The organism is Sporosarcina limicola (assembly GCF_014873855.1).
Lineage (GTDB): Bacteria > Bacillota > Bacilli > Bacillales_A > Planococcaceae > Sporosarcina > Sporosarcina limicola.
This window is the reverse complement of record NZ_JADBEL010000029.1, coordinates 1-43,070: the sequence shown is the minus strand read 5'-3', so window position 1 is coordinate 43,070 and position 43,070 is coordinate 1. Positions and strand designations below refer to the sequence as shown.

Genomic DNA, 43,070 nt, shown 5'->3' with positions numbered 1-43,070 from the left:
CCTCGCGGAGGACACCCTTGCCTTCTGCTAACAGTTCCTACTGCCAAGCCTGTAGTGGACTTTCACCACCTAGCGATTACCCATGCCGGGCACACGATTAGTGAAGAAGAGGAAACTTCCTCTTCTTTTTTTAATGCTCACTTTAACCGCTGCAAATCCTCCATTATTTCATTAATCTTCACTTTTTATACTACATGTTTACAACTGATAACAGAGGTTTTCATTTACGTTCTCTTGATTGTTACTTCGCCCTCTACGTTATTCTCATCATCCCAAGTAACTTGGATTTCAAAAGTTCCATCTTCGAAAAATAACGGAAACCTTCTTCGAATCGATTGTTGCATCGGTAAATGAAGACACTCATCAATAGTGAACCAAACTAGTTTTCCTTCAGGTGGATTATCTAACAATTCACCTTTGAAATTTTTAGTAAGATAGTTGAATATCATATACCTATCCTTGGTAACAGGGTTAACATACTCATAAAGGCCTTTATAAACAAGGTTTTCCACTTCGAGTCCCGTCTCTTCTTTTACCTCTCGGATCGCTCCTCCAACAATACTTTCCGGAAAATCCACTTTTCCTCCTGGGGGAATATAGCCTTTGAAATTGTCGTATTGTCTATCAAGTAGTAACACTTTATCGCCATCTTGAATCATACAAACCGTCCATATTTTATAATTAATTACATCGCACATAATTTATTTCCCCTCGCAATCAATCCATATACTTATAGATAAAAGCGAGGGCACATCATAGTGCGCCCCCGCTTTTATCTCCTCAAACCACTTTCAATTCAGGTTCTGGCACAAATTTAAGAACAATTATTCCGATGATGAACAGTACAACAAGGCTGAAAACACCATATGATGAACTCCCCGTTAACTGTGCCGTTACACCGACCAATAATGGACCCATAACCGATGCAAACTTTCCAAAAATATTATAAAAACCAAAGAACTCATTCGACTTTTCTTTCGGAACAAGTTTCGCAAAATATGAACGACTAAGTGCTTGAATCCCACCTTGAGACGTAGCTACAAGCATTGCCAAAATCCAGAAATCTGTCTCTGTTTTCATGAAAAATGCATAAATACAAACAATGATATAGACACCAATTCCAACGTATAACATCTTTTTCCCCGTGTACTTTTGTGATAATCGCCCGTAAAGAATCGCAAACGGGGCTGCCACTACTTGGGTGACGAATAATATGATTAGTAAAGAAGTAGCGCTAATACCTAAATCAGTTCCGTACGCAGTCGACATTGAAATAATTGTTCCAACCCCATCAATATAAAAGAAATAAGCAATTAAAAACAAAAATACATGACGATACTTGCGAATCTCTTTAAATGTAGTTGCAACTCGTCTAAAACTACCAGCAATTATATTCGAATCTCGTGGAATCGAATGGATCTGAATAACATTTTTAAGCATCGGAATTGTAAATATGACCCACCAAACCGCTGTAATGATAAATGCCAGTCTAGTTGCAAAAGCTGTTGAAAACGGGATTACCCCTTTATCCGCCAACAAAATTAGCGCTATACTTATGACAAACGGGATTGCACTTCCAACATACCCAAGTCCGAACCCTCGAGATGAAATCTTATCCATCCGTTCCCCTGGGGTCACATCTACAAGAAAAGCATCATAAAATATATTTGCCCCATGAAATCCAACCGCAGTAATCGAATAAATAATTAATAATAAAACCCAATTTCCGTCTGGTACAAATGCAAGCACAGCAGTCGATACAGAACCTAGCGCAAAAAAGAACAAGAAGAATTTCTTTTTTAACCCTTGATAATCCGCAATCGACCCTAATATAGGCCCAATCATCGCCAATATAAACGTCGCCGCTGCCACCGCATACCCTAAATATGCCGTTGAGTCCGCGTTATCAACACCTGCACTTGTCGCAACCGATTTATAAAAAATCGGAAATACCGCGGTCGTAATTATGATTGAGTATGCAGAATTTGCCCAGTCATAAAACATCCAACCATTTTCAGCTTTACTAAACTTCTTCAACCCATCGCCCCCTCTCACACTATCTCTATCTAGTGTATAACAAATTGAATTTGAGTAGAGCAATAATTAGAACTTTAGTTTTTGATTAAGAGATGAAAATTAGTAAATAGCCTTTACCCTTTTAGGAAAAACAACGCGCCAACCGATGACTACAACTGCTAGGAGCAGAACGATATAAATATAAATTCCATAATCCACAGCTCTTGCTGCCAAATGCGCCAGTACAGAGACACCCGTTAGCAAAAAGGGTAGTATCATTTTGGCCCCAACGCCATCCTGCGCAAATTCAAACGGCTTCGAAAAAGGAAAATTTTCATTATTGATGAACTTATACGTAACAACTGTTTGAATAATTCCAGCCAACAGAACCGCCACTAAATCAGGAAGTATTCTCCCCGTAAAAATCCATATGAACGCAATGCTAAGTAGTGCCAAAGAAGGGACATACAACTTCACCAAAAACGCCTTTAACGCAGCGCTATAAACGGCAGACACTTGTTGAATCGGAGCCGCCTTGAACAGCCAACTCCCCTTGTAATCCCCTGAGAATTGCAGCATGTGAACACTCGTCGGGATTATTAAATTACAAAAATAAATAAATAAAAACAACCTCCCCGTTGATATATCAGCTAACGTTCGATCACGTAGCTCATTGACAATGAAAATGAATGGGAAAACAAGACCAATTCCTAACGCTGGATACACTTTCAATTTGAACTCTCTTTCTTGCCTCATCATGAGCATAGCGAAACGGCAGAATAGTCTCTCTTCCTTATTTCGACACGTGACTTTTCCCCATAATTCATCTAACCCAGTCCACTTCTTTTTCCTCTTCCTTGTATCGCTCAATAACTTCTCTAAATTGCGTTCAAAAGAAGGCATCAATCGCGAATAACAATAGATTGAAATGAGTGGAACAATAACAGCAAGCAATACAAAAACAATCATGTAGCTGGAATAATCATGATGAAGAAAAACCTCAAATGATGCTCCATACCACAAGGGTGGTAGAACGACATGCCACCATTCAAATACGTACACCATATCCAAATTAATAAACTCAAAAGACCTAATAAATACTTGATACCCCACAACAACGCCCACAGATAAAAGTATTTGTACATAATTAATAATATCCTTCAATCGTTCCCCATCGAAAACCCGTAAAACAACCAGGTAGAGTAACGCCGTCAACACGACGATAAAAAGCATTGTGAACAACAGGCCGATTAGAAAAACCAATCCAAAAGCCAAGCCATGCCTAAAAACACTAGCAATAAACGGAATCGCAGCAAACGACGCTGTTACGAACGTCATATAAATCATCACATGAATCACTTTCGCCGCGCTAATTGTCCGTCCACTTACCGGTTTCGTATGTAAAATATTTTTATCCCTTACATCAAGCAACACGGAAGAAAAATCCGAAATCATTGACGTCATCAAGATGAACATGAGCATTCCAAAAACAATACTCATTTGAAATATATAATTTTCCCCAAGCAATATGAACGGAATCAAGACCAATCCATATAACGCATAGATCCATAACGATTTCAGAAATTGATTACCGTCTTTCTTCTTCGAGGCATTTTGAAAAATTGTCGGAACCCGTCTTTCATCCATCGTCAATTTAATTCGTAAAATCGTCTGCATTGCATCAAAATCGATTCCGAATCGCGTAAAAAGGCCTCTGAATCGAGCAAGGAACTTCAATGTACGAAAGTTACGCATCACCATCTTCCTCCCGAACAATCGAAACGAATTTCTCTGCGATGCTTCTATGTTCCGTAAATCCTGTCAACTGGTTGAAAATTTCTGCCAGTGTCCCCTCTTCACTTAGTGCCTGCAACTCCTCAAAACTTCCATCAGCAACCACTTTTCCTTTTACAATCAGTACGATTCGTGTGCTGATTTTCTCAACAAGATCCATGATATGTGATGAATAAAAAATCGTTTTACCCTGTGCCGCAAGTTGCGATAAAACTTCTCGGATAATCATCATACTATTCGCGTCCAACCCACTTAATGGTTCATCCAAAAACAACAAGTCTGGATCATGCAACAAGCTGGAAATGATCAATACTTTTTGCTTCATTCCCTTCGAAAAAGAGGATAATCTCGTATGAATGACATCACCCAAATCGAATTCCTTCATCAAACGGACTGCTTTTTCCTCCGCATGATTCCGGTCCATGCCGTAAAGTTCTCCAGTGAACGTCAAATACTCACTCGCCGTCAAATTATCATAGGCTTCCGCATTTTCAGGAACATATCCGATTCGCCGCTTATAGGTTGGATCGCCCGAAGCAATATTCTGACCAAAAACCTCAACTTCACCTTTATAACCATCAATCAACCCAAGCATAATCTTAACCGTCGTACTTTTCCCCGCCCCATTCGGCCCGATGTAACCGATGATTTGACCTTGGTATACCTCCAAATCGATACCCCTTAACACCTGTTTCGATCCATAATTCATCGTTAAATTCCGAAGAGATAACACCTTTTCACCCGTTGATTTCATTTCGACACCCCGTTACTGTAATATTATTACTATTCTAACACAATTGATGCATGAGCTTGTTAAATATGAAAAAACACTATCCATTATAAGATAGTGTTCTACTCTTTAGCTATCACCCGGTACTTAGTCGCCGGTCCATGTCCAATTTGTTCAATGCGATTTAAAGCGATTTGCGAATTGATAAAGACACGAATAAATGATTTACTTTTACCGATAAACTCTTCTAACTCCTTTCTTGTAAAGGATTCATGTTGCGCCATCCATAGATCCAAATCCATATCATTCGATTTTGTTGTTTCTTGATGCTTCAGCTCTATCTTAGGTAATGTAATGACAAATGCATTTGGACCAATCTCCCAAGAAGGAATGACCTTCGCGTTCACATAACTTTCCATTATCCGTTGCAATCCAGTCCCGTAGCTTTCAATCCATTTTAGCCGATAAAAATAGTTGGCTAATTTAGTATTTCGGCTTTGGGAAATGCCAAGCTCTATATCTTCAACCGACAACCCCTGTACCAATACCTACAGAAACAATCTCAATCCAGTTTTCAAAAATATGAATCAAAATACTTCCACTAAAACCATAATCCCGATGCACCGCAGCATTAATGAGTGCTTCGCGTAGTACATAGTTTGGATATTCCGTCCTTTCAACCCTTTGTAGCCCATTGAACGTCACTGAACTCGCATTATGAAGCTGCAAATAGTCATATACGTCGTTTACTTGCTTTAAAAGCGATCCTTGGAATTCCTTTCGATCCTGAAACTCCAATTTCGTGTTACCTTTATAACGTGCGCATTTAATTGTATGCTCACATTGTTCAGATAATAGTAGTCCCAAATTCGTATAAGGCATTACCAAAAAAATAACGAACCAATTTCAACTATATATGTTCAACTAAAGAATCTTACTAACAACGCTCGGCGCTTGGGGATGCCTCCCGCGATAAGCCTGATAGAAAACCATTATCAGTCTTATCGCTTCGGCTACCCCAGTAGACGCCTTCGCTGAAGATTACAGATAAATTATAAGTTCAACATATATAAATAAAAAATATCCCTTGAAATATGTTTTAATTGTTAATAACAACAAAAACAAAAAAACATAACAAAGGATACAGATACTATGATACCTACATATTTCGGTAAATGCAAAGCTATTTTTATAGAAACTATTCATAAATTGAAGGGTTCCGACAAACGAAAAGCACTTGCTAAAATAGCTAAATCCCTGGGAAAGGGGGGTCAATCAACAGTTGCCAAAGAATTTAATGTTAGTCGGAATACGATACGAAAAGGTAGATTTGAGTTAAAAGGTATCTCCATCGCGGATGCCTTTAATGCCCGTGGACGGAAAGGTGTGGAAGTGAAACTTCCGAATTTACTAGAAGATATAACAGATATTATTGACACTCAAAGTCAGACAGACCCTGATTTTGGAACGACTCGACTTTTTACCAGGGTGACCGTTAAAGAAGTGCGTAAGCAACTCATTGGTCAAAAAGGCTATACGGACGAAGAGTTACCCGTCACCCAAACACTGAACAATAAAATCAACAAACTGGGCTATCGTCTTCAAAAGGTACAAAAAGCGAAGCCGCTCAAAAAAATAGCAGAAACAGATGCAATCTTTGACCATCTAAAAAAAGTACATGATGAGAATAAAGACAAAGATAACGTAGTCAGAATCTCGATTGATACGAAAGATCGGGTGAAAATCGGCAATTTCTCAAGAGGTGGTAAAAGTAGAAATCTAGTAAAAGCGAATGATCATGACTTTGGAAACGACTACGTAACTCCCTTTGGAATACTAGATTTAACGAGTGACCACCTTGAACTTGTATTTACAGAAACGAAGGCAACAGCGGATTTTATGGTGGATTGCATTGAGGCCTACTGGTGTAAACATTACTTACACACGAAGGATACGCTCATTATCAATGCAGATAACGGACCCGAAAATAGCAGTCGCAGAACACAATTCATGAAACGAATCATCGAGTTTTCGGCCACGTATCACATTAAAGTCATTTTAGCGTATTTTCCTCCCTACCACAGTAAATATAATCCGGTGGAAAGAGCTTGGGGACGCTTAGAGCAACATTGGAATGGGGACATTCTGGATACGCTGGAGGCTGTCTTAGGTTTTGCGAAAAGTATGGTGTGGAAAGGAAAAAATCCGACTGTTAGTTTATCAGAAAACGTGTATGAAACGGGAGTAAAGGTAAAAAAAAGCATCATGAATTACTATGAACAGCTAATCGAGCGGGCAGCTGGAATAGAAAAATGGTTTGTGACAATAGATCCGAAAACTATAAGAAATGGTGGTTTATATGGAAATAATAGTATTGTAAGCTGATTTTTGGGTAAGGGGAAGCTATGTTTACTTTAGCGATAATGGGCAACATAACCTCCATTTGAGTATAATAATGGTCGATTAACTACAACTTAAAAACACTTTATGTTTCTATTCTGGAAGGCGTTCGAATTTGATCCGTTATTTATTTTGATATGCCTTATACCTTGAATATCATCACCGGATACATTTTTTACATTTCTGTCACGATTTTTATACATGATTGCATCTTTTGTACTTGAATGAGCTAAACCTAGTGCGTGTCCAAATTCATGCATGGCAGTAGCTTGAATATCGATGGGTTCATCGTCATATAAATAACTGTGGTTCAGTTTAAGCTCAGTATAATTGTAGTTTTGAGTAGGACCACTATCTTCAGTAGAAATTTGCCCTTCTCCCACTTTAAAAAACAGTGCTATACCATTCCAACCTGTATTTCCATAACTAGCAATTAAAAATCAGCAGCTGTACTAGCTCGTGAAGTTGTACGTGTGAAATTAACATCCACTTTATTTGTGTATGCCTTTCTGTTCCAATCAAGAACAGCACCACTAACGGGAGCTAAATATTCAGTAGTTCCAACTTTTGAATGACTTACATAATATTGCCCACCATCTATGGGTTTCGTTAATTTTGCTTTGTTTGTCCAAAAATTGTAAGCATCCACTGAATTTGAACTAACGAGAAAAATTAAACTGAAAATTAGTAAGATGGAAATAATCTTCTTCATAATAACCTCCTAAGTTTGATATATTTTGAACTATATAGTATATTTCCTCAATAGTAAATATTTTCTAATCCATTGGAAAATTAAAATGCTAAGGAGGTTATAATAATGAATAAAAGTCTATTTTTTTTAATGATTTTGTCGTGCTTGTTGATCAGTTTAACAGGGTGTGCAACCAAAGGTAATAATGCTGGAATTACATCTGAAATATCAAGTGAAAATCCTCAATATACAGAACAAATTGAAGCGGCGAGAAAATATATTATTAAAAACAATTGGGGAACCCAAAACAGCGTGAAAACTAATACTGCTGTGGTATCTAACCATACCGTAGATTCTTTGGATGAGGTTTTATCAAAAAAGTATGTTGGAAAAATAGTATATAAAGTAAGTTTTGAAGACGAACCCAATACCGTTACTGGACTCCCGGTCGTATTAATAGATAAAGATAGCAATAATGTAATTGGATATATACCTAGCGAGTAAACAGGAAGTAACTGAGTTCACGAATGTAAACGAGTCCCTGCAGAAAGAACAACATGCTATTCATTCATGGAAGTCTGAGGGCTTTGGGGAATGCATTTAGTTTTATCGATGATATGCCAGAAAAAATTAAGTTAGAATTAGTTGACTCGGTAAACGATGTTGATTTTAGTAATCAGAGTAATACAAGTCGTCGACGTATCTATACGGAGTTGTTAAAAAAATCAAGTTAATAAAATCCCTTAATCTATTATGAAAAACACCTTTAATTGTTAGCTATGATTTAACAATTAAAGGTGTTTTCTTTTGCCAAATAATTGAATCAACCTACTCCGTAAATTGAAGGAGGAAAAGGATCAGCTATATAAAATCAAACTGTAAAAACATCGATTCGATTGCTGAACGGTCTTGTATCCACTATACACACCAGGTTAACATAACGCCAGTTCACGGAAGTATTTAACTCTATTACTCAATAAGAAAGAGCTGCCTTTCATGGCAGCTCTTTCTTAAATTAAAGTACCCTTTTTGTTGCTTCTCTTTTGGCACGAATCAATGTGCTTTTTGAAATGCCCGTTATTTCCTCCACTTGCTTATAGGAATTACTCTTCAGTAGATGTAAAGCGTGTTCAATCTGTTTTTTACCGTACAGTTTCGGACGACCCTCTTTGAAATCGGGGTTCTGTTTTGCAATGGCTTTGCCTTCCTGTGTACGTTCCACTATCATATCCCGTTCAAACTCAGCAAAGGAACTCATGACGTTCAGCATCAATCGTCCTGTTGGCGTATCCTCCACTAAGCCCATATTCAGCACATGGACCTTAACGCCATTTTGCAGCAGGTCTTTGTATTAGTTCTGTACCAGATAACGCAGTACGGGCGAACCTATCCAGTTTAGTGACCATTAGCGTGTCACCTTCCTCCAATATAGAAAGTAATTCAACGAATTGGGGACGGTCTGCCTTGGTACCCGTGAACTTCTCAGAATAGATTTTGTCGCAGCCTTCTTTCTCTAACGCTTGAAGTTGTGCCTCAAGATCCTGGGATGCTGTACTTACTCTTGCGTATCCGTATTTCATATAAATTAGCCCCTTTTTTTCGGCCCACTTATGACACTAAGATGGGACACCACTTAATGCCTACGCTAGGGAATTCCAAAAAACGGAGAAGAAAGATGGGTATTTTATTGTAAAAGATAGTATTTTACCCAATGGAGAAGCGTACATTACTTATGAGTTTTGATACATTTTAATTTGAAAATAATAAAAACCGATACTCCTTAGTATAGGGAAATCGGCTTTTTTATGTTGGAATTTGCTTAGCGTATGTTTTGCGCTTTTTGTTGGTAGGACCCCGATATATTACTTATTATCCACGATTCAGGTGGAATCAATATCATTTTAACTCAAAAAATAAGTACATAGTAGACCTGTTTACAGATTTTAAAATATATTCCTTTTATTTTAAAAAAAGAAGGGGATTTAACCTGCTTTGTCTAATCTTACATATTAGGCCCAATCAATCAAAATAGGTCCAACTTTTGAGGAGATTGTATTTTTTGTTGGACGATAGGTAGAGGGAAAATATTTAACAGGAAGAGGTGCTCAAATTAAAAAGAAGTGGATAGTTTTTTTTTATTAACACGCGTGTTGATTAACCAAAATTATAAAGCATTCAACTGATTTACTCTCCATTGAAATTCTAGTGTGTCTTTCAGACTCATACGCCACTCAATTGGCAGGGCATCACAAAGAAACAGGCATGTAAAACCTGCAAATAACAAGGATTTTATGTGCTTTATCTTACTATCTTGCGCATGAATAAATTTCAGTAAGACATAGGCAATCATAGCCGAAAACAACTGGTTGTACACGGCATTTGATGATGTTCCGAACCGCACAGGAACGTTCAAGTTTTGCTTAATCCAACGAAAAAATGACTCGATAGCTCAGCGCGATTTATACATTTCGGCAATTTCTTCTGCCGTTACGTCCATTAAACTGGTCACAACGCGGATATCTTTTCCCCGATGGTCTGTAAATTGTACAACGCGATGCCGTTTCTTTGTCTGTTTTTGTGGTGTGCCAAGTGTGCATGTGAAGTCATCGGTTACGTTGGAATCATTGGTACGCGTGCCTTTTGGTGGTTTTTTGAGGTTCAAATGGATATTGTCTTTTAAACGAATGACAAAATGCTGCATGTCTTTTTCCGTCACGTAGCGATCGACCTTATTAATCGAAAAATACGCACGATCACAAACAAGGATAAAGCGTTTATCCTCAAGTTTTACACCAATAGGACCATCATGTTTGAGTCCAGTTGTTTCAACAATTTGAAGAGGCATAGCCGTGTCATTAGTGAAGTTGACATGCAGTTTTATACCTGAACGTTCGCCATGATAAACGGCCCAAGGTAAGCGTGTTTGCCCAACAGTAATCGTTGTTGAATCAATGGAAAGAAGCTTTTTCGGCATCATTAATGAGCGACATGTCGCACGGTTTAGCTTCCCAACGATGACCTCGAAAATACGCTTCATAATAGCGTAGTCTAGTGCTTTCATATGTTTTGACAGCGACGAATGGTCAACATTAACAAGTCCGATGCTCGGGCCAACATCAGCTGCGTGACGTAGACTTTTCCATTCATTTGTCGCAGCACTAATCAAATATGAAATGACTGTAGAAACCGTGCATTTTCGGGCTGTATCGGTATAGTTAAATTCCGTTAAAATAGCCTGAAGTTCTGTTTCTGAAAGAAAGTTTTGAATCAGTGTGTGGGACGTGGTATTCTTGTTCATGAGAGATTCCTCGTTTCGTCAATGTTGGTGTGGTAACTTACATTGTAAAAGAGGGACTCTCTTTTTTGTAATTATTTATTGGTAGAAACTAGATAATCAACACGCGTGGTTTAATATCTTATCATGCACTGTAGTAATGAAAGAAGAAGCACATGGTGTAAATACTGGTGAATTTAAATTTATTAGGAGGTAATTAGAATGAGATTGAGAAAATTAGTGTACCTGATAGGGAGTATGATGGTTTTGACCGCTTGTAATTCAAATGTTGGAAGTGGGGTTTCACCTAAATCGGCGGTATCTGTAGAGGTTCCAGATGGAATACAAGCAGAACTCATTGGGTTTGATTTTGAGGATGCAACAGTGGAAGCTGATATAATAGCTGAAGTAACCATCAAAGAAAAAATTGAAGAAGTGAATGACGAAACTGGACCTTATACAGTATTTAGCGTCGTTGTAAATCAAGTGCTAAATGGAACAATTTCCGAGCAAGAAGTCACTATTAAACAAGAAGGCGATAGTGAGTGGACATTTAACGACAATAAAATGTTTGAAAGCGGAGAAAAATACATCCTATTTTTAAAAGAAACAGTAGCAAGTAAGTCAGACTATTGGATAATAGGCGAAGAAACAGGAATGTTTAAAATTATAAACGATGACACAATTGTTAAATTAGCTGCCCCAATTGAAGAATTTAAAGACATAGAGATTGATGGGAATAATCAAAGTACTAGTATGATGGCGGAACTAGATAATGATAATGAAAAAAGTATCCAAGCAATCGATCTAAACAAATTTATATCGAAAATTAATACAAATAAGGGAGGAAATTGAGATGTTCCTGAAAAATTTTTTTAAAGTTTTAGTTGTATTATTAATTTTCCTTTCAGTTAATACAAGCGCAAGCGCACATATTGGTACTATTTGCAATGCAGGTTCAGAAAGTACCGGGTGGATTGTGGATTGTAAATTGTAGTAATCATGCAGGAACAACAAGCTATACCTATAATTTTGAAATTGGTTTAGGTAATGAATACAAAGGTTATACTTATAATGGACTTTTACGATGGAATGGCACTAATGAAGTATCAATAATTCAAAATCCTATTTCTCAAAATATTGTAAAGTCACATGGAGGACCAGATACTTCTACAGTAGCTAAAACTACAAGCTGGGCAAATTCTACAACAGGACACAAAACAAGGTGGGAAATTAGTTATAATCGTTATCTGATGGGAAATCGTACTACCGATCAAAATAATAGCACTGCAACACATGAACTTGGACATACTATTGGTTTATCAGATCTATATAATAGTACTAACAAAAATAAAGTAATGTATGGAGTCGGAGATAGAACTGTTCATACTCCTTCATCGTATGATATTGCAGGGGCTAGAGAGGCAGTAAAATAATAAACTAAGCGTTAATCCATTGGGTTAACGCTTTTTTCTTAGCTTATTGCTTAAAGGGTATGGTTAGCTAAATGATTATTTTACATTTAATGTGGTTCCCATTTCCCTATACTATATTTGTAACTAATAGTGTGTGCAATCCGTCAAATTATAGAAGGGGTGAAATGCGTGATGAAAAACGTTTTGTTAAGTTTGTCATTTATTGTGATATTTGGGTTGATCGGTTGTAGTAATTCAAACGAAAGTGAGCCGGAACAAAATGATGGTTCAAGTAGTAATGAAAAAATACAAGAAGTTAGTTTAACTCATAATGAGAAACCACCTACTTTAACACTTACAGTTGGCGAAGATGTAATTCATGCAAAACTAGGAGGATATAGTTGGAGTTATTTAGACACGAAAACAGAACAAATGGTTGGCGTCGAAGCAGAATCTTTACCCTCCACAGAAATTGTTGACGTTGAAAATGCTGTTAGCGTTAATCTAAAAGAGACTATAAAAATTAATTTCGAAAACGAACCAATTGAATATGAAATTAGAGCTTATGACAAAAATAATAATGTAATTGCGACTTATCATGATTTTAAGGATGTAAAAGAAAAAGGTAAAACGATTTATGACATAGTAGTTACTTGGGATAATGGAAAAGTTATTTATGTAGTGGCATTAGATGTACAATAATGTTTTGGATTTGAAATAAAGTAGCTATACTTATTAACTCAACTTTCGCATCGAATAAATTAGCTTTGTAAGTTGACTGGCTTGGCTTTAAGCCTAGCCCTGTATATACCTTGACAGTTCTAAAAAACCAAAAAGACACCTCAATCTTTTGGTATAGTGAGATTATCGAGAAATCACTACCACATAGAAGAGGTGCCTACTATATGATAGACCAAAACCGTATTGATAATCAACTACCTAAAGAACTTCACTCTGTTTTTTCAGAGTTAGAGATTATTAAACACTTACGTAAAGCCGGCATTACAAAAACCTTCGGTTTTACATGTTCATACTTATTCCAGTTGGTTTTTTGTTTGATTTTCCAACATAAAAACTGGTTCTCTCTTTTGGATTCAAAGAAAGCCGAGCCCTATCCTGCCAAGGATGCCGTGTATCGGTTCTTAAATCAATCAACATTCAATTGGCGAAGGTTTTTATTGACATTTAGTGCCTCAACGATTCAAAAAGTCTCGCATCTAACAGATGCAAAACACGTTAAAGTATTCATAATTGATGACTCATCCTTCGATCGGAATCGGAGTAAAAAAGTTGAGCTTCTGGCCAGCTGTTTTGATCACGCATCTTTGAAAATACGTTTCTATAAAGGGTTTCGTATGTTTACACTGCGTTGGTCTGACGGCCACTCGTTCATGCCGATTGATTTTTCTTTACTGAGTTCAAAGAAGTCCCAGATAAACGGTATTTCTTCGGATATCGATAAACGTACTTCTGGTTATAAGCGTCGGGTAAATGCGCTCCAAAGTGCACCTGAACAAATCCCAGACATGGTACGTCGTGCACTTTCCAATGGTATTAATGCTGAATACGTCTTGATGGATTCCAGGTTTACAATGCCTCCACTTGTCAAAGCCGTTGTTGAACAAGGCTTGGATGTAATCGGTATGGTAAAAGAGACGAAGCAGCGCTATTTGGTAAATGGAAGTCCTGTTTCGTTAAAGCAGTTATATCAATCGGCACAACCTGTTGAATCAAAAAAAGGTCTCCTTCGTTCAATCCATTGCGTGATGGCCAACGGAACCCCTGTAAAAATAGTGTTTATCCGAAACAGAAATAAGAAAAGTGAATGGCTGGCTATTCTGAGCACCGACTGTATTGTTTTTGCCCGCTATATAGTACTATCATGGCAAAATCGTTGTAATACGGACCAACGCACGTTAGGCGGACTCTTTTATGAATTTTGTGATGAAGTAAATGAACTTGATTGGGTAATTGCGCTACAGCAATTGATCGAGTTTCTTCAAGATGCGATAAAACAGACAAACGCAAAAATGAAAAAACAATTGAAAGTCAACTACAACAATGGATTGAAGGTCTGCCTGATTATATCAGGGCTTATTTGCCGATTGACATTAAAAAACGAGTTGCTTAAGGCAACTCGTTTTTTAATTGAAAGGGAATATTTTAACATGCCAATGTTTTCAATCATTAATAAATGACAAAAAAGGTTAACTCAAAAGAAGAGAAAATTTAAGCCAAATGCCTTAGCATAATAAACATCGGTATGGAGAAAATAAGGTAAAAATAAGCGAGGTGATATGACTTATGAAAAAAGCCTGTTAATATTAATTACCTTCTTAGCTCTTTTCTCTCCAGTCCAATCCGAAACCGTAACTGAAAATGAAAATGATATACAGTTGCGTGATGACTTGATTTTCGTTATGCTTTATCCCTCAATTCAACAGGAATTGGAGAAGCAATATGGCGAAATCACACAAAATGAGTGTGGTAAAATTATTAAAATTGAAAAGCTGCCCATAGGCACTTACTTATTTAATGTTACCGTGCAGGTAAGAACATTTGAAGATGCTCACGGTCCTCCTAATGATTTAGTGACAATCACTTTTAGTAATGAAAAAACCACAGAGTGGCATGCTATTGATTTCAAACGAAAAAGATTAAAGTCAATTGAAATAAGGTATTTTATTACGAAGAAAAGATGGGTTCAGTTTAGTCTGTATCCTATTTTTTCTGCTGTTTTATCTATTATTTCAGTTACTATCTTGTCTTTTTAAGGGGGAACCGTCTTGGAAATATGCTTAGCGTTGTAAATCCGCATTTCCCTGACGGTACCCCTTTATAATCGATTATAATCGATTGCATTTCGTACTAATCATCTTACCCTTGTTTCGAAAAAAATACATTGACCCAATATAAAATGTATTTTGTTTTGTAATTTTAGACTCTAGCCGACACCCGATGACTGCAACTGCCAGGAGCAGAGCGATATAAAAAATGGCCCGTTCAACATTGAATAGAGTCTGCTCTTTTTTAATTATGTGCTTACCTATTTGATCAGGACGGGACACTTTGAAAAAAATAGATTATCAATCCAAAACCCTCAATATATATATATATCGCTATTATAATCCATTTATATATATGGATTATTAATTTTGACGGAGACTCTTAAGCATAGGATGTAACGAAGAGACCGTTATTATTGAAAGATTTAATAGAGTCGAATGAGATGCTTTTGAAAATTGACTTTCAAAGAGCCATGAACATACAATTACAACAAAAAACAAGTTGATTTCCATTTTACACAAGAAAATCAGCTTGTTTTTTGTTTAAAAGTATTTCGTGCTACGCACTGGGGTAGCCTCCCGCCGAAGCGGTTAGAAGGAATTCTTAGTGCTTATTACATTCCCTGGTGAATGTTTAGTGTAGTCTTTGTTAATCAGTACATGGTGGCAGTAACTGGACACATTGTATAGTCAGTATCTAACCCAGCTCAAACCAGTCGTGCCTTCACCTGCATGTACGCCAACGCAAGCACTGAGGGGGAGTACTAGAACTTTTAGCTTTGGGAATTCCTGCAATAGTTCGTCTTTCCAGATTTCAGAATCTTTTGGATTATTGCAGTTGATAACGGCAATTTCTGGAACGGTGCCTTTTTTCATGTCGCTACGAAGTAAAGCTGTCACATGTTTTTTTGCACGTTTATTAGCACGAACTTTTTCTTTCATCACGGGTTTTCCATCATCGAATGTGATCACGACTTTGATGTTTAGCAAATTACTTAAAAATGCTTGTGTTCCAGAGACACGACCGCTTTTATGGAGCTGATTCAAATTAGCGGGAATGAAGGATAGCTCGGAATTTTCCGTTATTTTTTTGATGGCTGCAACAACTTCTTCAACGTTATGCCCCTGTTCAAGTAGTTCATTGCCAATTTCAATCATTTTAATCATCGGATAGGAGCCGATTTTAGAATCAATAGGATAGACCTTGAAATCTACCATTTGTGCGGCTGTCTGCGAGCTATCAAACGTGCCAGATAAACCACTAGAAACGTGTACAGCAATTGCACAATCATAGCCTTGCTCCTGTAGTTTTTCATAAAGGGCAACCATTTCACCAATAGCAGGTTGGGAGGTTTTGGGGTGGACTTTTGCAACGCGTAATTTGTCATAAAACTCATCATGTGTCATATCGACTGTTTCTTTAAAGACACCATCAGCAAATACGACACTCAACGGCAAAATATGTACATTGTATTTTTGTATAAAAGCCTCGTCTAGCTGTGCAGCCGTATCAGTAATCCATGCGGTTTTCGTAGTCATTAACACAATTCTCCCTTGATGATGCAAATTTTAACGTTAAAACAAGCTATCTATTATCGCTAATGTACACTAAGGGTGAAAGGAGCACTAGTATTAGTTGTCGAATAAGGGCGAAATTTTAATTTTTGTGACATAATTTGAACATAATTAAAGGTGTACACTTGTATCAAAGTCGTTATTCTGCTAAAAAAAGTGGCGAGTGCAAGTAGTCCTGTTGAAAAAGTTAACAAGAACCTTATGTATTAATGTAATAGTATTACTACTCTAACACAGTAGATGCATGAGCTTGTTAAATATGAAAAAACACTATCCATTATAAGATAGTGTTCTAATAATCAGCACTTTTAGACAATTGGGAAAACCGACTTGTGACAACTGTAGGTTTATGATAAAATTTAATTATTCACAAAAAGTAATCGAAAAATTTTATATCTTTATGTTCATCATAGTTCATTTATATGGTCTATGGTGAAATCCCTTGGATAGCGAAATATAAATGAAAGGAAGTGAATGAATAAGTTGATAAAGATCTAACAATCTTTAAGTCCACTTATTCTTACATATGATCCAATATAAAAAATGTACCGAAGTAGAAATAGATTTGGTGTATGAAGCGTTCCAAGTTGGCTATGCAGATTATATGATCAAATTCGATATTTCAAAAGAGGATTTTATAAAGCGGTTTCTTGGTCTAGAAGGTAATCGCCTAGAACATTCTTTTATAGCGATGAATGACCATGAACCCATCGGAATCATTCTAGGTGGTGTTAAAAAGTACGAAGGAATAAAAACAATGCGCTGCGGAACGTTAGCAATACATCCTGAATTTAGAGGAATGGGTATTAGTCACAAGCTCTTTGAACTCCATAAGGAAGAAGCATTACTTACTAGATGCCAACAACTATTTCTTGAAGTTATTGTAGGAAACGATAGAGCCATTCAATTTTATAAAAAGTTAGGCTATGAAAAAGTATATGATTTATCCTACTATGATTTGAAGGACGCATCACAATTAAAAATGAAAAGCGTTGAAGATATAAAAATCAAACAAATCCAGTTTAATGAATTTCAGCAAGAAACGAAAAAGTGGCTGTATTTCCATATGAATTGGCAAAATGATAGCGATTATATGGAAAAATCAGTGAATAATACGTATTATAGTGCGTATTTCAACACTGAATTTGCAGGTTGTCTTTGTGTTAATGCAAGTGGAAAAATAAGTTTTTTATTTGTAGACAAAGAATTTAGAGAAAAAGGTATTGCTTCTTTACTGATTCAGACAGCATGTGAAAAACTACAGCTTTTAGATCTTTCCATTGGATTTCCTAATAACAGTTTGTTAGAAGGGTTTTTAAAGAAACTTCATTTCGAAAAAAATGCATTGACCCAATATGAAATGTATCTTGTTTTATAATTTTAGATAACGCGACGATTGACACTTTAAATGACCGTATAGAAAAAGACGGGAGATTCGATTCTCCCATCTTTTTCTATCGTTATTATGTCTTAGCTAACACCCACCCAAACAGCAACAACGAGAGCAATTGCAGCAACTAAAAGCCAGATTACAATCAGTTTCCAAATGAACTTCACCCAACGTTCATACGGGATTTGAGCAACTGCCAGATACCCCATCAATGCAGCAGACGTAGGAATGATTGAGTTACTAATGGAGTCTCCATATTGGAAAGCCAGTACAGCTACTTGTCGTTCGATGCCAAGCAAATCTGCTAGTGGCACCATGATTGGCATGGTTGTAGCAGCCTGTCCACTACCAGACGGAATGAAGAAATTAAAGATAACTTGAATAACAAACATACCCAAAACGTTTAAAGTCGCAGGCAAGTTTGAAATTGCACTTGCCAAATAATAAATTAATGAATCGATGATGACTCCTGATTCAAGTACGACTAAAATCGCACGCGCAAAACCTACAATGAGCGCACCGAAGGCAACCATTTTCATTCCCTCAACGAAAGAGTCGAATGTTTTATTTATACCAAGTCCACCAATAAGACCAGCTACAAACCCGACGATAATAAACGATGCAGCAAGCTCATTCAAAAACCAATCCCATTTGAATACACCATACATATTTATTCCGACCCCAAAAAATAATGTTAGCAACGCCAACGCATGGCGCTTTGTAAATGGAGCAAACTCACTTCCAACGTTGGGATCCCGCTTCGCAATTATTTCCAAATCATAAATAATTGAATTACGCTTATCCGCTTTTACTTTCTTTGCATAGTGCGTTACATAAAGAATCGCAATCGACAAGACAAATACATAGACGACTGAGCGGAACAAGAACCCCGAGAAAAGTGGTATTTCTGCAATCCCTTGGGCCACTCCAACCGTGAATGGATTCATCATTCCACCGATAAATCCGCTTGCGGCACCTGTAGAAACCATTGCTGTTCCCACAATGGCGTCATAGCCTAGCGCCCGTGCCACCGCAATCCCTATCGGAACAAAAATAATCGTTTCTTCGGACATACCAGTTGTAAAACCTAAAATTGAAAACATGATCATTATTATTGGGATTAATAACTTTTCATGATTTTCCATTTTCGTGACCAGTCTATTTACACCTGACTCAATTGCTCCAGTCGCTCGAATAATTCCAAAAGCTCCACCCACAAGAAAAATATAAAAAATAATTTGCGCACCTTTTTGCATCCCTAATGGAATCGCAGTGAAGAGCCCAAATGGGGTTACCGGCGAGTTTTCAATATGTGTATAGCTGTTAGCAATAACCACCTGCTTATCGTTGACCAATTCCCTCTCATACTCTCCTGCAGGTACAAGATATGTTGCTACCATCGCTAAAATAACAATAAAGAAAATAATTGCATATGTATGCGGAATTGTAAATTTCTTTTTTTCCTGATCCTTCATTACTTACCCCTTTTCTGACTAAAAGTAATTCAGTCTATAAGTTATTATTCATTATACCTTATAAACTTGCATTAATCCTATTTAATTATTCTATCGAAAATAGAATTCTTCCCTCTAAAATTTTTCGAAATAATAGATAATCAAAAATTCTTAGGTCCCCAAATTATATACTCACGCACCCCTACAAAATGATAGAATTAGTATAATGTACTTCGCCTTCTAAGATCACAACACAAAATACGGAACAGCAATTTATTAAATTAAAAGGTAGGCGGTTTTTATCCAACAAGTAACCTTACTACAGCGAGTAATTGATTATATAGACGAGCATATTAAAGATGAGATTAATCCCGTGGAATTAGCCAAAATGGTTGGGTATTCTCCTTATCATTTTTATAGAATATTTGATAAACAGATTGGTTATACCGTGATGGACTATGTCTTAAAAAGAAAGCTGCAATACGCATTGTATGAACTAGTACGGGGAGAAAAAATTATTCAAATTGCTTTGGATTATGGATTTGAAACTCACTCAGGATTTACTAAAGCTTTCAAGAAATGTTTCGGAAGCCCTCCAAGCTTATATAGGCTTCATTGTCCAACCTCATTACCTCAAAAGCCTGACTTATTAAATCTCCAGAAAAAAAAGGTAGGTGGCATCGTTATGCAACCCAAAATTATTCAGAAACAACCTTTTACTATTGCAGGTAAAACATTTGAAAGTGCTATTGAAAAGATCTTATATACAAGAGATGCCCCTGCCTTTTGGGATCAAAGAATTTCAGCAGACGAATCCATCGAAAGAACGCTATACGGACTATTAGCTCCTAAAGAACATGGTGAATATTGTATTAATCTCAGTAACGCGCAAATAAACGACTACTTTACCTATCTATTCGCAGTGAACTATGATCAAAACACTCCGATACCTGATGGACTGATCAAATTTCGAGTTCCAGCCGCAACTTATGCAGTTTTCAAGACCCCGTCCGTTAAAACGGAACAGTTTGTTTCCGCAATCAAAGGGACTTGGCAATATATTTTGGAAAATTGGTTACCCCATTCTCTTTATGAAGTCGATGAAAAGGGCTATGATTTTGAATACTATGATGAACATTGCCATGACTGGGAGTATGAAAAGATAGTTATGGAAATCTACCTGCCAATTAAGAATAAATCTAGAGGGTGAATAATCACCCTCTAGATTTATTTAAAATAGTTTTATATAGAAATAGTACCGGCGCTACTAATAGTGCACTCACAATAATCGCAGTTTTTATCGCAAAGTTCGATGCTATAATTCCTATAACTGGGCCACCGCCAATTTGACCAATCGCATCTACTTGACCCTTTACCGAGAAGAAAGTGGCACGCGTAGAGGAATCAGGAATGATTTTATTCAACCAAATATCCTCTAATGGATACATTACCTGTCTCGTCACTTGGATCATTACATAAAAGACCAGCAAAGCAATTACATACGTTGACAACGCGAATCCAATTAATCCTATGATAATACATACACTTCCTATAAAAAGAGCCACATAAATAGGTCTAAGATTCTGGTAGATAGAACTGCGATTCATAAAGTGAAGTGCTGTAAAAGAAACTAGCACGACTACAAATTGAATGCCACCCATTACCACCACGAGCTCTTCATCAGTCAAGGCTGATAGATTGGATACCACCAAAAAATGAGACATCCATAACCGATCAAAACCTTCGCTATAAAATCCAACAAACAAAGCAATTAGGAATAGCATTCTCATTATGAAACTGGCTTTAGAATAAAAAATAATTTTCCCCATATTTCCCTTCATGTTTACCCATATAGATATTTTCCCTACCTTATCCAATGGTTTGAAATTCTCTTCTTTCATAAAGAAAACCAAATATGCGGCTAATCCAATCATACATACTCCACCAATAATGATGGGTAGATTAATCATAAAATAACCGGTCAAAATACTTAAAGGGATTGCAATGACTTGCCCAAGATTACCCGCCTTTGCACCTTTAATAAATGCCGATGAAGCACGCTCTTCACCTATTTCATCAGCAATCCAAGCCTGTCGAGAACCGCTAGTAAACGTATAGCCAATTCCCCATATGATCTGTGCCAATAAAACAGTTACAAAGTAAGGGAATAACCCCTCAACTAAAAAACCAATTCCTATTAAAAAGTAACCTATTATAATAGAAAGCTTGCGGCTCTTCACATCCGAAACTACCCCCGTTGGAATTTCAAAAAGGAAAACGGATAGCTCCAAAACGGTCCCAACTAAAACAAGTTGAAGCGGCTCAAGCATGACAATTTTCACATGATACAACAAATTCACCGTAAATATAAATGTAAAGAATAGTTGTGATAAGAAACAGGTATAAATATAAACTCGATATGGATCTTGTGACTTTAATCTGTTCATTTTCTCTCCCCCTTAGCTTGATTATAGGGAGGACGATAACTAATTTCTTGTCCTAATTTGCTATTATTAGAACAATTGAAGAAGATTCGTGCAAAGTCATATGTTATAGTGAAAGAACAACTGAATAACGTGTAGAAATAGGTGCTTTTTTCTTTGGAATAAAGCTTAAAAGGGAAGTTCGGTGCAAAACCGACGCTGTCCCGCAACTGTAAATGGGAGCGATTTTTTCGGAACCACTGCCAGCACTCACATTAGCTGATGGGAAGGGAAAAGAAAGCAATGATCATGAGCCAGGAGACCTGCCTTTTTCAGTACACACCAAAAACCTACGCGGATAGGAGGTGTTAAGTGCGGCTATGTTCGAACAACGATTTTTAAATGCCGCCGTACGAAAAAACGTAAACGGAAAAGGTCACACTCCTCTTATTTCACTATGCGTGCCATTGTGTCACTCTCCCGCTTACGAACCATTCGTCACGGCAACAATCGACCATACAAATTTACGCATGTTAGCATCCTCTTTTATTTGACAAAGAAGATGCTTTTTATTTTGCACTAGAAGGGGATTTTACACATGAAACTTGGATCGAAGGAATACTATGTAAACGCATTTAAAGATGGACTGATGATAAACTATGTAGCGCCAAAATCACAATCGCTCGAGTCAATTTACATCTACCACGAGGAACAGATTAGAGAAATCCCCCATTTGAAAGACGAAGAAAAATGTAGCTATTCACGAAATCTACAAAAGGCGTACGACCAGACAGTGGACGAAATCGTCGGTCACTCTGAAGAGTAACACCGTAAAAAATGCATAGAAAAAGACGAGAGATTCAATTCTCCCGTCTTTTCCTAATTTTACATACTTAAAGTTCCTGATAATCCTTCTGATACTTGCCGCCATCTTTTACTGCTGAATGATACAAAGCTTTCAGCGCAAAATTCTTTTCCAAGTCATGATCCTTCATGATTTGTTTTAGCTCTTTCGTCAAATTGGAATCTTCCCTCACCAGTTGCTCCATTTTTTTTATTGAATATTGCATAATCCATTAGCCTCCTCGTACACGATTTATCCTTATAGTATAGCATTAATCATCCATTTCACTTCACTATAACCAACCAATGTTATAATAAAAATATGTGCACGAGACGAAGAGAGGTTACGGAATGTATAAAACAATCGGTATACTCGCCCATGTAGACGCGGGAAAAACGACTTTTTCTGAACAGCTACTGTACCATACAAAAAGTATTCGCCAAAGAGGACGCGTGGATCATAAAGATGCCTTCTTGGATAGTCATGAGATAGAGAAACAGAGAGGTATTACTGTTTTTGCCGATCAGGCAGTGATCTCCTACAACGACTCCACCTATACAATCATCGATACACCTGGCCACGTCGATTTTTCCCCGGAAATGGAACGAGCAATCCAGGTAATGGATTATGCTATCGTCATTATCAGTGCTGTCGACGGTGTGGAAGGCCATACGGAAACAGTGTGGCAGCTACTGCAAAAACATCAAGTCCCCACATTTTTCTTCATCAATAAAACCGATCGTGAAGCGACGAATGTAGATAACATTTTAAGCGACATCCGCGCCAATCTGTCGGAAGATGTATGTAATCTCACGACCGCTTTCAACGAAGGAGTTATGCACGAAGAGTTAATCGAATTCATCGCTGAGCGCGACGAAACTCTTCTAGAACACTATATGGAATCAGGATATAACGAAGAATTATGGCTACAAACATTCAAAACACTCATCCGTGACAATAAAATATACCCTTGTGCGTGTGGCTCAGCATTGAAAGATGTCGGTGTCATTGAATTCTTCGAGAAGCTGGACCAACTAACGGAAACAACCTACGTCGATGAAGGCGATTTCGCTGCGCGCGTATACAAAATTCGCCATGATGACAACGGCAATCGAGTCACCTTCTTGAAGTCATTGAGCGGAACGTTAAGCGTCCGAGACGAAGTGACCTATGGCGAAATCACGGAGAAAATTACACAAATTCGAATGTACAACGGTAGTAAATTTACTACTGTCAATCAAGCCCATGCTGGTCAACTTTTCGCGGTGACTGGTCTAACTAATGCGATGATAGGTGACGGCATCGGCGCGCTCAAAGAAAAAGCAACCTTTGAGATGATTCCGACCCTGAAATCCAAGGTCATTTTTGATTCATCTATCCATGTGAAAGAAATTTTGCGATGCTTCAACCTTTTGGACGAAGAAGATCCTTCCTTACGCGTTTTTTGGGATGAACATTTTCAGGAAATCCACGTTCATGTCATGGGAATCATCCAACTCGAAGTCTTGGAGCAAATTGTTAAAGAACGTTTTTTATTCAACATCTCTTTCGGCAAGCCCAAAATTCTTTACAAAGAAACAATCGCAACAACCGTGAACGGCTACGGCCATTTCGAACCGCTGAAACATTATGCAGAAGTCCATTTAAAAATCGAGCCTACTGAAAGAAATAGTGGCATCTCGTTTGAAAATATTTGTCATGCAAATGACCTATCTATTGGCCATCAAAATCTGATTCGTCATCATTTATTCGAACGGAATCACCACGGTCTGCTAACGAGTTCAAGCCTCACTGATGTCAAAATCACATTACTTACGGGAAGAGGCCATAATGAACACACTTCAGGCGGTGATTTTAGAGAAGCAACGTACCGAGCTTTACGACAAGGATTAGAAAAAGCGGAAAATAACCTACTTGAGCCTTATTACGACTTTAAGCTAAAAATCGAATTAGACCATATCGGGCGTGTACTTTCCGATATTCAGCAAGCACATGGCAGCTTCGAACCACCCGAAACAATCGGCGACAAAACAATCATCAAAGGACGGGTACCCGTCGCCACTTTCATGAACTACAGTACAACCTTTGCATCCTTAACAAACGGCAAAGGTATCTTGACTCTGAAATTTGGTGGCTACGATCGATGTCATAATCCCGAACAAGTCATTGAAAAAACCGGGTACAACAAAGAGGCCGATCCGCAGTACACATCCACTTCTATTTTTTGCGCCAAAGGAAAAGGATACCCTGTCCCTTGGCATCAAGCGGAAGACGCCATGCATTGTCTTTAGAATACAACGAAAAATAACGCTCTAAATTGAACGTGGTTAAAATCTATCTATATATGTTGAACTATTGAAAGTGACCTGCCAATCCAGCGAAGGCGCCTTCCAAGGGTTAGTGGGGGGCCCAGACTGGCGGCGAAGTTGCTTGGCTTATGGCGGGAGGCATACCCTAGCGGCGAAGCGTTATTTAGTGGAATCATTTAGTCAATCTTTATATATTCAATTAAAATTATAACCGATAAATCAAAAAACGCTCATTGTCATCTTGTTCATACAGCTCTAGTATCCTCACTTCTTTCAAACGAACAAAAGGGGTACTCGTTTCAAGAAATTCACTATAATCGTCCGTCGGGTAATAAAGAATTACATCCACAGATCGCTTTTGCATCTCGACTGACAACAAAATAGTATCGATCACCTTCATAAAAATCTGGATGGAAAAAGGATTAAAGAAGTAAAATCGATTATCCCCCGGCTCCACTTCATACTCCTCTGCCAAACCACATTCAAATCGAACTGATCCACCCGCACGCTTGGCCTTCTGCATATAACTCGCCTGATTTTCCAGTGCTTCCTGATACAGTTGCCCACTCATCTCAATCCCCGTCACCGATACATGGAAACGATTATGAATGTAAAACGATAGCCGCCCTTTGCCGCAGCCAAAATCTACGAAGACATCTGCCTTCTTCACCTCATAATCCTGAAAAAGCTCCTCCAATGCCGCATAAGGGGTCGCCTCATAGCGATTATAATGAGATGATTGATTCAGCCATTCACGTGCCCCAGCCGTTTTAATACGGAGTAATCGATCATGGTCTTTTTCGTTCATTAAATTACCTCGATTCATTTATTTTCCACCATCTCAACAAACCTTGTTGAAGCTGGTGATAGAGGTACACTTTTTAAAAAACAGACACCTACATTCCTCTTTGGTATTTCTTCAATTAATTGTACTTCATGTAATAACCCTTTAGTTAAATACTCTTTGGAAAACTCTTTAGTCACACATGCAATCCCTAAATTGATTTTAGCAAACTCCAATAATAAATCATGTGAGCCTAATTCAAACTCTGGAGAAATCTTTATACCTTTAGCTAGCATATAATCCTCTACATACTTTCTGGAATTTGATTTTGATTCAAGAAAGATGAGTGGGAGTTTTATTAATTCATGAAGACTTATTGGTCTAGCTAATATTTTCTTGAATTTTTCCCCGTAAACAAATATATCCTGGATATCAAAACAGGATCTCAACTCTAATGTAGAATCATCAATCGGAAGATTACAAATTGCAATATCCACCCCTCCTGATTTTAAAACCGCACAAAGTTCAAAGGTTGTCCCGTTCACAATCGTAAACTTGATGTTCGGATAGCTATTATGGAAAGCCTCTAAATAGGGCAGTAAAAAGTACCTAGAAATCGTATCCCCGACACCTATCCTTAATTCTCCAGCTGTTAAATTCTTAAATTCTAAAATCTTTTCTTCCCCAACATGAATTAAATTAATTGCCGAATTGGCATACTCAAATAGAAGACTGCCTTCATTTGTTAAAGACACTCCTTTAGGGGATCGATTAAAAAGACGTGTGTCTAATTCTTTTTCTAATTGCATAATCGCCTGACTAACAGCTGGTTGTGTCATGAAAAGATCTTTTGCTGCCTTTGAAAAGCTTTCACTTTTTCCTACCTTGCAAAATATTTTATATAAATCTAATTTGCCAACCATATAAACGCCCCTTATACCTATCATTCGATATATTGATTTTACTTATACCATTAAAGTGGTGTATATTACAAGTAGACAGATACAATTTAGATGTACTAAGGAGCGATACAATTGGAAAAAGAAAGAGTCGTTGGAACAGTTGTTAGAGGTCTTCGTTGCCCAATAATAAATCGTGGGGACAATATTGAGGAAATCGTTGTAGATAGCGTGTTAAAAGCTTCGGAAGTTGAAGGCTTTACCATTGGCGATAAAGATATCGTCTCTATAACAGAATCCATCGTTGCACGCGCTCAAAATAATTATGCGACAATCGAGCATATTGCTAAAGACGTTCATTCAAAATTCGGAGACGAAACTGTCGGCGTCATATTCCCTATCTTAAGCCGTAATCGTTTTGCAATCTGTCTTCGTGGTATTGCAAAAGGCGTTAAAAGAATCGTTTTAATGCTAAGCTATCCATCTGATGAAGTCGGTAATCACTTAGTTGATTTAGATATGCTCGATGAAAAGGGCGTTAATCCTTGGACAGATGTTTTAACAGAAAAACAATTCCGCGAACATTTTGGCTATAACAAACATACCTTTACTGGTGTTGATTATATTGATTACTATAAATCATTAATTGAAGAATACGGTGTTGAATGTGAAGTAATCTTCTCAAATAACCCAAGAACAATTCTAGATTACACAAAAAATGTTTTGACTTGTGATATCCACACAAGATTTAGAACGAAAAAGATATTAAAAGCAAATGGTGGAGATAAAGTTTATAGTCTCGATAATATAGTATCCGCTTCTATTGATGGTAGTGGTTATAACGAAGATTATGGTCTGTTGGGGTCAAACAAATCAACAGAAGATGATGTTAAACTCTTCCCACGTAATTGCCAACCTACAGTTGATAAAATACAGCATATGCTCAAAGAAAAGACTGGAAAAGATGTTGAAGTCATGATTTATGGAGATGGTGCATTCAAAGACCCTGTAGGTAAGATATGGGAACTTGCTGATCCAGTTGTATCCCCTGCTTACACAGCAGGACTCAATGGTACTCCGAATGAAATAAAATTAAAATATCTTGCCGATAACAACTTTGCCGATTTAAGGGGCGACGAACTTAAAAAAGCGATATCACATTTTATTGATAATAAAGAAGATGATCTTGTAGGTGCGATGGAAGCACAAGGGACAACACCTAGAAAACTTACTGACCTTATCGGTTCCCTATCCGATTTAACGTCAGGAAGCGGCGATAAAGGAACACCGATTGTCTTTATCCAAGGTTATTTTGATAACTTTACGAAATAATAGGATATGCAAAAAAGCAATGCTGGTTTTTACCGGCATTGCTTTTTTGCATATCGACAATTCGGTAATTTAATCTGCCGTCTTAACTTTGTTCCCTATTTTAAAAATCGTAAAAAGCATCAGACAAAGAACGATCACTAGCACGAACAAAGCTGGAACATAGTTTCCAAAAACATCTGCTGTTAACCCAATAAATGCAGGACCAAGCGCCCCTAACAAATAACCACCGAATTGCATCATGGCAGACCAAGATATTGTTTCTTCAATATTTTTTGCTTCTTGAATAGGGAGAAGTAGTGCCAGAGGAAATAAGCCGCCAGCCCCAATACCAAGAAAAACAGTCGCTACCCATGGAGAGAAATGGAGCAGTAGCATGACAACTCCTATTAATTCGAAAAGACTACAGACTAGCAACCACGTTTTTCTATTTCCCGTTTTGCTCACAAGTATAGGAATTAAGAAACTTACTGGAATTTGAATGACTGTAAACAGCGTCAAAATCATCCCTGATTGAGAATAGCTAAAACCTACTGATTGTACGATTGGAGCTAGCCAAGCTGTTATCGAATAAAAGATAGCCGCCATGCAACCAAAAAACAACATAAATAATGTAACCCGTTTATTTCTCACAAATAAGGATGAAATAGCTAGCGGACTTTTACTCTTTTCCGCATTTTTCAGAAACGGGAGAAGCAGTAAAATTGCTGGAACCGCCACTATACTCCAGAAACTTAACGAGTATTGCCAAGACTCATTGAACTTTTGGTACAAAGGTACAGAGAAGCTAGATGCAACCGCTGCCCCAATCACCATTGATACGGAATAAACCCCCATTAAACCCGGATTTTCTGGGAAGTATTTTTTTATAAAGCCAGTGATTAATGGTCCGGCAATACCAATTCCAATCCCTGAGAATAAAGCTGTCGCAAACAACAAGAAACTATTATGGACGAACATGCGAAGGAATGTAGCAACGAAGATTAACAGCATTGCTATAACCAAGGACCTTTCCATTCCTAATCGTTTATTTAGTTTAATAGCCAAGATTGCAAATAGACCCATAAAGAAAACAGGTAACGCAGTTATTAAACTAGCGGTCACTCCACTCATTCCTAAATCCTTTTGGATAATATCTAGTAAAGGACCTACAGAAGTAATCGAGGGTCTTAAATTTATTGAAACAAAAAACGTAATTAAAATAAGATACACAAAACGCATTTGAGACATCTCCTTCTATCATTGCATTTAGTATATATTCACGCTTATAATAGTTCAATACTATTTTTTCTATACAAACCATAGCTTCAGGCTATAATAAAGAAAGATGAAGAAGCTTAGTTCCGTCACTTTCTTAGGTGACGGACTAAGCTTTATTCAATGCTAATGGAATATTGAACCTCATTTATGGACGATAAACGATACCGAAGTTCCATGGCCCGGTTTACTTATAATTTGAAGTCCCTTTCCAAAATGCCGTTTTAATCGAAGATCTGTATTAAGCAGACCGACTCCCGATCCAGTGTTCGATCTTCTTCCCGGTACTCGTTGCAACAACCCTTCATCCATCCCAATGCCGTCATCCTCAACCGATATCTCTGCATAAGTCTCATAGTTTGAGATTCGGATAAGAATCTTTCCCCCACGAGAACGCTTCATAATACCATGTTTTATGGCGTTTTCAACTAGAGGTTGGATTGTAAGCAAAGGGATCTTTAATTGCTCACATTCATCTATTTCCCAATCAACTTGAAGCCTATCGCCAAATCGTTCATGTTCAATATACAGATATGAGCGCACAGTACTTAACTCATCTTCTATCGGAGCAAGCTCATCAACATTTTGAAACTTAAATTTATCCCTCAAAAAGTTACTGAATACTTCGAGCAGTTTACGCATCCGATTCAAATCGATTTCACTTAAAGCTACAATTGCATTCAATGTGTTGAATAAGAAATGAGGCTGAATTTGCGCCTGAAGCCAAGCCGCTTCCATTTGCAATCGCTCACGTACAGATTGTTTCACTTCGGTTAACGCTCGAACTCGTGACCTTATTTCCAACGCATCCACTGGCTTCGTCACATAATCATTTGCGCCCGATAGGAACCCATTTTCGATGTCCTCAGAACGACTTCTTGCAGTAAGAAGCAAAATCGGAAGTTCCGTGAGCGTGAATCGTTTACGAATCGTACGTGACAACTCATACCCGGACATTTGAGGCATCATGACATCGGAAATAACCAAATCCCATTCCCTGGACCCCAATACATCCAGCGCTTTTTTACCGCTCGTTACCGTCATAATATCATAGCGTTCTAATGAAAGAATCGTTTCGAGTACTTTCAAGTTAACGGGGTCATCGTCTACGACTAATATTCTCGGTCGATCGGCAAATATCTGCGGCTGCTGTCCACCAATTGAATCGATTGGTGCCGAAGAAGTGTCCAATGTCGATTCCACAACAAGCGATGCAGCAATTTCGGTCTCTGTTTCTACTAGGCAATCGGTTGAGTCAGATAACTGTAAGCTGAAGCTGAATTTCGAACCTTGATTGGGAACAGAACTGACCTGCAACGTTCCTCCGTGCAATTCTACCAGTTGTTTACTAACGCTAAGCCCAATCCCAAATCCTCCCTCAATCATTGTCTTGACGGGGTTTCCTTGCTCATAAGGCTCAAACACGCGCCCCATCATTTCCCTATCCATGCCAATACCTGTATCCGAAATCACAATGTGTGCCCTTCCGTCCTTCACATATCCTTGAATTGAAACTTCACCTTCGTTTGTGTATTTCACCGCATTGTGAAGCAAATTAAATACAATTTGTATAACCCGATTTTCATCGGCAAACACTTGCGGGAAATTTTTAGGAATATGATTCACTAGCCGTACCGACTTTCCCTCCGTCATAAAATGGAGCATATCAAATACGCCCGTTGTAATCGTCTGGATGGAAAAACTACGAAACTGCAACCGGAGGGCACTCTCCTGCAGGCTCATCGCATCAAGCAGATCGTTTAACATAAGTGACATTCGGCGTCCCACAGACAGAACTGTCCCCAAATCCCTGATGCTTCTTTCATTTAGCGTATGTTGCTCTCTTTCCAGAACGGCATGTGAAATGTTGAGTATGCCGTGAAGCGGGTTTCGCAGTTCATGAGATGTATTGGCGAGAAATTCATCTTTCTTCTTGTCTGCTCTTTGAAGCTTTGCTGCGAGTTTCTTAGTTTCAAAATGAACCTGAAAATAGCGTCTGAACCAGACAGATGCAAAACAAGCCGTCGATACAATTAAATCAAACGGATAGTATACGATTTTTATTCCCGTTGTAAGGAAAAAGCCCCACCAAACAAAGCTGCTTGCAAACGCAACAAGGGAAAGAATCAATAAAATATTATCCTTGATATCCTTCATGGACGTACGAAGCAGGGACACTATAGTTATTAGCATAGAAGTCACAATGAGCATAATATACAAGGGCTGGAGCATTACAATATACTTAGCTGACAGGAACAACGACAATAATGCAGTGACTCCACAAAGAGCGACGTACCCCGGAACCACTTTGCGCCAATATGCGGGCAACTGGGGCACTATACATTGAAAAAGAGCGTATGCAATACCAATCATTGAAAGATGGACTAACTTAAAGCTCCATTCATAGTCAATCGAGAACCAATAATGCAAGAATTTCTCTTCGCCCCCGAGAAGATTAGTAAACATTGCGCTTACTGTTAGCAGAGAAAAGTAAAGCAATCTCCTCTCCCGGGTTCCCACCAGGAACAAAATAAGCGCATAGACGGCATGCATCAGAAATACGACAGCAACCATTTGCTGCATGGCCACGGATAGTTGTGTCTCCCGAACAATTGCATCCTCCATCCCGAACTTAATCGACCGAACGATACCGCTGTCACGAGGATCCTTAAAATTTGCCGCCTGAACAACAACCTCGATTACATTGCTACCGTTCGTTGTGAAGGTGGATGAGTAGGGGACATTCTGTGCAACATACTCTCTTTCATTCTCCCCTGGCTCTCCCGACTTGGCCAGCAACCGGCCATTTACATACAACGCCGACGAGCTCCGAACGCTTGGAATACGAATGCTGTAGTTTAAATCGTTTTCTGGATTAACAAGAATTCGTAAACGATACGAACCATAACCATACGGAGTGGTATCTTCTGGCTGTAAGGAAGCACTCCAATCTCCTGGAACTTGAATGAATTGAGGATTGTCTCCCAGTGGTTCCTTTTGATTTTCATCACCCACTAGCCATACATGATGATAAAATTCCCACTGGCCATCCAGGTTAATTGTACGACCTTTCGTGGCATCCCAGTCCCGTAAATCCATTTCCCCATCCACAGCGTAAGGTTGATCCGTATTATGAAACGACACGATCCAGAGTATACGCGAGCCTGTAAGGATTATTAAAAACAGACTTACTATAAAAAAAACATTCCATTTCCCAATACCTTTTGAACTGTTCGACAATTTGACCTAACCCCTTAGTTTAACCTTCATAATAGAGGAAATTACAGTCTCTCAAATCTTTACTCTATTTGATATCTTATACTTTCGATTTAACCTAGTTCATTCTAATATCCGCAATCATTACTTCCAACAATGCTTCTTGATAACCAGCTTTTCCTGTTTGCATGATTCGCATAGCCAAGTCCAACAACGAAGGATGCTTTATTCCTTCTAGTTTATTTAGACGTTCTTCAAGTTCCACACAGGGCTTCGATAATTCATAAGATTCTATGTCCATTCTCCATAATTTCACGTTTCGCGGATGCCTTTGTAATAGTCTTACTGCCATCGAAAGACCTTCAGGATCGAAATCGCCCGCATAATGAAGAATGTATCCGGACTCCACAAGTAAATCGATAAGACGCAACCCCGCTAGTTTGAACTGACCATGCGTACATATAAGTGGTATGTCCGGCACTTCATCAAGAAGAGCTGAAAACACTCCAGAATTTTCCACCACATAAATATTTTCACTATCATGTGATGATAGTACTTGTTCAATTTTCAACAGTTCTCGAAGGGGTATATTGACGACACTTCTCGTAGTCGTTGCAGCTTGCCATACAGGATGAAAACATCCGTCTTTCTTTCCGAGCAAATTAGCAAAGGACACAAAGTTCGTAATATCGTCCCGCAATAGCCTAACAGTTAGTAATAAATCGTTAATCGCTTCTACATTTGTTGGAGGTGGTCCACCACCATTCTGTTTAAAATGTAAAAGATGAATCCATAGCTTTCCAGTAACAGTAGACAAGTCAAACGTATGTGGATTTCCGCTTATCCGCTGACTGAAGAAAGGAAGACGCTCATAATCCACCGGAAGTTCATTTAAAGCTTTGGCTAAATAGTTGACCGATAGTAAAAACTCAGCTTCAAAAATCATTTTTATTATCCAGCCAGAATCACGGCTTCTTCCATGTAAATATAAAAAGTAAGAGGCCATAGACGAATATTCCTCAGACAATTTTTCTAACTGTGAATCTTCCTTTACTATCCATGCTTCTTTCATGGATTTCTTCGATTCAACCTTCTCGTCGAAATAAGCCTCCAATAACATATGGAGGCCAATTTCTTCAAACTTTGTTTGCTGTAAGCTACATTCAAAATCATTTAGTGATAACACATTTTTATTTAATAATGCGTTAACTGTTGTCCCAAAAAATAGAGCAATCGGTTCAAGTTCTATTTCTTCAAAAGTATCCAGCTTGATAGTGCCACCAATACGCCCAAGCGATTCGAACTTTTTCCTAAACTCTAAAAAAAGTTGATTATAGACTTTTTTTCCCTTAAAGTACTGGACAGCGTCATCTAATAAGTCATTCATTCCGATCACCTCGTCACAATACTCTGCTTCTCCCCATCCGGTACTTCAATTAACGTTTGACCGTCCCACTTATAACGAATTACCGTTACGAAGTCAGCATTTTTCGGTCGAATAAGCTCGCAGATTGCTAGCGATTTGATTGTTTCGTAATCGCCCCACAACACTTGGGAATTCATAATGTAGTCAAAGTCAAGATGTTCCACAATCTCAAACATTTCCTTAATGTTATTTTCATCAACTCCGGCAAAGGCTTCGTCGAGTGAAATGATATACGGTGCCGAAGCGTCCGCCTCCTGATAACGTGAATAACAAGCTGTAAATAACGGTATATACATCGCCATTGCTTTTTCCCCACCGCTAAATGTAAAGAACTTGTGATTCGTCAGCTCACGTCTTGGTTCATTTGTTCGCTCATAGTAAAGAACAAACGAAAACCACTTCCTGTAATCCAGAACGCCTTTTAGCACTTGAAGAAGTGTCTGTCCATCCCCTTTTTCCTCAATCCATGACTTAGCAGATTGGATTTTCGAACGAAAATGACTCGTTATACGTTCAAGATCTTCATCTTTCAATAAATTGGCATCTTGCTTTAACATCATCACAAGATCTTTTGTATCCATTTCTTGTTCAGAATCTGCTGTTTTCGGGCGCCATTTAATTGAAAACTTCAAACCAGACGAAGAGTCTCTGCTCTCCATCAACTTCCTCATTTTATCCGTCCATTGTTCCGCACGCCTAATACGGCTACGCAGCTTGTTACCAACAGAGTTGAACAGAATTTCTTCGTACAGCTCTTTGTCTTGTTCGTTTAATCTATTTTCTTGAATGAATTGTTCCTGTGACACCTCTCGAAATAATACATAGGGATTCACCTGAACACCTCTTTTATCAAATTCGATAATCCGACGAGTCGTCTTTTGTTTCCATTGGTCAATGATTGACTGCCATTCAACCGATTGTACATCTTGCATCCATGGTTCAACTGGGATTTCTGCTCCACTCTCTCTCATGCGGTGTTCTGTCAAATCGGTTGAAACTTCGAAAAAGTCTTTTGTAAGTTTCGATTCTATGTGACTTTTATCCTTCGAGGCATCTAAAGACAAGCCTGCCTCAATGCGCGAAATGTCCAATACATCCATTTCTTCAATTTCAATGAAACCTTTTTTCAATTCCAACCCGACAGCTTTTGTCCAACTACTTTGCATGTTCTCCCAAAACATTAGCTGTTCAATGGATAACCCCATTGCAGCCTCCAAAGATTTCCTACGCTCATTTCGCGCCGGAAGCGTCTTGTTCTTATCTGCTAGACTGCTCTCAACCTCGGATAGTTCTGCTTGTACTTTGCGAATTTGTTTGCGAATATCCTCTGCACCTTCTAAGGCTAATTCCTCATCCATTTGCTTAATACTTTTTTCGGCAATGTCAATTTTACCACTTAAAATGATTAGCTCGCCTTTCAATTCATCTATCTCAAACTGGACTTCCTTTAATAAATCTTGTGCACTATCCAAACTCCCTAATTTGTGGAGAAAACTCTGATGCATTCGATGAAAGTCATTCAAGCTATTTTCATAAACACGAGAATGCTTTAATGCCTCTTTATATGCAATTGATGTTTGTTCAAGTGTAAAAGAATGTGTTTTTTCATGAATTTCTATTCTCATTACTTGAAAATCCTCATCCAAACGAAGCCTTTCCTCAGATAGCTTTTCGATTCTTCCATTATGAAACTTGACCCCTTTACGCGCATCCAACATATAGTTATAACTCGATTGTAGGTCATCATCTAAAGGAAAGCGAAGCCACGCAGCGGTTGAATCATCAAGCTTACGGATAAGATCCGCCTTTTTCCCGTTGAAATGTCTAATAGTACTTTCAATGTCTACAAGTTCCATTTCCAATTGCTGAATAAGCGTTTCACGATAACGTTTGCGCGCTTCACGACCGACATATCGGACCTCATCGACCGGAACCGCATGACCGTCTACTATGCCGATTCGGTAAGACCCGTCAACGTCAAGTTGAATAAGTCCCTCTTCCTTCCCTATCAAAATACTTTGTAATATCTCTTCCACACGTTCTGCCTGAATGACCGTTTGTTCACTGTCCACTCTAATAAAGTCCGCAAGTGTATTTGCTAACAAGTTGGGTTGAGGTTTCAATATCCGGTCATGCTCAATTTGAACATTTCTATTCGTAACGAGCGCATCCAGTAATCCTGTTTCAATCAATGCACTTTCAATCCGTTTTTGCACTTCATCAGAAACATGAGGTTGGAACTCAATCACTTCATAAAAAGAGGCGAATATCTCCCCTTTTTCCGAAAGTTTTTTACGTGCTTCTATCGTGTCGGGATGTCGATCCGGTTCGGGATCTTTTTGAATTTTACGCATAGCGAGTTCTTTAAGTTTCTTTTGTTTCTTGTCTCCTTGTACTTCGATATCGTTTTCAATTTTCAGCTTAGACAGATGAAGTGCTTCGTCAAAAGAATGGACAATTGAATGGAAACCACTTTTCAATTCACCATATGAATGCGGTTCATACAATTCTTCAATCGTCCTTGCCAACTTTTGATATGCCGCATCATCTATTTCATACTGATTATTGGATACAGACCATTCATGGATTTCACTTATTTTCTTTTGCTTATCTTCGGTAAACGTGTTCAGCCAGCTTTTTTCGTCATCTCTGTATTTGTCGCGCTCAAACTCAGCATCACCAATATCTTTTTGCTTCTGTTGAATTTTCTCTTTCAACTGTTCGAACTCTTGTATTTTCATGGCGGCAAGCTCGAGTAGTTCATTATGAGCATTCACTTCTTGTTTCCACATATCAAAAGGGAATTGCTCCGTACGATACCGGTTAAAATCAAGAACATTTTGTTCGTGACCCCCAAAAGCACTTTGCTCACTTCCATAGGACATCTCTTCCAAATGCTCGGCCAATTCATTTGATTGCGAATCAATCGCGTTCTTCAATTCGCTTTTCTTCTGCATACTTTGACGCTCTTTTTTCAAATACCCTTCCAGTCGGTCATCTTTTCTAGCCTGTTCTCCTTTATATCGATCGCATTCCTTTTGTTCCTTTGCACGCTCATCCTCTAATGACCAAATCCGGTGAGTTTGGAGTCGTTTGCTTGTGGATTTCAACGACTCCTCACTATGCTCCAACCCCTGGATTTCTATCGTCAACTGTTCAATTTCCAGTTCAAGATTCTGGATTTCTTTCACTAGTCGCTGTTGCTCATCTTGTTCCTTTCTCACTTGGTTATTTGTTTTTTTCAGCTCATTCACTTGATCATATAATATGCGATGGTTGTATGCATCGTAGGATTTTAACAATTTCCTTAGTGCAACGACTTCCCTATCAAGCTGTTCAATTTGCTGTTTCGTTTGATCCATTTGCTCAATCGAATCTGACAAATACCGAAGATCTTCATCAGATAAAGGAGGCAAAGCTTCTTCCAATATTTCATAGATAACTGTCGGCTTATAGTCTTTTGACAACTTGGGGCTACGAAGTTGAATGAGCAGTTTAATGAGATCTTCATAGGCTTCTGTTGTCGAGAAGCCAAATACATGTTTATTGACGAGTTCCATATATTCCTGGTTGGTTTTGACGACCTCACCACCGTTGCCGATTGCATTTTCTAATTCCACTTGTGACCGAGGGATTTTGACTTTATCCCCTCCCTGACTTTCCTTTTTATATAAATCGAAATCATAGCCAATCCTTCTGTTATCCGTGATGACAAACCCCCACGATTTCAATGGACGATTACGTTTAGCCTGCATCCCGATACCCGTTGTTATGTACTGATTCGTATTTTCTTTTTTATATTCGATAAACAAATAGCCCGTGCGTTCTTCCCGATTCGTAATCTCTTTTTCCCCAAGTAAATAGTCTTCCATTCTACGGGATCTCGAACCGAAAGGATCTAATCGGTCCGGCGATTTTTTACCGTCCAATAAAATGGGCAAGAAGCTCTGCATCGTCACCGATTTTCCAGAGCCGTTACTTCCCCGAAGTAATAGTTTTCCGTTTTCAAAGTCAAATGTTTCTTCATCGTAATACCAAAAATTTAATAGACCTGCTCGATTCATTTTCCATTTATCATTCATAGATTCTTTTCACTTCTTTCTATTAAATAGTCTTTTGGATAATGTCCAATCATTCTACCTGCCCCAGATTTGATAATAATCATTCCGTTGTCCTCTTCTTCAATTTCCGCCAAGTCCCACTCGTACCAAAGTTCCAAAAGTTGTTTGGTCGTTTCCTCAACCGTTTCTTCACGGTGTTGTTTGCTCCAGCCGTGTCCATAAATTTCTTTTGTTTCTCGCACAATTTGATTGAGCGTTGAAGCGGGTAGACGAATTGTGCCAAGTTCTGTCGGTTCCCATTCTTCTTTACCGCGCAGATGGGCCATTGTATGGAGTGCTACATCACTAATTCCTCTTTGATCTGGTAATAACGTATAACGCCTTTTCTTTTCTGTTAACGTCAAAAGTGCCGCATTCTTAAACACTTCTAACCGAAACGGCGTGGTTGTTTCCAAGTCATCGCGTAACCGGTTACGGTAATTACGAATATAGGCAAAATCGGGATCTTCTTCACTTTCCCGATGGACAATCGGTGAAAAAAGTAACTTTCTATAAACCCGTTTACGCCGCCGATCGTCCGGATGACGCAACCACTCACGCTCAAGAATTTCTTCTAGCGTTTTAAACCGGAACAAGTCGTCTGGATACGATCTCATAAAATATCGTACATATACCGTAACTTCGTAAAGCACCTCTTCTTCCTCGTTCGACTGAAACGATTCAAGGTTTCCATCGATTGTCGCAATTAACTTCAACTTAACAATTTCTTTCAGCGCCCGTACTAGTGAACGACGGTGTTGGTAGTTTGTCCAATCAAGTGGAAGCTCCCCAGGGTATATTTCTTGGGCACTTTCCGTCAAATCGGATAGTAGAAATTGCTCGTCAACCGATCGTTGTTCCGTAAATGCTAAAATACAGCAAAAGATTGCATAATCCATCGGGTCCATAAATGCCTGAATGCCCATCCAACTTTTAGGGTCTACCGGTATTTTTTCGAGTTTGATGAAATGCTGGTGGATAATCAAATCAAATCCGAACTTATCACTAATATACCGCTTCAATATATGTTCCCGTTCTCTAATCTTTTTATAAACGTCCGGTTCATCAACACGTAAAACCCAAAACTGTTCAAATAAAATTCCCAGCGCCTCAACTGCCTGCTCATCAAAAGTTTCACCCCGCTCATTCAACCGTTTACACCATCCTTTATAAAAACGAAGCGTGCATTTGGCATTTCCAATACTCCATCATCACACTTCAGTTGAATGTTCTCATGCTTGGAAAGAATTACTTTTACTTTTGTTCCGAACTCCGTTTTGATTGTTCGATCTTCTCTAACCATTGCTTTTCCAATCCAGGTGAGGAGCAACTTCCTTACATATGGTTCAATGACCGGCAGCTCGTCTAGAACTATTTCTTTTTCTCTCATATAACTTTCAATCACCTTTTGTTCTTGTTTTCTTTCTTCTAATACACGACGTTTCATCGCTTCTTTTTTGCTGCTGTGATCCGCCATTTCTGTTGCTTTTGTCCTTTCTCGAAATGCCCTTATTTTGGGTAATGTTTCGTGGTTCATCGGGTTTTCATTCCATATATCCGTGTAAATATCATCCGTCGGTAGATTATCATCCACATGGAAATGGCGTGTATGAAAAACACCGAAAACGACAGCCGATAACTCATGAGCCTGTTCAATGGACTCCAATTGTTCAAACCAATTCGCTAGGTGCAAATAATCGTCTTTTCTGCTTCGAAACTGCTGACTTCGCTCTCCCAACCGCTGAACGATACGTGTAATCCGTCGTATTGCATCGTTCGTTTGCCGCTGCAAGGTTTCGTACTGGCTATTTTCACCACTAGTAAACCAATCTTTTAAACTCTCCCATTTAGCCACCAATTCCACATAAGGATCTGTCCCAATTTGTTCGAAGCGAAATGTTTTTTCTTCATGCTTTATAACTTTCTCAAAGAAAGCATTCATAGAATCTAACTTCATAGAATTAAGCAACTCTTGGATTCGTGAGGCAGTTCGTTGTAAAGAAATGATGAAATCCCGTAAGTACGTCGTAAATTGATCTTTATACAAAAGAAACGCTTCCGACCTCATTTGTTCATTTGCGTCTTCACTTCTAAGATAAGCAAAGTAATCGGACGTATTTTGTGTGATTTTCTTGAAATATGTCAACACATCATCCCAGTTCTGCGCACATGCCTCATCGTTATCGGCATCTGAATGTACTACTTTTTGTAACGATTGATATAGCCGTTCAAATTGCGTTTTTTCAAGAGAACCACCGAACGTATCTCCCATCTGCTCAAAATTGGTAAGCATACGTTCAAATTCGACAGTATATGGCGTGCACTGATAGCTAAATCTTTTTCTCTTATACTCTTCAATTGTTTTTACATTACCACTTTCCTGCTGCGCATGGAGATTTCCCCATCTAACAAGGGTACCAAGATCAACATGAAGTTCCTCTATTGTATATTCATGAAAGGAAACACTCTTCTTCAAATCTGTAAAAACCTCTTCAGGTAATAGAAACTCTCGCATTCGCTCGTGCTGAACATAAAAGAATCGTAGAATAGCACGATAAGCCCAACTCTTCTCTGTCGATAAATAAGACGCTTCTTGTACTTTTTTAAATTGCTCTTCCATTATGAACCCTCCTCTTCAGAATACTTGTACCATTAGCGTACTTTCATGACCTGCCTATCAAAAATCTTCGCCCTATTCATTGACATGTTTATATCACGGACAACCAAGACTGATTTGCGGTCCACTTGTATTGTATTTAATACACTAACATCACTTTTTATGCAATTTGTATTTGCTGGCCTTTGATCTTCCTTCCAATAATAGGATTCCTTGCGATACAGCTAGATGAGGTTTGCATATTTTTTATGTTCTTTTGTTTCATACATTTTAAATAATTGCATATAATAATACCAACACTTACAATGCATCTTCATTTCGTGTAATTCTATACGATTTAACCTAAGGACATTATTCAAAAATACAGTATTTCATTTTCACATTTCATTGCTTCAATTTGTTAGATAATGGTTTTAAAAGTGATATTTCTTTAAGTTTTACACTACTTGATGTATTATTAATCTAAATAGTAGGTACACTAAATGAAAAGAGGGTGTATATATGAACATCGAAAATATGTTAGATCAATTAAAGGATGTTTTACCTGCTGAAAATTTCAAGATTCAACCTGCCGCCGCACGCGAAGAATTGCTTCAATTAGAGGATGAGTATAAAATCAATACTTCAAGTTTTATTGAAAATAAGTCTTTATCTACAAACATGCCAGAAAATGTTCACGATAAGTGGATCAATACGCTTGATACATTCATTAACTTCAATGGGTCAATGGAAGATTTAAATCATCTTTCTTCATCCGAAAGCTCTTTAAATAATAAACCTTTTATCAATCAAATTTCAAAGGAAAGTTCTACAAAAGAATACGTTAAAAAGAAAAGCAAGGAGTCCGGTTGGCTTCCTTGCTTATTTATATATATGAATAACTTTGTTAATTTGCATTCCCTCTTCCGGATGAAACAGGAATCTGGTATTCGTACTTAATACATCAATAGCTAATCCAGCATTCATAACTAAGACTCGTTCTTTAGGTACTACAAGACCACTGTCAGTTGCAACTAATAATGCTTGTACGAGATTGGGAAGTCCTGGATTTACCATATTCAAAGTTTGCTCTATAATTTTATATGGATTAAAATTATCTCCTGGGATAACAATGCCTTCAAATGGTAATGCACTGGAGACTAATGGAATCTTATTTTCTTTCAATATACATCTGATTTTATTACCATCAGCTGCCCCCGGAACAAATTCACTCAATTCATCGTCCTCATCTAAAACATACATTTTTTCGTTAGCAGGAAATGTAATGGCAATTAACTCTATTTCAATTTCATTTCCCTCTAAATATGACTTCACTTCTAAAATAGACTTTTCATCTTTAATAAACATAATTAATTTATTGATTCCATTGTCGACACAGTATTTCACGTTTTCAATATAAACAGACTTTATTTCACTCATCATTTTTACCTCCCATTTTTAATTATCTCTACATATGGTTGATTAGTTTCTTGGTTAGTAGGAAAATCGCCTTTATCTTTTGCATAGCGATTAAAAATCTTCATAGCTATGGGACTACTCATTTTTGAAATATCTAAATTAGTATCATCCGGAAATACTAAATGATCTCCCCATTTTTGCTTATAAGCATTTATATGTACTGGCGCATATCTTTCTTTAAAAGGTTCGTAATCAAATCTTATAAAATGTTTATTAGGATTCTCTAAGTGGAATCCATGGTATGAATAGCTACGTAATTTTGTTATAGAGAGATCTTTAGCGTTAGCAAAAGCATCTTCATTTAACTTCATTTGAAACCCTAGATATTGTCCGAACTTTGCTTTTGATACATCCAAAGTATAAGCTATTTTATCCGATTCCTCAGATGAATGAATAACTAAATTTTCCCTCACTATCCCTAGCAACCCATACTCTTCAGCGACATCAAAGATACGTTGTATTCTTTCTATAATAACTTCATTCACATCAATCGATGATTGGGTCTCCATTTTCATCACCTACTCACCTTAAAGTATATATTAATCCTACTTATAAAGGAATAATATAGAGATTTATAAACCAATTCAAATTTAGAAACAGCATAAGTAATTGTAACCTCACCATACTTTGGAACAACGATAAGATAGCTTTGTCCCTGATAAAAAAGTTGAATTCTAAGAAACCTCTCTTTTATCTTTTCAAATGCTACTTTCCATTGCTAATTATATGGAACTATTTCGACAGTAGTCGTTATTTCTACCATTATGACACACTCCCTAACTTGATAACCCCCTCTGTTAGGATAGAAGTCGTAGATAGCTAACGTGATATGATTAAGTAAATTATACGGAGGCGACTCAAATGACAAGTAAAAATGGAGTAC

Annotated in this window: 34 protein-coding genes, 3 pseudogenes and 1 riboswitch; of the genes and pseudogenes, 13 read left to right on the top strand and 24 right to left on the bottom strand. The window is 38.0% G+C overall.

The window, feature by feature from the left end:
- Positions 1-224 precede the first annotated feature (224 nt).
- The 6 genes from H4683_RS17925 to H4683_RS17900 all read right to left on the bottom strand — a co-directional run bounded on the left by H4683_RS17925 (position 225) and on the right by H4683_RS17900 (position 5,338).
- The gene (locus H4683_RS17925) at positions 225-698 is read right to left on the bottom strand and encodes an 8-oxo-dGTP diphosphatase (RefSeq protein WP_192600202.1); all 474 of its coding nucleotides are present in this window, start codon (positions 696-698) and stop codon (positions 225-227) included.
- Between the two features lie 82 nt (positions 699-780).
- Positions 781-2,004 (bottom strand): MFS transporter, encoded by a 1,224-nt coding sequence (locus H4683_RS17920; protein WP_225942201.1) that lies wholly within the window; start codon positions 2,002-2,004, stop codon positions 781-783.
- A gap of 132 nt (positions 2,005-2,136) precedes the next feature.
- Positions 2,137-3,771 (bottom strand): ABC-2 transporter permease, encoded by a 1,635-nt coding sequence (locus H4683_RS17915; RefSeq protein ID WP_192600200.1) that lies wholly within the window; start codon positions 3,769-3,771, stop codon positions 2,137-2,139.
- Positions 3,764-4,564, bottom strand: a complete 801-nt coding sequence (locus H4683_RS17910; RefSeq protein WP_192600199.1) for an ABC transporter ATP-binding protein — start codon at positions 4,562-4,564, stop codon at positions 3,764-3,766. Before H4683_RS17910 ends, H4683_RS17915 begins: the two co-directional genes overlap by 8 nt.
- Positions 4,565-4,662: 98 nt before the next feature.
- Entirely contained in the window at positions 4,663-5,073 is a 411-nt protein-coding gene (locus H4683_RS17905) for an ATP-binding protein (RefSeq protein ID WP_192600198.1), read from the bottom strand.
- A complete protein-coding gene (locus H4683_RS17900; RefSeq protein WP_192600197.1) occupies positions 5,063-5,338 on the bottom strand; it encodes a hypothetical protein in 276 nt (91 codons plus the stop codon). The genes H4683_RS17905 and H4683_RS17900 overlap by 11 nt, the downstream gene beginning before the upstream one ends.
- Before the next feature lie 354 nt (positions 5,339-5,692).
- Here H4683_RS17900 and H4683_RS17895 point away from each other — a divergent pair, with 354 nt between their 5' ends.
- Entirely contained in the window at positions 5,693-6,925 is a 1,233-nt protein-coding gene (locus tag H4683_RS17895) for an ISAzo13 family transposase (RefSeq protein WP_192600196.1), read from the top strand.
- A gap of 89 nt (positions 6,926-7,014) precedes the next feature.
- On the opposite strand, the gene H4683_RS22490 is transcribed toward H4683_RS17895, so the two are convergent.
- Positions 7,015-7,323: a matrixin family metalloprotease gene (locus H4683_RS22490; protein ID WP_192600195.1), complete on the bottom strand. Its 309-nt coding sequence runs from the start codon at positions 7,321-7,323 to the stop codon at positions 7,015-7,017.
- Positions 7,324-7,373: 50 nt separating this feature from the next.
- Positions 7,374-7,652 (bottom strand): hypothetical protein, encoded by a 279-nt coding sequence (locus tag H4683_RS17885; protein WP_192600194.1) that lies wholly within the window; start codon positions 7,650-7,652, stop codon positions 7,374-7,376.
- A gap of 105 nt (positions 7,653-7,757) precedes the next feature.
- Here H4683_RS17885 and H4683_RS17880 point away from each other — a divergent pair, with 105 nt between their 5' ends.
- Positions 7,758-8,135 (top strand): hypothetical protein, encoded by a 378-nt coding sequence (locus H4683_RS17880; protein WP_192600193.1) that lies wholly within the window; start codon positions 7,758-7,760, stop codon positions 8,133-8,135.
- A 511-nt stretch (positions 8,136-8,646) separates the two neighbouring features.
- Here H4683_RS17880 and H4683_RS17875 read toward each other — a convergent pair.
- Together H4683_RS17875 and H4683_RS17870 are read right to left on the bottom strand one after the other, a co-directional pair.
- Positions 8,647-9,211 (bottom strand): annotated as a pseudogene (locus tag H4683_RS17875) (recombinase family protein).
- A gap of 584 nt (positions 9,212-9,795) precedes the next feature.
- Positions 9,796-10,929: pseudogene (locus tag H4683_RS17870) on the bottom strand (IS4 family transposase).
- A gap of 198 nt (positions 10,930-11,127) precedes the next feature.
- Between H4683_RS17870 and H4683_RS17865 the strand changes: the two are divergent.
- The 5 genes and pseudogenes from H4683_RS17865 to H4683_RS17845 all read left to right on the top strand — a co-directional run bounded on the left by H4683_RS17865 (position 11,128) and on the right by H4683_RS17845 (position 15,094).
- On the top strand, positions 11,128-11,760 hold the full coding sequence (locus H4683_RS17865) for a hypothetical protein (RefSeq protein ID WP_192600192.1): 633 nt from the start codon (positions 11,128-11,130) through the stop codon (positions 11,758-11,760).
- Positions 11,761-11,882: 122 nt separating this feature from the next.
- Positions 11,883-12,341, top strand: a complete 459-nt coding sequence (locus tag H4683_RS17860; RefSeq protein ID WP_192600191.1) for a M43 family zinc metalloprotease — start codon at positions 11,883-11,885, stop codon at positions 12,339-12,341.
- Positions 12,342-12,512: 171 nt separating this feature from the next.
- Positions 12,513-13,022 carry a hypothetical protein gene (locus H4683_RS17855; RefSeq protein WP_225942197.1) on the top strand — a complete coding sequence of 170 codons (510 nt, stop codon included), beginning with the start codon at positions 12,513-12,515 and terminating at the stop codon, positions 13,020-13,022.
- Positions 13,023-13,225: 203 nt separating this feature from the next.
- Positions 13,226-14,451, top strand: a pseudogene (locus H4683_RS17850) (IS4 family transposase).
- A gap of 166 nt (positions 14,452-14,617) precedes the next feature.
- Positions 14,618-15,094, top strand: coding sequence for a DUF3888 domain-containing protein (locus H4683_RS17845; protein ID WP_192600189.1), 477 nt, complete (start codon positions 14,618-14,620; stop codon positions 15,092-15,094).
- 702 nt (positions 15,095-15,796) lie between these two features.
- Here the strand turns inward: H4683_RS17845 and H4683_RS17840 are convergent.
- The gene (locus H4683_RS17840; protein ID WP_192600188.1) at positions 15,797-16,645 is read right to left on the bottom strand and encodes a DegV family protein; all 849 of its coding nucleotides are present in this window, start codon (positions 16,643-16,645) and stop codon (positions 15,797-15,799) included.
- 562 nt (positions 16,646-17,207) lie between these two features.
- Between H4683_RS17840 and H4683_RS17835 the strand changes: the two genes are divergently transcribed.
- Positions 17,208-18,059 (top strand): GNAT family N-acetyltransferase, encoded by an 852-nt coding sequence (locus tag H4683_RS17835; RefSeq protein ID WP_192600187.1) that lies wholly within the window; start codon positions 17,208-17,210, stop codon positions 18,057-18,059.
- A 92-nt stretch (positions 18,060-18,151) separates the two neighbouring features.
- Here the strand turns inward: H4683_RS17835 and H4683_RS17830 are convergent, their stop codons facing one another.
- The gene (locus H4683_RS17830) at positions 18,152-19,546 is read right to left on the bottom strand and encodes a YfcC family protein (protein WP_192600186.1); all 1,395 of its coding nucleotides are present in this window, start codon (positions 19,544-19,546) and stop codon (positions 18,152-18,154) included.
- A gap of 352 nt (positions 19,547-19,898) precedes the next feature.
- On the opposite strand from H4683_RS17830, the gene H4683_RS22235 reads away from it, so the two are divergent.
- The gene (locus tag H4683_RS22235; protein ID WP_420826583.1) at positions 19,899-20,735 is read left to right on the top strand and encodes an AraC family transcriptional regulator; all 837 of its coding nucleotides are present in this window, start codon (positions 19,899-19,901) and stop codon (positions 20,733-20,735) included.
- Between the two features lie 4 nt (positions 20,736-20,739).
- Here H4683_RS22235 and H4683_RS17820 read toward each other — a convergent pair whose 3' ends face one another.
- Positions 20,740-21,972 (bottom strand): MFS transporter, encoded by a 1,233-nt coding sequence (locus H4683_RS17820; protein WP_192600185.1) that lies wholly within the window; start codon positions 21,970-21,972, stop codon positions 20,740-20,742.
- Between the two features lie 122 nt (positions 21,973-22,094).
- Positions 22,095-22,293, top strand: a riboswitch (cobalamin riboswitch).
- Positions 22,294-22,546: 253 nt separating this feature from the next.
- Here H4683_RS17820 and H4683_RS17815 point away from each other — a divergent pair.
- On the top strand, positions 22,547-22,774 hold the full coding sequence (locus H4683_RS17815) for a hypothetical protein (protein WP_192600184.1): 228 nt from the start codon (positions 22,547-22,549) through the stop codon (positions 22,772-22,774).
- 67 nt (positions 22,775-22,841) lie between these two features.
- Here H4683_RS17815 and H4683_RS17810 read toward each other — a convergent pair whose 3' ends face one another.
- Entirely contained in the window at positions 22,842-23,018 is a 177-nt protein-coding gene (locus tag H4683_RS17810; protein ID WP_192600183.1) for a hypothetical protein, read from the bottom strand.
- Positions 23,019-23,142: 124 nt separating this feature from the next.
- Between H4683_RS17810 and H4683_RS17805 the strand changes: the two genes are divergently transcribed.
- Positions 23,143-25,083, top strand: coding sequence for a GTP-binding protein (locus H4683_RS17805; RefSeq protein WP_192600182.1), 1,941 nt, complete (start codon positions 23,143-23,145; stop codon positions 25,081-25,083).
- A gap of 223 nt (positions 25,084-25,306) precedes the next feature.
- Here the strand turns inward: H4683_RS17805 and H4683_RS17800 are convergent, their stop codons facing one another.
- Positions 25,307-25,909, bottom strand: a complete 603-nt coding sequence (locus H4683_RS17800; RefSeq protein WP_192600204.1) for a class I SAM-dependent methyltransferase — start codon at positions 25,907-25,909, stop codon at positions 25,307-25,309.
- A 14-nt stretch (positions 25,910-25,923) separates the two neighbouring features.
- A complete protein-coding gene (locus H4683_RS17795; RefSeq protein WP_192600181.1) occupies positions 25,924-26,808 on the bottom strand; it encodes a LysR family transcriptional regulator in 885 nt (294 codons plus the stop codon).
- A 111-nt stretch (positions 26,809-26,919) separates the two neighbouring features.
- Between H4683_RS17795 and H4683_RS17790 the strand changes: the two genes are divergently transcribed.
- The gene (locus H4683_RS17790; protein ID WP_192600180.1) at positions 26,920-28,116 is read left to right on the top strand and encodes a coenzyme F420-0:L-glutamate ligase; all 1,197 of its coding nucleotides are present in this window, start codon (positions 26,920-26,922) and stop codon (positions 28,114-28,116) included.
- 69 nt (positions 28,117-28,185) lie between these two features.
- Here the strand turns inward: H4683_RS17790 and H4683_RS17785 are convergent, their stop codons facing one another.
- The 6 genes from H4683_RS17785 to H4683_RS17760 form a co-directional block, all read right to left on the bottom strand.
- Complete coding sequence (locus H4683_RS17785) at positions 28,186-29,334, bottom strand: MFS transporter (protein WP_192600179.1); 1,149 nt, start codon at positions 29,332-29,334, stop codon at positions 28,186-28,188.
- Positions 29,335-29,514: 180 nt separating this feature from the next.
- Positions 29,515-32,610, bottom strand: coding sequence for a hybrid sensor histidine kinase/response regulator (locus H4683_RS17780; protein ID WP_225942196.1), 3,096 nt, complete (start codon positions 32,608-32,610; stop codon positions 29,515-29,517).
- A 94-nt stretch (positions 32,611-32,704) separates the two neighbouring features.
- Positions 32,705-33,973, bottom strand: a complete 1,269-nt coding sequence (locus tag H4683_RS17775) for a TIGR02679 family protein (RefSeq protein WP_192600178.1) — start codon at positions 33,971-33,973, stop codon at positions 32,705-32,707.
- Positions 33,974-33,978: 5 nt separating this feature from the next.
- Positions 33,979-38,094: a TIGR02680 family protein gene (locus H4683_RS17770; RefSeq protein WP_192600177.1), complete on the bottom strand. Its 4,116-nt coding sequence runs from the start codon at positions 38,092-38,094 to the stop codon at positions 33,979-33,981.
- Positions 38,091-39,263, bottom strand: a complete 1,173-nt coding sequence (locus tag H4683_RS17765) for a TIGR02678 family protein (protein WP_192600176.1) — start codon at positions 39,261-39,263, stop codon at positions 38,091-38,093. The genes H4683_RS17770 and H4683_RS17765 overlap by 4 nt, the downstream gene beginning before the upstream one ends.
- Entirely contained in the window at positions 39,260-40,732 is a 1,473-nt protein-coding gene (locus tag H4683_RS17760) for a TIGR02677 family protein (protein WP_192600175.1), read from the bottom strand. The genes H4683_RS17765 and H4683_RS17760 overlap by 4 nt, the downstream gene beginning before the upstream one ends.
- A gap of 498 nt (positions 40,733-41,230) precedes the next feature.
- On the opposite strand from H4683_RS17760, the gene H4683_RS17755 reads away from it, so the two are divergent.
- Positions 41,231-41,668 (top strand): hypothetical protein, encoded by a 438-nt coding sequence (locus H4683_RS17755; protein WP_192600174.1) that lies wholly within the window; start codon positions 41,231-41,233, stop codon positions 41,666-41,668.
- On the opposite strand, the gene H4683_RS17750 is transcribed toward H4683_RS17755, so the two are convergent.
- Together H4683_RS17750 and H4683_RS17745 are read right to left on the bottom strand one after the other, a co-directional pair.
- Positions 41,591-42,148: a hypothetical protein gene (locus H4683_RS17750; RefSeq protein ID WP_192600173.1), complete on the bottom strand. Its 558-nt coding sequence runs from the start codon at positions 42,146-42,148 to the stop codon at positions 41,591-41,593. The two genes, H4683_RS17755 and H4683_RS17750, sit on opposite strands and share 78 nt — an antisense overlap.
- A 5-nt stretch (positions 42,149-42,153) precedes the next feature.
- Complete coding sequence (locus H4683_RS17745) at positions 42,154-42,696, bottom strand: hypothetical protein (RefSeq protein WP_192600172.1); 543 nt, start codon at positions 42,694-42,696, stop codon at positions 42,154-42,156.
- Positions 42,697-43,070: the final 374 nt, after the last annotated feature.

What these genes read in the sequence shown, in the direction of transcription:
- H4683_RS17925 (WP_192600202.1), bottom strand. Translation starts at nt 698, where the DNA reads ATGTGCGATGTAATTAATTATAAAATATGGACGGTTTGTATGATTCAA.
- H4683_RS17920 (WP_225942201.1), bottom strand. Translation starts at nt 2,004, where the DNA reads ATGTTTTATGACTGGGCAAATTCTGCATACTCAATCATAATTACGACC.
- H4683_RS17915 (WP_192600200.1), bottom strand. Translation starts at nt 3,771, where the DNA reads ATGCGTAACTTTCGTACATTGAAGTTCCTTGCTCGATTCAGAGGCCTT.
- H4683_RS17910 (WP_192600199.1), bottom strand. Translation starts at nt 4,564, where the DNA reads ATGAAATCAACGGGTGAAAAGGTGTTATCTCTTCGGAATTTAACGATG.
- H4683_RS17895 (WP_192600196.1), top strand. Translation starts at nt 5,693, where the DNA reads ATGATACCTACATATTTCGGTAAATGCAAAGCTATTTTTATAGAAACT.
- H4683_RS17885 (WP_192600194.1), bottom strand. Translation starts at nt 7,652, where the DNA reads ATGAAGAAGATTATTTCCATCTTACTAATTTTCAGTTTAATTTTTCTC.
- H4683_RS17880 (WP_192600193.1), top strand. Translation starts at nt 7,758, where the DNA reads ATGAATAAAAGTCTATTTTTTTTAATGATTTTGTCGTGCTTGTTGATC.
- H4683_RS17865 (WP_192600192.1), top strand. Translation starts at nt 11,128, where the DNA reads ATGAGATTGAGAAAATTAGTGTACCTGATAGGGAGTATGATGGTTTTG.
- H4683_RS17855 (WP_225942197.1), top strand. Translation starts at nt 12,513, where the DNA reads ATGAAAAACGTTTTGTTAAGTTTGTCATTTATTGTGATATTTGGGTTG.
- H4683_RS17845 (WP_192600189.1), top strand. Translation starts at nt 14,618, where the DNA reads ATGACTTATGAAAAAAGCCTGTTAATATTAATTACCTTCTTAGCTCTT.
- H4683_RS17840 (WP_192600188.1), bottom strand. Translation starts at nt 16,645, where the DNA reads ATGACTACGAAAACCGCATGGATTACTGATACGGCTGCACAGCTAGAC.
- H4683_RS17835 (WP_192600187.1), top strand. Translation starts at nt 17,208, where the DNA reads ATGATCCAATATAAAAAATGTACCGAAGTAGAAATAGATTTGGTGTAT.
- H4683_RS17830 (WP_192600186.1), bottom strand. Translation starts at nt 19,546, where the DNA reads ATGAAGGATCAGGAAAAAAAGAAATTTACAATTCCGCATACATATGCA.
- H4683_RS17820 (WP_192600185.1), bottom strand. Translation starts at nt 21,972, where the DNA reads ATGAACAGATTAAAGTCACAAGATCCATATCGAGTTTATATTTATACC.
- H4683_RS17815 (WP_192600184.1), top strand. Translation starts at nt 22,547, where the DNA reads ATGAAACTTGGATCGAAGGAATACTATGTAAACGCATTTAAAGATGGA.
- H4683_RS17810 (WP_192600183.1), bottom strand. Translation starts at nt 23,018, where the DNA reads ATGCAATATTCAATAAAAAAAATGGAGCAACTGGTGAGGGAAGATTCC.
- H4683_RS17805 (WP_192600182.1), top strand. Translation starts at nt 23,143, where the DNA reads ATGTATAAAACAATCGGTATACTCGCCCATGTAGACGCGGGAAAAACG.
- H4683_RS17800 (WP_192600204.1), bottom strand. Translation starts at nt 25,909, where the DNA reads ATGAACGAAAAAGACCATGATCGATTACTCCGTATTAAAACGGCTGGG.
- H4683_RS17795 (WP_192600181.1), bottom strand. Translation starts at nt 26,808, where the DNA reads ATGGTTGGCAAATTAGATTTATATAAAATATTTTGCAAGGTAGGAAAA.
- H4683_RS17785 (WP_192600179.1), bottom strand. Translation starts at nt 29,334, where the DNA reads ATGCGTTTTGTGTATCTTATTTTAATTACGTTTTTTGTTTCAATAAAT.
- H4683_RS17775 (WP_192600178.1), bottom strand. Translation starts at nt 33,973, where the DNA reads ATGAATGACTTATTAGATGACGCTGTCCAGTACTTTAAGGGAAAAAAA.
- H4683_RS17770 (WP_192600177.1), bottom strand. Translation starts at nt 38,094, where the DNA reads ATGAATGATAAATGGAAAATGAATCGAGCAGGTCTATTAAATTTTTGG.
- H4683_RS17760 (WP_192600175.1), bottom strand. Translation starts at nt 40,732, where the DNA reads ATGGAAGAGCAATTTAAAAAAGTACAAGAAGCGTCTTATTTATCGACA.
- H4683_RS17755 (WP_192600174.1), top strand. Translation starts at nt 41,231, where the DNA reads ATGAACATCGAAAATATGTTAGATCAATTAAAGGATGTTTTACCTGCT.
- H4683_RS17750 (WP_192600173.1), bottom strand. Translation starts at nt 42,148, where the DNA reads ATGAGTGAAATAAAGTCTGTTTATATTGAAAACGTGAAATACTGTGTC.
- H4683_RS17745 (WP_192600172.1), bottom strand. Translation starts at nt 42,696, where the DNA reads ATGGAGACCCAATCATCGATTGATGTGAATGAAGTTATTATAGAAAGA.